The sequence below is a fragment of the Streptomyces morookaense genome (assembly GCF_013030945.1).
In the GTDB taxonomy this organism is placed as follows: Bacteria; Actinomycetota; Actinomycetes; order Streptomycetales; family Streptomycetaceae; genus Streptomyces; species Streptomyces morookaensis.
In genome coordinates this window covers 113,422-170,255 of record NZ_JABBXF010000002.1, presented here as the reverse complement: position 1 = coordinate 170,255, position 56,834 = coordinate 113,422, and the positions used below count along the sequence as shown (strand labels likewise).

Here is a 56,834-nt window from a genome sequence, read left to right as displayed (position 1 = left end):
TCCCGCGCCCGTCGACAGGCCGCTCTTCACGTCCGTCCAGGCGGTGAAGGACCCGTGCTCCGGGTCCAGGGTCAGGCCGCCCTCACGACGGACGTTGTCGAGGACGACGGACGCGTCCGCCCCCGGGAACGTGAAGCGCATCATCGCCGCGTGGTCGGCCGGGGCGATTTCCGCCCTCAGGCCGTTGTCGAACGTGACGCCGTAGTAGTGCGGGCGTGCAGTTTCGTGTTCGTGGCGGAAGGGCAGGGCGCGCGCCTTTCGCGCAGGATCCGGGACGCCGCTCGCCGTCGACGGCATCACCTGGAACGTCTGCCGGTCACCCATCCATGGGCTCGGCTCGTGGCTCGCGCTGAACGCCTGGATCGTCGGCAGGTTGTCGTCGTTGTTCGCGGCCGCGTACTGGTACAGCCAGTCCGTCGAACCGGCGTTGGTCACCGGGGTCCAGAAGGTGAAGCCGTGCGGGACCGCGGTCGCGGGGAAGGTGTTGCCGCGGGAGAAGTTGGAGCTGGAGTTGGTGCCGCGTGTGGTGACGGCGCGGTCCGCCGGGTGGGCCGGCGGGTGCTCCTGGGGAGCCGGTGCGATCGAGACGTCGTCGATCCAGCCGCGGAACTTCGCCGGGCCGACGGGGGAGTCGTACGCCACCAGGATGCGGGCGACGGTCTTGCCCGCGGCGACCTCGCCGATCCGGGACTCCTTGTTGTTCCACTGGTTCACGTACAGCGTCTTCGACTCCGCCTGCCCCTGCGGGGTCAGCGGCGCGCCGTGCTGGTCGACGGCGCCCAGGCGGCTGAGATACGTGCCGTCCGTGAAAGCCAGGTCGAGCGCGACGTGGGTGGCCGGATAACGCGGGTCGCGCTCGGGCATCGCGGGGAAGACCTTGTAGGCGAGCACGGTCTGCGGCGTGACCTCGGTGTGCACGGCGAAGACCTTGTTGTACGAGTACGCGTGGCCGGTCGCCAGATGGGTGCCGCCGTAGCGCAGGGCGTGGGTGCCGGTGAAGCCCGCGTGGGCCTTGGCGGTGGGCGAGCCGGTGGGGCCGCGGTCGATGTGGCTGCGCATCTCGGGGGGCGGGGGCGGGCCGGGGTCGGCGGTGGCGATCTGGACCTCGGCGAGCTGGATGATGCTGTCACCGTTGTTGCGGGTTATCTCCAGGCGGTACTGGCGGTACGGGTGGTCCGACTCGAAGCCGAACTCCTTTGTCTGCTGGCGGCGTTCGAAGGTCTCGTCCTCGCGGGTGTCCAGGGTGGTCCAGGACTTGCCGTCGTCCGAGCCGAGAAACGTCCAGTCCCGCGGGTCGCGCGCCGGGGCGTCGTTCGCCGAGGTCAGCGCATAGCGCACGGCGGGCACGGGTTCGGACAGCTGGAACTCCAGCCACGCCGTGCGGGCGAAGACCAGCCATTTGGTGGCGCTCTCGCCGTCGACCAGGTTCTCCTTGACCTCACCGGCCTCGGTGTTCTCGCCGCTCGCGCGGACGGCGGTGACCTTGCCGGTGACGTTGCCGGGAATGCCGCTGGTGTCGCTGCCGTCGACGCCGGCGGCGAGCTTGCGGCCGTCGGGCCCCGTCTCGACCGTATTGAGCCAGTCGGGCTGCGGCTCGCCCGGCTCGAAGGAGGAGGAGAAGCGATCCTGTGCGGTCTGTGCGGTCTGTCCGGTCCCTTCGGCCCCTCCGTCCCGTCCGGCCTGTCCCGCTCCGGCGGTGCGCCCGGCGGATACCGCCACGGCGTTGCTCCCGGCCAACTGAGGGGTAGTCATCAACAGGGCCGTCGCGAGGAGGACCGCGAGGGCGGCCCACTGCCTGCGCCCGGGACGGAGTCCGAGTCTGTGTCGCATCCCTCGCCTCTCCACGCATCCGACAACGTTGTCAACCCGTATCGCGCAGTGATAAGTAGGGCGTGAGACGTCAGTGGTGTCAAGAGTCCCGCGAGGGGGTGTCGTCGGGGCGGACCAGGTGCTGACGAGGTCTCAACTCGGGAAAGACTGACGGCCGAAGCGGTCTTCGATCTTGCCCAGTTGATCGGAGTGGACTATACCTGTCCGCGCACCATCGGCACGCACCGAACACGTGCCGAGCACGTACCCAGCACGCCACGCACCAATGCTTCAACTGACCCGCGGTGTCGGGCCCTTCGTACGGCGAGTCCTCGACGGCGAATCGGCAAGGGGAGACCGGTGCACCGCCTGAGTCCTGTGGGAGAGCGAGGACTTGCGCATGGGAACCACCCCGGAATTCAGCCGGCGTGATCTGATCAAACGGGCCGCCGCGGCCGGACTGTTCGCGGTTCCGGCGATGAGTGCGCTGAGCGCCTGCGCGAGCGGCGGCGGCAGCGACGACAATCACGTGGACAAGGGGAAGAAGAGCGCCAAGAACCCCCTGGCCGTCAATGAGACCGCGCCGCTCGACGTCGTCATCTTCAACGGCGGCTTCGGCGACCAGTACGCCAAGGACGCCGAGGCGGAGTACAAGGCCGCTTTTCCCAAGGCCCAGGTCAAGCATTCCGCCACGCAGGACATCCAGACCGAACTGCAGCCCCGGTTCAACGGCGGCGCCCCGCCGGACCTCATCGACAACTCCGGTGCCAAGCAGATGGACATGGGCACGCTCGTCGGAAAGCAGCAGCTGACCGACCTCAACTCCCTGCTGGACGCACCCTCCTTCGACGACCCCGCCAAGAAGGTGCGCGACACCCTGCGTCCGGGCGTCGTGGAGATGGGGAAGTTCGAGGGCGACGAGACCTGGATCCTCTACTACGCCTACACGGTGTACGGCGTCTGGTACTCCAGGACCAATCTGCAGAAGCTCGACGCCCAGTACCCCGAGACCTGGGACGACATGCTCAAGGTCTGCGAGGCGGCGAAGAAGAAGGGCATCGCCGGCTGGACGTACGCCGGAAAGTACCCGTACTACCTGCCCTTCAGCCTCTACCCGTTCATCGCCAAGATCGGCGGCGTCGAGGTGCTGAACCGTATCGACAACCTGGAGCCGAACGCCTGGAAGGACCCGGCCGTCAAGGCCGCCTTCGACGCGTACTACGAGCTCTACAGGAAGGGCTACATCCTCCAGGGCACGCCCGGCCTCACCCATATCGAGTCCCAGACCGCCTGGAACGAGGGCAAGGCGCTGTTCATCCCCAATGGTTCGTGGGTGGAGAACGAGTCGAAGAAGACCACGCCCAAGGACTTCCAGATGGCCGTCGGGGCCCCGTCCAGCCTCGACAAGAACGACAAGATGCCGTTCGGCACCCTGTGGGCCGCGGGCGGCGAACCGTTCATCGTGCCGAAGAACGCCAAGAACCCGCAGGGCGGCATGGAGTTGCTGCGGGTGATGCTCGGCAAGAAGTCCTCGCAGAACTTCGTCCAGAAGGTGTCCTCCCTCACCTCGTTCAACGGCGGCACCGAGGGGATCACGCTTCCGCCGGGGCTCGCCTCCTCCCAGGAGGCCCTCGCCAAGGCCGGGAAGAACGTCGTCAACCCCCGGATCCAGGACTGGTACGTGGCCCTGCAGAAGGAGAAGATCGGGGTGGGGGCGCTCGGCGAGATGATGGCGGGCCGGCTGACCCCGGACGAGGCGATCACGAAGATCCAGCGCTACGCGGACGAGACGGCCAAGGACGACTCCGTCAAGAAGTACAAGCACAAGTAGGCGCTTGAGCACACACGCGGATCGGGGTCGGAGGGCATGCAGCACGGCAAGTACCGCTTCATCGCGGGGTTTCTGGTCCTGCCCCTGGCGATCTACGGGATCTTTGTGATCTCGCCGTTCGTCCAGGCCATCTACTACTCCTTCACGGACTGGACGGGCCTGAGCCCCGACTTCGCGGTGACGGGCTTCAAGAACTACCAACGGCTGTGGCACGACGAGGTGTTCTGGAAGGCCGTGGGACACAACGTCCTCCTGCTGCTGATCCTGCCGGTGGTGACGCTCGGCCTCGGCCTGTTCTTCGCCTTCATGCTCAACGTCGGCGGCCGCCGCAGGAAGAACGCGGCGGTGGCCGGCGTGCGCGGCTCCGGTTTCTACAAGGTCGTGTACTTCTTTCCCCAGGTGCTCTCGATCGCGATCGTCGCCCTGCTCTTCCAGTTCGGCTACAACCCCAACAGCGGTGCCCTCAACTCCCTGCTCCGGGCGGTCGGTCTGGGATCCGTCCACCCGGAATGGCTGGGTGATCCGCGGCTCGCGCTGTGGTGCGTGATGGCGGTGATGGTCTGGAGCAACGTCGGCTTCTACGTCGTGCTGTTCTCGGCCGGCATGAGTTCCATCCCGAAGGACTTCTACGAGGCAGCCCTGCTCGACGGCGCCAACCGCCTCCAGACCTTCTTCCGCATCACGCTGCCGCTGCTGTGGGACACGGTGCAGACCGGCTGGGTCTACATGGGCATCATGGCGCTCGACGGCTTCGCGGTCGTACAGATCATGACCGTGGGGCCGGGCGGGCCCGACTATTCCACGGAAGTGCTGTCCTTCTACCTCTACACGAAGGCGTTCCGTGACGGACAGGCCGGATACGCCACCACGCTCGGGGTGGCGCTGCTCATCGTCACCCTTCTCTTCGCGGGCATCGTGATGAAGCTCGGCCGGCGCGAACGACTGGAGTACTGATGCCCGTACGCGATTCCCGACGGACCGAGCCGCAGCAGGCGGGCGGCAGCGAGGGGCGGGTGCTCAACGTCTTCTCGCACGGGGTCCTCGTGCTGTGGGGTCTGATGGTGACGCTGCCGCTGCTGTGGGCGGTGATGAGCGCCTTCAAGACCGACAACGAGATCTTCACCTCGCCGTGGGCGCTGCCGGGGCGACTGCACTTCGACGCGTGGGGGCGGGCGTGGTCCCAGGCGCACATGAGCCAGTACTTCCTCAATTCGCTGATCGTCGTGGCGGGTTCGCTGTTCGGGACGATGCTGCTGGGGGCGATGGCGGCCTATGTGCTGGCCCGTTTCGAGTTCCCCGGCAACCGGCTGATCTATTTCCTCTTCGTCGGCGGGATGAGCTTTCCCGTCATCCTGGCGCTGGTGCCGCTGTTCTTCGTGATGAAGAACATGCAGCTGCTGAACACCTATCCCGGGCTGATCCTGGTCTACATCGCCTACTCGCTGCCGTTCACGATCTTCTTCCTCAGCGGCTTCTTCCGGACGCTGCCGACGTCGGTGGCGGAGGCGGCGATGATCGACGGGGCGTCGCACACCCGGACCTTCTTCCAGGTGATGCTGCCGATGGCCCGGCCGGGGCTGATCAGCGTCGGCATCTTCAACTTCCTGGGCCAGTGGAACCAGTACCTGCTGCCCACGGTGCTCAACGTCGGCGACGAGAACCGCAAGCTGCTGCCGCAGGGACTGGTGGCCCTCGCCGTGAACCAGGGCTACCGGGGCGACTGGTCGGGGCTGTTCGCGGGGCTGGTGATGGCGATGCTGCCGGTGCTCGCCGCGTACATCGTCTTCCAGCGGCAGGTACAGGCGGGGCTGACGGCGGGTGCGCTGAAGTGAGCAGTGCGAAGCAGCCACCCCTGACTGCATAAATTCGCCATGCCTCTACCCCTGTGGGTGACTGTGCGCTCCGCGTTCCTGCAGGCAGACTCCTTGTCCTGCAGAGGGAGGGGCTCCACAGGGGGAGGGGGAACGCCATGGGAGGGAAACCGCCACCGACCATCCGCCAGAGGCGGCTGGGCGCCGAACTGCGCCGGCTGCGCGAGGCGGCCGGCATGTCGGGGGAGGACGCCGCAGCGGCACTGGAGTGCGGGCAGGCGAAGATCAGCCGGATCGAGACGGGGGCGAACGGCATCCGGCCGTTCGAGCTCCGCGGCCTGCTGAAGGTCTACGGGGTCACGGACCGGGAGCTGGTCGAGTCGCTCGTGGAGATGGCGAAGGAGGGGCGTCGGCAGGGCTGGTGGAACCAGTACGCGAAGACCTTCCCCGGCATCGTGGACCTGGCGCACCTGGAGTCCACCGCCGTGCGCATCCGCACCTGGCAGACCGTTCTCGTCCCCGGCCTGCTCCAGGTGCCGGGCTATATGCGCGCCCTGTTCCGGCGCGGCCGGCGCGCGTACACCGAGGCCCAGGTCGAGCAGTGCGTGGAGGCCCGGACGGCCCGGCAGCAGATCTTCGAGAAGGCCGATCCGCCGGAGTACCGGGCCGTGCTCTACGAGGCGGTGCTGCGCTCGTGCGTGGGCGGGGAGACGGTGATGCGGCGGCAGCTGGAGCACATCGCCGGACTGGCGGAGAGCGGGCGGGTCTCGGTGCGGGTCGTGCCGTTCGGCAGCGGGGCGCACGGGGGGCTGGACGGGTCGTTCGTGCTCTACGGCGCGGCGTGCCCGGGGATGGATGTCGTCCTCATGGACGGGCTGGCCGGGACCACCCACCTCGACCAGGACGAGGAGGTCCAGCGGTACCGGGGCGTCTTCGACGGCCTCACCACTCTTGCGCTGGATCCGGCGAGGTCGCTGGAGATGATCCGGCAGCACGCGGTGCGGCCGTAGGGCGGTTCTTCGGGTGCGGGGCCGCTGTGGCTGGTCGCGCCCACGCGGCGGAGCCGCATGGTGCAGCAGTCCCGCGCCCGTTACGGGGCGCGGCGCCCCCGTACGATAAGGGGTCGGCTGTTTCCGGACCTTGACGCAAGTCGGGCCGGAGGGCTGAGCTTAGAGTTCAGATGTTGGAGAAACGGCTTGGGAGTGGATAGGCGTGGAAACTCCGGGTTCGCAGTCGTCGCTGCACCGGGCCAACCTGGAGCGGGTCGTACGCGCGGTCCGTATGGCGGGGTCGCTCACCCAGGCCGAGATCGCCCGTACCACGGGCCTGTCCGCCGCCACGGTCTCCAACATCGTCCGGGAACTGAAGGACAGCGGCACGGTCGAGGTGACGCCCACCTCCTCCGGCGGGCGGCGGGCCCGCAGCGTCTCGCTCTCCGGTGACTCCGGGATCGTCGTCGGTGTCGATTTCGGCCACACCCACCTCCGCGTCGCCGTCGGCAACCTCGCCCATCGGGTCCTGGCCGAGGAGGCCGAGCCGCTGGACGTGGACGCCTCGGCGGAGCAGGGCCTGGACCGGGCCGAGCAGCTGGTCAGGCGGCTGATCGCGGCCGCGGGGATCAGCCCGCGCAAGATCGTCGGGGTGGGTCTCGGGGTCCCGGGGCCGATCGACGTGGAGTCCGGGGTGCTGGGCTCGACCGCGATCCTGCCGGGCTGGGTCGGCACCAACCCCCGGGAGAACCTCGCGGCCCGGCTCGGCGTCCCCGTCCACGTCGACAACGATGCCAACCTCGGCGCCCTCGGCGAACTCGTATGGGGCGCCGGCCGCGGGGCCACGGACCTGGCCTACATCAAGGTCGCCAGCGGCGTGGGCGCCGGACTGGTGATCAACGGGCGGATCTACCGGGGCCCGGGCGGCACCGCCGGGGAGATCGGGCACATCACGCTGGACGAGTCCGGGCCGGTGTGCCGCTGCGGCAACCGCGGCTGTCTGGAGACGTTCGCCGCCGCCCGGCATGTGCTGCCGCTGCTCCATTCGGCGCACGGCACCGACCTGACCGTGGTGCGCATGGTCGAGCTCGCCCGCGCGGGCGACCCCGGCTGCCGGCGCGTGATCGGGGACGTCGGGCGGCACATCGGCAGCGCCGTGGCGAGCCTGTGCAATCTGCTCAACCCCAGCCGGGTGGTGCTCGGCGGGGAGCTCGCGGAGGCCGGCGAGCTGGTGCTCGGGCCCATCCGCGAGTCGGTCTCGCGGTACGCGATCCCCAGCGCGGCACGGCAGTTGGAGGTCGTGCCGGGGGCGCTGGGCGGCCGTTCCGAGGTGCTCGGCGCGCTGGCGCTGGTGCTCAGCGAGATGGGCGACTCGAGCCTGCTGGAGGAGACCCGTCCGGCGGACGCCCCTGCGCTTGCCTGACGGGCGCCGCGGTGGTCCGATGGCTCTGACCGTCCTGCGGTTCCACCCCTGGCTTCGCCCCTGATTCCGAGTGCTTTGAGTTCACAGAGGTAACGAATGGCATCGTTGCCATGTCGTTAAGACGCTACTTCTTGACGCTCTTTGGGCTGCGCAGAAGACTTCCAGCCACCTCGGCCGCGACGACGCGGCCTCGTCAGGGAGGTATCTGCACGTGAACACGCATCTGCGCCGTGCCGTCGTGGCCATGGCGGCGCTCTCCATGGCGGCGGGGCTCGCGGCCTGCGGCAAGGCCAAGGAAGCAGGCGGCGGCCCCACGAAGGAGAAGAAGGGCGCGCTGACGATCGGGCTGTTGCTGCCGGAGAATCAGACCGCCCGTTACGAGCGTTTCGACAAGCCCCTGATCGAGAAGAAACTCAAGGAGCTCGCGGGTACCGACACCACGATTCTCTACGAGAACGCCAAGCAGGATGCGTCGGTTCAGCAGCAGCAGGTCGACACGATGATCACGAAGAAGGTCGATGCGCTGATCCTGGACGCGGTGGACGCGAAGTCGATAGCGAGCTCGGTCAAGAAGGCCAAGGACAAGGGCATCCCGGTCGTGGCCTACGACCGACTGGCCGAGGGCCCGGTGAAGGCCTACACCTCCGTCGACAACGAACGCGTGGGCAGGATCCAGGGCGAGTCCCTGCTCAAGGCGCTGGACGGCAATGCCGCCAAGGGCCAGATCGTCATGATGAACGGCTCCGTCACCGACCCCAACGCCAAGATGTACAAGACCGGTGCGCATTCCGTCCTGGACGGCAAGGTGAAGATCGGCAAGGAGTACGACACCAAGGAGTGGAAGCCGGAGAACGCCAACGAGAACATGAAGGGCGCCATCTCCTCGCTCGGCAAGGAGAATATCGTCGGGGTCTATTCGGCCAACGACGGCATGGCGGGCGGCATCATCACCGCGCTCAAGAGCGCCGGTTTCGACAAGCTCCCTCCGGTCACCGGCCAGGACGCCGAACTCTCCGCTGTCCAGCGAATTCTGACGGGCGAACAGTTCATGAGCGTCTACAAGCCCTACAAGCCCGAGGCCGATGCGGCCGCGGAAATGGCCGTTGCGCTCGCCCGCGGCACCACACTCGGCTCCGTCGCCACTTCCACCGTCAACAGCGGTTCGCAGAAGAAGATCCCCGCCATCATCGTCACGCCCTTCGCCCTGACCAAGGACGACATCAAGCAGTACGTCGGCAAGGAGGGCTTCTTCACCCTGAACGAGATCTGCACCGCCAAGTACCAGGCGGACTGCGACAAGGCCGGCCTGAAGTAGCCCGCGCGGCAAAGGGAGTTGATTCATATGCCTGCTGCGCCCGTGCTGGCGTTGCGCGGGATCTCCAAGCGGTTCGGTGCCGTCCAGGCGCTGAGCGAGGTCGATCTGGAGATCCGTGCCGGCGAGGTGGTCGCCCTGGTGGGCGACAACGGGGCCGGAAAGTCCACCCTGGTCAAGACGATCGCCGGGGTGGGCCCGGCCGACGAGGGGAAGATCGAGTGGGAGGGCCGGCCCGTCACCGTGGACCGGCCGCACGCGGCCCAGGAACTGGGCATCGCGACCGTCTACCAGGACCTCGCCCTGTGCGACAACCTCGACGTCGTCGGCAACCTCTTCCTCGGCCGGGAGATCCTGCGCGCCGGGGTGCTGGACGAGGTCGAGATGGAGCGCCGCGCCCGTGAGCTGCTGTCCACCCTCTCCATCCGCATCCCCAGCGTGCGCATCCCGGTCGCCTCGCTGTCGGGCGGGCAGCGGCAGACGGTGGCCATCGCCCGCTCCCTCCTCGGCGAGCCCAAGGTCGTCATCCTGGACGAGCCCACCGCCGCCCTCGGCGTCGAGCAGACCGCACAGGTCCTGGACCTGGTGGAGCGGCTGCGCGAACGCGGCCTGGCCGTGATCCTCATCAGCCACAACATGGCCGACGTCAAAGCCGTCGCCGACCGCGTCGCCGTCCTCCGCCTCGGCCGCAACAACGGCACCTTCGAGGTGTGCAGCACCACCCAGGAGGAGATCGTCGCCGCCATCACCGGTGCCACCGACAACGCCGTCACCCGCCGCCGGGCACGCGCTGCGGAAGGGGAGGGGGAGCAATGACCACGGACCTCACACCGGCCGAGGACAACGGCCGTCCGCAGGACGCCCCGCCCGCCGCCGTCACCACCGCCGTCGACCCGCGGCTGCTGGTCCGCCAGGAGGGATTCGCGGGCTACTGGAGCGAGTTCGGGCGCAAGCTGCGCAGCGGTGAACTGGGTTCGCTGCCCGTGGTGGTCGGGCTGATCGTGATCGGCCTGGTCTTCCAGCTGAAGGACTCCGCCTTCCTCGGTGCCGAGAACCTCTCCAACCTCTTCGTCACCGCCGCCGGCACCGGACTGATCGCGGTCGGCATCGTCTTCGTCCTCGTCCTCGGCGAGATCGACCTCTCCGTCGGCTCGGTCAGCGGACTCGCGGCAGCGGTCTTCGCGGTGCTCAACATCAACCACGGCATGCCGGAGTGGCTCGCGCTGGTCGTCGCTGTGCTCTCCGGGACGGTCATCGGTGCCCTGCACGGCTTCTTCTTCGCGCGGATCGGCGTTCCGGCCTTCGTCGTCACCCTGGCCGGACTGCTCGGCTGGAACGGGCTGATGCTCCAGGTGCTCGGCTCCGACGGCACCATCAACCTCGACGACTCGGGCCTGGTCGCCCAGCTGACCAACCACTACTTCACCGACATCTCCGCCGCCTACGGCCTGGCGACGTTGTGCGTGGCGGCGTTCTTCCTGTTCTCGTACCGCGACAGCAGGCGCCGGGAGGCGGCCGGGGTGCCCAGCAGGCCGCTGAGCGAGATCGTGCTGCGCACGGCCGTGCTCGCGGTGCCGGCCTTCGTGGTGGCGTGGCTGTTCAACCAGTACAAGGGCCTGCCGCTGGCCGTGGTGATCTTCCTCGGGGTGGTCGTCGCCTCCGACTTCGTGCTGCGGCGTACCCGTTACGGGCGCACCGTCTACGCCCTGGGCGGCAGTGTGGAGGCCGCCAGGCGTGCGGGCATCAACGTGGCGGCCGTGCGGATCTCGGTGTTCGCGCTGTCCGGCACGATGGCCGCCCTCGGCGGGATGTTCCTGGCCTCGCAGATCAACGCCGCCAACCAGTCCTCCGGCGCGGGCAGTCTGCTGATGAACGCCATCGCCGCGGCCGTCATCGGCGGCACCAGCCTCTTCGGCGGCCGCGGCCGGACCTGGTCGGCGCTGCTGGGCGTCCTCGTCATCCAGTCCATCGCCTCCGGCATGGCGCTGCTCGGCATCGCCTCCGCCGTCCAGTACATGATCACGGGCGCGGTGCTGCTGGCGGCCGTCGTCATCGACTCGCTGTCGCGGAAGACGCAGAAGACGGCGGGGCGCGTGTAGCGCCCCGGCGGGGCGCGGTGGTGGGCCCGGACCATGCGCGTCCGGGCCCACTGCAAGTGCTCGGTCAGCGGCGGGCGTTGCCGTCGTCCGCGGAGCCGGAGGCGAAGGCGGCGGTGCCGTTGGGGGTGCCGAGGCCCGTGGGGCCGTCGTAGCCGGGGCCCGCGTTGCACAGGTAGGACGGGCTGCAGCTGCCGTTGGAGCCGCTGGTCACGTCGTTGAGCGCCGAGGGGTGGGCGTACGGGTACGAGGCCGGGTACGTGCCCGCGGCCGGGGTGCCGGCCAGTGCGTACACGGAGGCGATGATCGGCGACGAGGCGCTGGTGCCGCCGTAGACGTTCCAGCCGCTCGCCTGGTAGCTGTCGTAGACCGCGACGCCCGTGGCGGGGTCGGCGACGGCCGAGACGTCGGCGACGCTGCGCTTGGTGCAGCCGGTGTCCTGCTGCCAGGACGGCTTCGGGTCGTACGCGGAGCAGCCGGAGCCCGCGCCCTGGCCGCCGAAGCTCGAGCCCCACACCGACTCGGACCAGCCGCGGCTGCTGCTGTCGCGGGTGAGCGAGGTGCCGCCCACGGCCGTCACGTACTGGGAGGCCGCCGGGTACTCGACGCCGTAGCCGCTGTCGCCGGAGCTCACGGTGATGGCGACGCCGGGGTGGTTGAAGTAGGAGGAGTCGGAGGCGGGGTCGGTCGCGTCCTCGTTGCCGCCGTAGCTGTTGGAGACGTACTTGGCGCCCATGGTGACGGCGCGGTTCACGGCCGCGCCGAGGTCGTCCATGGTGGCGCTGTTCGCCTCGACGAGCAGGATGTGGCACTGCGGGCAGGCGGCGCTGACCATGTCGACGTCGAGGGAGATCTCGCCGGCCCAGCCGGAGTCGGCGGTCGGGTAGCTGGTGCCGCCGTTCTGGTCCGCCTTCTGGAAGCACCCGTTGGCGGTGCTGCACTCGGGCAGGCCGTACTGGGCGCGGTAAGTGGCCAGGTCCTGCTCGGCGTTGGGGTCGTCGTACGCGTCGACGATGGCCACGGTGGCGCCGGAACCCGCGCCGGAGGGCAGGTTGTAGGCGCTCTGGAGGTCGGCCGGGCTCAGGCCGGAGGGAGCGGCGTCGTCGGTGATGCCGAGGTGCTGTTCGACGTCGGTACGGACCAGACCCAGGCAGTGCATCTGTCCCGGCCTCGTGCTCTCGGAGCAGAGCTGCCGGACGTGGGGGCCGTCCGCGGTGTGGGGGGAGACGGCGGCGGACGATGCGGGGGCGGCGGCTATGAGACCGCCGCTGACCAGGGCCGCGAGGGAGAACAGGGCGGCGACGGCGCGGCCGGCGGGCCGTCTGGAGCCGGGGGAGCCGGACTTCGTGGAGTGCATGGACGTGCCTCCATGGGGGGTGTCCGTCTGCGGTGCAGACGGGCCGATGATGTTGAGGGCATGACAATCAAGCCCTCCGAAAAGTGCCACCCCGGTGAGTGGTGGCACTGACCCGAAAGTAGCGACGCCCCCTCCGGTCGACAACAGCCTTACGGCAAAGGCTTGTTATGCATGCAGCTCCGGTGGGTTCGCGTTGATCGCCGGCGGATAGCGTGGTCGTCATGGAGCCGGAGCAGGAAACCGTCGCCGGCCTCGTGGCGCTCGGGCTGTCGCGGTACGAGGCACGCGTCTACCAGGCCCTGGTCAGACGCGAGACGTTCACGGCCGCCCAGGTGTCCCGCGAGGCCGGGGTGCCCCGCCAGCGGATCTACGACGTCCTGGACGCGCTCACCCGCAGCGGCCTGGCCACGGCCCACGGCGGGCGGGTCGCCACCTGGTCCGCCGTCGCCCCGGAACTCGCCCTCACGCGGCTGATGGCACGCCGCAGGGAGACGCTCGAAGAGCTGGAGCGCGTCTCGGCCGGACTCGCGGCGGCCCTGCTGCCGCTCTGGACCGACGGCCGCACGCACACCGACCCGCTCGACTACATCGAGGTGCTCCGCGACCCCGGCGCCATCGCCGACCGGTTCGCCGACATCCAGACCCAGGCCACCGGCGAACTCCTCACCTTCTGCCGGCCACCCTTCGTCGCCCCCACCCGCAACACCGCCGGCATCAAGGCGGCCCGCCGCATCAGCCGCGCGGGCGGCACCGTCCGTGCGGTCTACACCCGGGACGCGCTCGACGACCCGGAGCTGAAGGAAAGCGTCCTGCGCTTCGGCCAGGCGGGGGAGGAGGCCCGCTTCACCGCGGAGCTGCCGCTGAAGCTCGTCGTCGCCGACGCCTCGCTCGTCCTGTGCGACATGCCCGACCCGGTGGCCGGCACCGGCTCCACCACCGCCCTCTACATCGAGCACCCGGCCCTGGCATCCTGTCTCCGCCTCGCTTTTCAGACGGTTTGGGACCGTGCTGCGCCGAACGCGTGACATAGGTCGCATAACCCGTTCACCGTGATCGCGGACGGAAGATTAGACTCGACGGGATCATTAGTCAGCGTCGACCGACACTCAAGGAGGCACGGGTGGCCCTGCTGACCCGCATCGGGGGACCGCGCGACCTGGACCGGCTCGGCCCGGAGCAGCTCGACCGGCTGGCCGCGGAGATCCGTTCCTTCCTCGTCGACGCAGTCGCCAAGACCGGCGGCCACCTCGGACCCAACCTCGGCGTGGTGGAGCTCACCATCGCCCTGCACCGGGTGTTCGACTCCCCGAAGGACAAGATCCTCTTCGACACCGGCCACCAGGCCTACGTCCACAAGCTGCTCACCGGCCGCCAGGACTTCTCCCGGCTGCGCGCCAAGGACGGCCTCTCCGGCTATCCCTCCCGCGCCGAGTCCGAGCACGACGTGATCGAGAACAGCCACGCCTCGACGGTCCTGGGCTGGGCCGACGGCCTCGCCAAGGCCAACGAGGTGCGCGGCCGCAAGGACCACGTCGTCGCCGTCATCGGCGACGGAGCGCTCACCGGCGGCATGGCCTGGGAGGCGCTGAACAACATCGCCGCCGCCAAGGACCGCCCGCTCGTCATCGTCGTCAACGACAACGAGCGCTCCTACGCGCCCACCATCGGCGGCCTGGCCAACCACCTCGCCACCCTGCGCACCACCGACGGCTACGAGCGCTTCCTGGCCCGCGGCAAGGATCTGCTGGAGCGCACCCCCGTCCTCGGCAAGCCCCTCTACGAGACGCTGCACGGCGCCAAGAAGGGCCTCAAGGACTTCATCGCCCCGCAGGGCATGTTCGAGGACCTCGGCCTGAAGTACGTCGGCCCCATCGACGGCCACGACATCGAGGCCCTGGAGTCCGCCCTGCAGCGCGCCAAGCGCTTCAACGGTCCCGTCCTCGTCCACTGCCTCACCGAGAAGGGCCGCGGCTACAAGCCCGCCGAGCAGCACGAGGGCGACCGCTTCCACGGCATCGGCGTCATCCACCCCGACACCGGCCTCCCCGTCTCCTCCGGCGGCACCAGCTGGACCTCGGTCTTCGGCGAGGAGATGGTCAAGCTCGGCCGCGAGCGCGACGACATCGTGGCCATCACCGCCGCCATGATGCAGCCCGTCGGCCTGCAGCCCTTCGCCAAGGCCTTCCCCGACCGCGTCTACGACGTGGGCATCGCCGAGCAGCACGCGGCCGTCTCCGCCGCGGGCCTCGCCACCGGCGGCCTGCACCCGGTCTTCGCGGTCTACGCGACCTTCCTCAACCGCGCCTTCGACCAGGTCCTGATGGACGTCGCCCTGCACAAGTGCGGCGTGACGTTCGTCCTGGACCGCGCCGGCGTCACCGGTGACGACGGCGCCTCGCACAACGGCATGTGGGACATGTCGATCCTCCAGGTCGTCCCCGGCCTGCGGATCGCGGCCCCGCGCGACGCCGACCAGGTGCGCGCCCAGCTGCGCGAGGCCGTCGAGGTCAAGGACGCCCCCACGGTCGTGCGCTACTCCAAGGGCACCGTCGGCCCGGCCGTCGAGGCCGTCGGCCGCATCGGCGGCATGGACGTCCTGCGCCGCCCCGCCGAGGGCACCGTCCGCCCGGACGTGCTCCTCGTCTCCGTCGGCGCGCTCGCCCCGATGTGCCTGGAGATCGCCGACCTCCTCGACAAGCAGGGCATCTCCACCACCGTCGTCGACCCGCGCTGGGTCAAGCCGGTCGACGAGGCGCTGCCCGGGCTCGCCGCGGAGCACCGCGTCGTCGTCACCGTCGAGGACAACGGCCGTGTCGGCGGCGTCGGTTCGGCGATCGCCCAGGCCCTGCGCGACGCGGGCGTCGACCTCCCGCTGCGCGACTTCGGCATCCCCGCCCGCTTCCTCGACCACGCCTCCCGCAAGGAGATCATGGCGGAGATCGGCCTCACGGCGCCGGACATCGCCCGCCAGGTGACGGGTCTGGTGGCCAAGCTGGACGGACGCCTGGACGACGACGCCACGGCCTCCGACGCGGAGCCGGTGCGGGACTGAGACGCCCCCGGACGGGCCGGAATCAGGCCGTCCGGCGTTCGAGGCACCCCTCCATAGGGTGAATCCTGCACGGGGGTGGCCGTTGCCACCCCCGAGCGGGTTCCATCATCGCGGAGACTCGCGACGGTGGAGGTGAGCCGATGACCCGCGGTACGCGCGGCATGTTCCGGACGAAAACGGTCGAGCAGTCCATCCAGGACACCGAGGAACCGGAACACGCGCTCAAAAAGTCCCTCTCCGCACTCGACCTCACGGTGTTCGGCGTCGGTGTCGTCATCGGCACCGGCATTTTCGTGCTCACCGGAAAGGTCGCCAAACAGAACGCAGGGCCGGCCGTGGCGCTGGCCTTCGTCCTCGCCGGCATCGTGTGCGGCCTCGCGGCCCTCTGCTACGCGGAGTTCGCCGCCACCGTCCCGGTCGCCGGGTCCGCGTACACCTTCTCGTACGCCACGCTCGGCGAACTGCCCGCGTGGATCATCGGCTGGGACCTGATCCTGGAACTGGCGCTGGGCTGCGCCGTGGTAGCCGTCGGCTGGTCCGGCTACATCCGGTCGCTGCTGGACAATGCCGGCTGGCACCTGCCGGCCGTGCTCAGCGGCCCGCACGGCGGCACCTTCGGCTTCGACATCCTCGCCTGCGCCCTGGTCCTGGCACTGACCGTCATCCTCGTCGCAGGAATAAAGCTCTCCTCGCGGGTGACCGCGGTGGTGGTCGCGGTCAAGGTCACCGTCGTCCTCATCGTCATCGTCGTGGGCGCCTTCCTGATCAACGGCGACAACTACAGGCCGTTCATCCCGCCCGCGCAGGGCACCTCCGGCAACAACGGGCTCGCCGCACCGCTCTCGCAGCTGATCTTCGGTTTCACCCCGTCGAACTTCGGCGTCATGGGCATCTTCTCGGCCGCCGCCATCGTCTTCTTCGCCTTCATCGGCTTCGACATCGTCGCCACCGCCGCCGAGGAGACCCGCAACCCCCAGCACGACGTCCCCCGCGGCATCCTCGGCTCGCTCGCCATCTGCACCGCGCTGTACGTGGGCGTCTCCGTCGTCGTCACCGGCATGGAGAAGTACAGCCGGCTCTCCACGGAGGCACCGCTCGCCGACGCGTTCAAGAGCCGCGGGCAGCCCTTCTGGGCCGGGCTGATCAGCTTCGGCGCCGCGATCGGCCTGACCACCGTCTGCATGATCCTGCTGCTCGGCCAGAGCCGGGTGTTCTTCGCCATGAGCCGCGACGGGCTGCTGCCGCGGTTCTTCTCGACCGTCCACCCGCGCTTCGGCACCCCCTACCGCTCGACGATCCTGCTGGGCGTGGTGGTCGCGGTGGTGGCGGGCTTCACCTCGATCGACGTCCTGGCCGAACTGGTCAACATCGGGACGCTGTTCGCGTTCGTCGTCGTCGCGCTCGGCGTGGTCATCCTGCGCCGTACGCGGCCGGACCTGCCGCGGGCCTTCCGCACCCCGTTCGTCCCGGCCGTGCCGGTGCTGTCGGTGACGGCGTCGGTGTGGCTGATGCTCAACCTGCCCGCGGAGACATGGCTGCGGTTCGCGGCCTGGATGGTGCTGGGGGTGGCGGTGTACTTCGCGTACGGCCGCAGGCACAGCCGGGTGGGCGCCCGGAACGCCTCGTAAGAGGCGTGACTATCGGACGGCGCGAGGCCCCACGACGTCCGCACCCAGTGCCCGCACTCGGGAACGCAGCTCCCGGTCGGCGGTGACGACGATGCACCGCCGCCCGGGCGCCCGGGCGGCGACGAGCTCCACGATGCGGTCGTCCCCGCTGCCCGCAGCGGCGACGACCTGCACGCCGGGCACCGGGGCGACACCCCGGGCGGCCCCTTCCACGACGAGCACGATCTCCAGCGGTCCGGTCGGCGGCTGCACAGCTCCGGCCGGCAGCCCGTCCGCCGCGAGCCGGTCACGCAGACGCTCGGCGGCGCCGGCGCGATCGCGCCACCAGCCGTCGGGCACGGAGCCGACGACATTCGCCGCATCCACGACAAGAAGCGCAACATGATCGTTCACGGGGGACAGCCTCGCACGCCCGGGGGCCCGCGAGGCGTGCAATGTTAGGGTCGGGCGTCGGCAAAGCCGACGAACTCCCCGACGAGAGAGGCTGACAGCGAGTCATGGCAGTGCGGACGGCCGCCCCCACCACCGGCTGGTTGCTGAGGGGCAAGGACGGCCGGCTGACGGCCTACGCCCCGGCCCAGGACGGCCTCACGCGCTGGACCGAGACCCGCCCCGGCGGCCCCGGCTGGAGCGGCCCCCAGCACCTGGCGATGCCCGGCCTGGAGCCGTACCTGTCCATAGCGCAGACCCCCGAGGGGTATGTGTACCTGACCGGCCTGCGCCGCCGGGAGCACGAGGACGGCCGGGCCGAGACGGACGTCGTCTACACCACCCAGTTCCAGACCGGCCGCGCCGTCACCAACTGGCGCACGATCGGCACCCCCTACGGCCGCGACTGGGAGCGCGCCGACCAGATGGGCGCCCCGACCGCCGTCGTGGACGCCGAGGGACTCTTCATCGCCCTGCGCAACGCGGGCAACGGGCTCAGCGCGCGCAAGCAGGATGCCAAGGGCATCTGGGGCCCTTGGCTGGATCTGCACGGCAGCCGGCTGCTCGACACGGTGTCCGCTGCCGCTACCGGTGACGGGCGGGCGGAGCTGCTCGCCGTCTCGAGCGAGGTCGTCCTGCGCTGGCGCCAGGAGGAGCCGGGCGGTGAGTTCGTCCGGACCCTCAACACCCCTGCCAAGCCGGTGCCCGGCTCGCTGGCGTCCGTGTCCCTCGGGGACGGGCGCGTCGCGCACTTCTGGCGGGACGCCGCCGACTCCGCCTTGCTGGCGCAGTACCCGGAGGCCGGCCAGGAAGGCGCGGAGGCCCCGGCCCCGGTGCCGCTGGCCTCGCCCGACCCGGGTGGGTCGGGGCCGGTGGCTGCGCTGCGCGCGGCCGTTGACGGTCGGCTGTGCCTGGTGCTGGCTCAGCGTGCGGCTTCCGGGCGGGTGGCTGTGGCTGTCGTGCCGGATGGGCAGGATGATCCTGCCGCCGTGTCGTGGGCGGAGGTGGGTACCGAGCCCTGCGCCGGTGCGCCGGCGCTTGCGCTCGACGGGGACGAGCGTGTTGTTCTGGCGTTCGTCGCCGAGGGCGGGGGGTTGCGGGTGGCCCGCCAGCGGGCCGCTGGCGCGGAGCTCGAGTTCGGGGAGTGGGAGCGGGCCTAGCCGGGGCGTGTCCGGCGGATCTTGCTGCGCCCCGTAGGGGCGCGGGGAACTGCGCGACCGGCCACGACGTGCCCGCAGTCGAGGTCCCCGGGGCTGCGCCCCGGACCTCTGGGGTGGTGCGTCGGCTGCGGGCGGGTGGGGGCTGATCGCGCAGTTCCCCGCCCCCCTACGGGGCGCAGCCCAACTCGAAAAGGGCCGCGCGAACTGCGCGGCCCTTTTCGACGTTGCCCGTTACGCCGGGACGCTCGCCACGCCCTGCGGCAGGAACCGCTTGCCGTTCACCCGTTCCGAGATGCCCTCGCGGTCCAGGTACGGCGTGAGGCCGCCCAGGTGGAAGGGCCAGCCGGCGCCGGTGATCAGGCACAGGTCGATGTCCTGGGCCTCGGCGACGACGCCCTCGTCCAGCATCAGGCCGATCTCCTGCGCGACCGCGTCCAGGACGCGGGCGCGGACCTGCTCCTCCGTCAGGACCGTGTCGCCCTGCACCAGGAGGGCCGCGACCTCGGGGTCCAGCTCCGGCTTGCCGGAGTCGTAGACGTAGAAGCCGCGCTTGCCGGCCTTGACGACCGCCGCCAGGTTCGGGGAGACCTTGAAGCGGTCGGGGAAGGCGGCGGCCAGCGTCTCGGAGACGTGCAGGCCGATCGCCGGGCCGACCAGCTCCAGCAGGACCAGCGGGGACATCGGCAGGCCCAGCGGCTCGACGGCCTTCTCGGCCGTCTCGACCGGGGTGCCCTCGTCGATGACGTTCTGGATCTCGCCCATGAAGCGGGTCAGGATGCGGTTGACGACGAACGCGGGAGCGTCCTTCACCAACACGGCCGTCTTCTTCAGGGACTTGGCGACCGCGAACGCGGTGGCCAGCGCCGCGTCGTCGGTGCGCTCGCCGCGCACGATCTCCAGCAGCGGCAGGATCGCGACCGGGTTGAAGAAGTGGAAGCCGACGACCCGCTCGGGGTGCTTGAGCTTCGACGCCATCTCGGACACCGACAGCGAGGAGGTGTTGGTGGCGAGGATGGCGGTCTCCGGGACCACCGCCTCGACCTCGGCGAACACCTGCTGCTTGACGCCCATCTCCTCGAAGACGGCCTCGATGACGAAGTCCGCGTCGCCGAAGGCGGCGGCCTTGTCGAGGGAGCCGGACACCAGGCCCTTGAGGCGGTTGGCCTTGTCCTGGTTGATACGGCCCTTGCCGAGCAGCTTGTCGATCTCGCCGTGGACGTAGCCCACGCCCTTGTCGACGCGCTCCTGGTCGATGTCGGTCAGCACGACCGGCACCTCGAGGCGGCGCGCGAAGAGCAGCGCCAGCTGCGAGGCCATCAGGCCGGCGCCGACGACACCCACCTTGGTGACCGGGCGGGCCAGCGACTTGTCCGGGGCGCCGGCGGGGCGCTTGCCGCGCTTCTGCACCAGGTTGAACGCGTAGATGCCGCTGCGCAGTTCACCGGACATGATCAGGTCCGCGAGGGCCTGGTCCTCGGCGTCGAAGCCCTGGCGCAGGTCGCCGTTCTTGGCCTGGGCGATGATGTCCAGCGCGCGGTACGCGGCCGGGGCGGCGCCGTGCACCTTGCCGTCGGCGATGAAGCGGCCGCGCTCGACGGCCCGGTCCCAGGCCTCGCCGCGGTCGACCTCGGCCCGGACGACCTCGGTGGTGCCCTTCAGGACGGAGGCGGTCCAGATCAGCGACTGCTCCAGGAAGTCCGCACCGTCGAAGATCGCGTCGGCGATCCCGAGGTCGAAGACCTGCTGGCCCTTGAGCTGCTTGTTCTGGTTGAGCGAGTTCTCGATGATCACCGAGACCGCGCGGTCCGCGCCGATGATGTTCGGCAGCAGGGTGCAGCCGCCCCAGCCGGGGACGAGGCCCAGGAAGACCTCGGGCAGCGAGAAGGCCGGGAGCGCCCGCGACACCGTGCGGTAGGTGCAGTGCAGGCCGACCTCGACGCCGCCGCCCATGGCCGCGCCGTTGTAGTACGCGAACGTCGGGACCGCGAGGGCCGCCAGGCGCTTGAAGACGTCGTGGCCGCCCTTGCCGATGGCCACCGCGTCCTCGTGGCGCTTCAGCACCTCGAGGCCCTTGAGGTCGGCGCCGACGGCGAAGATGAACGGCTTGCCGGTGACACCGACGCCGACGATGCCGCCCTCGGCGGCCTCCTTCTCCACCTGGTCGATCGCCGCGTCGAGGTTGGCGAGCGACTGCGGGCCGAAGGTGGTCGGCTTGGTGTGGTCCAGGCCGTTGTCCAGCGTGATGAGGGCGAACTTGCCCGCGCCCTGCGGGAGGTCGAGGTGGCGCACGTGCGCCTGCGTGACGACCTCGTCGGGGAAGAGCTCGGCCGCGCCCTTCAACAGATCGGCGGTGGTGCTCACTTGCCCTCCCAGTGGGGGTTCTCCCAGATGACCGTGCCGCCCATACCGAAGCCGACGCACATGGTGGTGATGCCGTAGCGGACGTGCGGCTGCTCCTCGAACTGCCGGGCCAGCTGCGTCATCAGGCGGACGCCGGACGAGGCGAGCGGGTGGCCGAACGCGATGGCGCCGCCGTACTGGTTGACGCGCGGGTCGTCGTCGGCGATGCCGTAGTGGTCCAGGAGCGAGAGCACCTGCACCGCGAAGGCCTCGTTGATCTCGAACAGGCCGATGTCGTCGATCGACAGGCCCGCCTTGGCGAGCGCCTTCTCGGTCGCCGGGACCGGGCCGATGCCCATGACCTCCGGCTCGACACCCGCGAACGCATAGGCGACCAGGCGCATCTTGACCGGCAGGCCCAGCTCGCGCGCCACGTCCTCGGAGGCGATCAGCGAGGCGGTGGCACCGTCGTTGAGGCCGGCCGCGTTGCCCGCGGTGACCCGGCCGTGCGGACGGAACGGGGTCTTCAGAGAGGCCAGGCCGTCCAGCGTGGTGCCCGGGCGCATCGGCTCGTCGGCGGTGGCCAGGCCCCAGCCGGTCTCGCCGCCGTCGGGAGAGGTGCGGCGCACGGAGATCGGCACCAGGTCGGCCTGGATCTTGCCGTCCGCGTAGGCCTTGGCGGCCTTCTCCTGGCTGCGGACCGCGTACTCGTCGGTGCGCTGCTTGGTGATGTGCGGGAGGCGGTCGTGCAGGTTCTCCGCCGTCATGCCCATGAACAGGGCGGACTGGTCGACCAGCTTCTCGGAGACGAAGCGCGGGTTGGGGTCCACGCCCTCGCCCATCGGGTGGCGGCCCATGTGCTCGACGCCGCCCGCGACGGCGATGTCGTAGGCACCGAAGGCGATGCCGCCGGCGACGCTGGTGACGGCCGTCATCGCACCGGCACACATGCGGTCGATGGAGAAGCCGGGCACCGACTGCGGGAGGCCCGCGAGGATGCCGGCGGTGCGGCCCAGGGTCAGGCCCTGGTCACCGATCTGGGTCGTGGCGGCGAGGGCCACCTCGTCGATCCGGGCCGGGTCCAGGTCCGGGTTGCGGCGCAGCAGTTCCCGGATGCACTTGACGACCAGGTCGTCGGCGCGGGTCTCGTGGTAGATGCCCTTCGGGCCCGCCTTGCCGAACGGGGTGCGGACGCCGTCGACGAAGACGACGTCCCTAGCGGTACGAGGCACGTTGGCTCTCCTCCAGATGCGGGGTCGCTGCGCTCGGGCATGCCGGAACACGGGTACGCCACGGCGCGGAAGCTCACCGTCATGCTACTTGCGGGTAACCATGCTGCCCAGCCCTCTGGCGGGGAGCGTCGCAGATCACACGCCGGCTGCCTTTCCCGCTGGTCCGGGTACGCCGACGGGCCCGGACCGCCGCCTGGGGCGGGGCCGGGCCCGTCGGGTGAGGAGGATCAGGCCGCGGCCGTGCGCAGCGCCGTGACCAGCACCGGAGTCACCTGTTCCACCTGCCAGGGGCGGGCGCCGTGGGCCGCGAGGACCTCGGCGACCGCCTCCGGGGTGGGGTCCTTCGGCGGCTCCCAGCACAGCCGGCGCACGGTGTCCGGGGTGATCAGGTTCTCCTGGGGCATCGTCAGTCGCTCGGCCAGTGCGGAGACCGCGGACCGCGCCGCCAGCAGCCGGGCGGCCGCGACCGGGTCCTTGTCCGCCCAGGCGCGCGGCGGGGGCGGGCCCGTGAGCGGCTGGCCGGGCTGCGGGAGTTCCGCCTCCGGGATCGCCCGGGCCCGGTCGATGGCCGACTGCCACTGTTCCAGCTGCTTGCGGCTCATCCGGTGCCCGAAGCCGGGCAGGGCCGCCAGGGCGTGGGTATTCGGCGGCATGTTCAGCGCCGCCTCGACGATCGCGCCGTCGCCCAGGACCTTGCCCGGCGAGACGTCGCGCCGCTGGGCGACGTGGTCGCGCACGTTCCACAGCTCCCGCACCACGGCCATCTGCCGGCGCCGGCGCACCTTGTGCATGCCGGAGGTGCGGCGCCAGGGGTCCTTGCGGGGCGGGGCCGGCGGGGCGGCGGCGATGGCGGCGAACTCCTGCCGGGCCCACTCCAGCTTGCCCTGCCGCTCCAGCTCCGCCTCCAGGGCGTCGCGCAGGTCGACGAGGAGTTCCACGTCCAGCGCGGCGTAGCGCAGCCAGGGGTCGGGCAGCGGGCGGGTGGACCAGTCGACGGCGGAGTGGCCCTTCTCCAGGGCGTACCCGAGGACGTTCTCGACCATGGCGCCGAGCCCCACCCGCGCGAAGCCCGCGAGCCGGCCCGCGAGCTCGGTGTCGAACAGCCGCGTCGGCACCATCCCTATCTCGCGCAGGCACGGCAGGTCCTGGGTGGCGGCGTGCAGCACCCACTCGGCGTCCGCGACGGCGTCGCCCAGGGCGGACAGGTCGGGGCAGCCGACCGGGTCGATCAGGGCCGAGCCGGCGCCCTCGCGGCGCAGCTGGACGAGGTAGGCGCGCTGGCCGTAGCGGTAGCCGGAGGCCCGCTCGGCGTCGACGGCGACGGGGCCGGTGCCCGCGGCGAAGGCGGCGACGACATCGGCCAGGGCGTCGGGGTCGGCGACGACCGGGGGAATGCCCTCACGCGGCTCCAACAGGGGGATCGGCGCCGTTTCGACGTCGGCCGGAGGGGCGCCCCCGGGGGTTCGCAGTGTCGCTTCTGCTGCGGTGTCTTGGGCGTCGGTCACCGGTCAAGGGTATCCGTGCATGGCAAGCGCCCGTCGCCGGAACGTTCCGGCGACGGGCGCGGTGCGGTCGGGCGGGGTCAGTGGATGATGCCGGTGCGCAGTGCCACGGCGACCATTCCGGCCCGGTCCCCGGTGCCCAGTTTGCGGGCGATCCGGGCCAGGTGGCTCTTCACGGTGAGTGCGGACAGCCCCATCGAGACGCCGATGGCCTTGTTCGACTGGCCCTCCGCCACCAGCCGCAGGACCTCGACCTCACGGCCGGACAGTTCGCGGTAGCCGCCCGGGTGCCCGGGCGCCCCGGGCGGGCGGCGTTGCATCCGGGCGGCGGCGGAGCCGATGGGGGCGGCTCCGGGGCGGCCGGGGACGCCGAGGTTGGTACGGGTTCCGGTGACGACGTAGCCCTTGACGCCGCCCGCGAGGGCGTTGCGCACGGCGCCGATGTCGTCGGCGGCGGACAGGGCGAGGCCGTTGGGCCAGCCGGCGGCGCGGGTCTCGGAGAGGAGAGTCAGCCCGGAACCGTCCGGGAGGTGGACATCGGCGACACAGATGTCGCGCGGGTTGCCGATGCGCGGGCGGGCCTCCGCGATGGACGAGGCCTCGATGACGTCGCGCACTCCCAGGGCCCACAGGTGGCGGGTGACCGTGGAGCGGACCCGGGGGTCGGCGACGACGACCATGGCCGTCGGTTTGTTCGGGCGGTAGGCGAGGCTCGCGGGTTGCTCGAGGAGAACGGACACCAGGCCTCCATGGGGGAGTGGCGGGGACGGGTGCCGACTTTGGGGATAAGCCGGGCGATCCGTGCAGGAAGGGTCACAAGGTCCTTCGGCACTCAAACGGCCCGGCTTTAGGGAATGATCACGAATTGGTGAGTAACAATTCGGGCAATTGAGACGATTGCCCTATCAGGGATGCCCGATCAGCGGTACCGGAACACGATTCCTTGACGAACGTGAACGACGCGAGGGACCGCCGGAACAGTCCGGCGGTCCCTCGGCGAATCAACGGATCGGCGGCTCAGCGGCTCTGCGGGCCCCGGCGCTGAGGCAGCGTCACCACACCCGCCTCCGGGGCGCCGCCCGGCGGCAGCCCCGCGATCTGGCAGAGCAGGTCGCACCACGCCGACAGATGCGCCGCCGTGTCCGGCACGCCCTGCCCCGACGCCGGAACCGCCGGCCCCGGCCGTACCGGCGACCACGACGCCCGGATCTCGATCCGCGTCGACGGCTCGCGCTCCTGCAGCCCCCCGAAGTAGTGCGAGCTCGCCCGCGTCACCGTCCCGCTGATCGCCGCGTACGGCACCCGGCGCGCCTCCAGCGCGCCCGTCAGCCAGGACCAGCACACCTCGGGCAGCAGCGGGTCCTCCGCCATCTCCTCCTCGAGGTCGGCGTGGATCAGCGTCACCAGCCGGAACGTCCCGCCCCACGCCTCGTGGCCCGCCGGGTCGTGCAGCAGGATCAGCCGGCCGTCCGCCAGCTCCTCGTCGTCCACGACGACCGCCGCCTCCAGCGCGTACGAGAAGGGGGCGAGCCGCTGCGGGGGAGGAGTGGCGTCCAGCTCGATCTCCGGCCGCAGCCGGACCCCTTGGAGCCCCGCGACCGCCTGCCGGAAGACGGACGGGATGCCCTCCCCATCCGCGTCGTCCGGACCGTCCGAGAGGTGTCCCTGCGCCGCAGCCATGCCCGGAAGACTAGGCGGAAGGACGCGCGGTTCCGGGTAGGGACACCCACATGGGCGGGTCACTCGTTCGGCCCGTGCGAAGATTTGGGACATGAGTGAGCGCAGCCAGCAGCAGACGGGCCGCACCGCGGCACACGATTCGGCCTTCCTGAAGGCGTGCCGGCGCGAAGCCGTCCCGCACACGCCGGTCTGGTTCATGCGGCAGGCGGGGCGTTCGCTGCCCGAGTACCGCAAGGTCCGCGAGGGCATCCCGATGCTCGATTCCTGCATGCGCCCCGAGCTCGTCACCGAGATCACCCTGCAGCCCGTCCGCCGCCACGGCGTCGACGCGGCCATCTTCTACAGCGACATCGTCGTGCCGCTCAAGGCCATCGGTGTCGACCTCGACATCAAGCCCGGGGTCGGCCCGGTCGTCGCCGAGCCGGTGCGCACCCGCGCCGACCTCGACCGGCTGCGCACGCTCGACCCGTCGGACGTCCCGTACGTGACCGAGGCCATCGGCATGCTCACCGCCGAGCTGGGCAGCACCCCGCTCATCGGCTTCGCCGGCGCCCCCTTCACGCTCGCCAGCTACCTCATCGAGGGCGGGCCCTCGCGCAGCTACGAGCGCACCAAGGCCATGATCTACGGCGACCCGGAGCTGTGGCGCGACCTCGTCGACCGGCTCGCGGACATCACCGCCGCGTTCCTGCGCGTCCAGATCGAGGCGGGCGCGAGCGCAGTCCAGCTCTTCGACTCCTGGGCCGGCGCCCTCGCCCCCGCGGACTACCGCCGGTACGTGCTCCCTGCCTCCGCCAAGGTCTTCGACGCCGTCGCCGGTTACGGCGTGCCGCGCATCCACTTCGGCGTCGGCACCGGCGAGCTGCTCGGTCTCATGGGCGAGGCCGGCGCGGACGTCGTCGGCGTCGACTGGCGCGTCCCGCTGGACGAGGCCGTCCGCCGCGTCGGCCCCGGCAAGGCACTGCAGGGCAACCTCGACCCGGCCGTCCTCTTCGCCCCGACCGAGGCCGTCGAGGCCAAGACCCGCGAGGTGCTGGACGCTGCGCGGGGTCTGGAGGGGCACGTGTTCAACCTCGGGCATGGTGTGATGCCCAACACCGACCCTGACGCGCTGACCCGGCTCGTTGCCTACGTGCACGAGCAGACCTCGCGCTGATCTTCAGCTGCGGGCCGGTGGGGGTTGCTCGCGCAGTTCCTCCCCCAGCTACCGCTGGGGGTACCCCCGGCGCCCCTTCGGGGCACGGGGTTCCAGGAACACTGTTTCTGCCTCGCCCCGTAGGTGTACGTCGAAGCGGTACCCCGCCCCATCCGGCTTCGCCAGCAGTGTGCCGCGTCGCTCCCTCGGGACCGTTCGCAGCAGCGGGTCGTTCTCCGGCAGCGTGAAGTAGACGCGCGTGAACAGGTGGTGGGTCAGGCCCCGGGCGAAGACGCACAGCGCCACGTACGGCGCGCCGCCCGGTGGCAGGGTCCGCAGGGTGTAGTGGCCGTCGTCGTCGGTGGGGACGCGGGCGAAGCCGGTGAAGCCGGCGCCGCCCTGCCAGAACTCCAGCAGGGCGTCCGGCACGGGCTGCCCCGCACCGTCCCGCACGTATCCGTGCACGGTGACGGTGTCCGGGTGCCCGGCGGGTGCGGGGTCGCTGCCGCCGGGGAACGGCGGCAGGCCGATGTGGAAGTACGGGCCGATCGTCTGCGAGGGCGTCGCGGGCATCAGCGGCTCCCCAGCACGATGTCCCAGCGGTAACCGAGCGCGTACATCGGCTCGTCGAGCGCCGGGTCGTGCGCGGCGACCAGGGACCGGCGGGCGGCCGGGTCGGGGACCGCGTGCAGCACCGGGTCGTACGCCAGCAGCGGATCGCCCGGGAAGTACATCTGCGTCACCAGGCGCTCGGTGAACGCCGTGCCGAACACCGAGAAGTGCAGATGCGCCGGCCGCCAGGTGTTCGCGCACTCCTCCAGGGGATAGGCCCCCGGGCGGATCGTGGTGAAGCGGTACCAGCCCTCGTCGTCGGTCAGACAGCGGCCCGTGCCGGTGAAGTTGGGGTCGAGGGGCGCGGCGTGCCGGTCGCCCCGGTGGACGTAGCGGCCCGCGGCGTTGGCCTGCCACAGCTCCAGCAACTGGCCGCGGACCGGGCGGCCCTGTCCGTCCAGGACCCGCCCGGCCACGACGATGCGCTCGCCGATCGGCTCGCCCGGATGCTGCCGGGTCAGGTCGGCGTCGAACGGGCCCACGTCCGCCGTGCCGAAGACCGGCCCGGCCGCCTCGACGGCGTCCGGGTCGGGGACGAACGGTATCGGCGGCCGCTGCGGGCGCCGGTTCTCCAGCCCGCGGTAGCGCGGGGTTGCCTGTTCCGTCAGAGGTTGAGGTGCCGTCATGACTGAGCCCTACCCCTGACGGACCGCTCATCCGCCGCCGGTTTCCGGTCAGTTCGGGTCAGCGTTCGAGGACCACGGCCTGGCCCTGCCCCACCCCGATGCACAGCGCCGCCAGGCCCGTGCCCGAGCCCGCGGCCGCCAGCTGGTGGGCGACGGCACCGGTCAGCCGGGCGCCCGAGCAGCCCAGCGGGTGGCCGACGGCGATGGCGCCGCCGCGCGGGTTCACGATGCCCGGGTCGAGGTCGGGCCACTCCGCGAAGCAGCCCAGCGCCTGGGCGGCGAAGGCCTCGTTGAGCTCGAAGTGCGTCACCTCGGCGAAGCACCGCCGCGCCTTGGCGAGCGCCCGCCGCACCGCGTCCACCGGCCCGAGCCCGTACAGGTCCGGCTCGATGCCGGTGACCGCAGTGGACCGCACCCGGGCGAGCGGCTCGCGGCCCGTCTCGCGCAACCCGTCCTCGTCGCACAGCAGCAGCGCCGCCGCACCGTCGCTCAGCGGCGAGGAGTTGCCCGCCGTGACCGTGCCGCCCTCCCTGCGGAAGGCGGTCTTCAGCGCGGCGAGGGCCTCCGGCGAGGTGGCGTCGCGGATGGACTCGTCCCGCGCGAGCGACACCCCCGGCACGGGCACCACCTCGGCCGCGTACGCGCCCTCCCGCCACGCCCGCGCCGCCTTCTGGTGACTGGCGAGCGCGAATGCGTCCTGCTCGGCCCGGCCGATGCCGTGCTTCTCGGCGATCAGCTCGGCGCCCTCGCCCAGCGACACCGTCCACTGCGGCGGCATGGCCGGATTGGTCATCCGCCAGCCGAGCGTGGTCGAGTACATCTCCTGGTGCCCCGCAGGGAAGGCCCGTTCGGGCTTGGGCAGCACCCAGGGGGCGCGGCTCATCGACTCCACACCGCCCGCGATCACCACCGACGCGTCGCCGAGCGCGATCGCGCGGTACGCCTGCACGACGGCCTCCATCCCGGACGCGCACAGCCGGTTGACGGTCGCGCCGGGCACCGACACGGGCAGCCCGGCGAGCAGCACGGCCATGCGGGCCACGTTCCGGTTCTCCTCGCCCGCGCCGTTGGCGTTGCCCAGGACGACGTCGTCGATGCGGGCCGGGTCCAGCGCCGGCGACCGGCCGACCAGGGAGCGGACGACGTGCGCGGCGAGGTCGTCGGGGCGGACGCCCGCGAGCGCGCCGCCGTACTTGCCGACGGGCGTGCGGACGGCGTCGACGATGTACACATCCCGGATGCGGTCGGTCATGGGGTCTCCGTAAACGGTCGTTGATCGCTGCGCGCGAGTCTCGGCCGGGGACCGGTGGCTGTCAATGGGGTTGCCGACCGCGGCCGTACGGCGATTTGAGACAGTGGACCCATGAGCGCAGCGCACACCTCCTCGCGGCATGTGGTCGTCGTCGGCGGCGGAATCTCGGGGCTGGCAGCGGCCCTCCGGCTGCTGGAGGGCGGGGTGCGGGTGACGCTCCTCGAAGCCTCCGGCCGGGTCGGCGGCAAGCTGCACGCGGGCGAGATCGCGGGCATGCCCGTCGACCTGGGCGCCGAATCGGTGCTGGCGCGGCGGCCGGAGGCCGTCGGCCTCGCGCGCGCCGTCGGCCTCGGCGACCGGCTGCAGCCGCCCGCCGCCACCGCGATGCTGTGGACCCGCGGCGGCCTGCGGCCGCTGCCGCAGGGCCACATGATGGGCGTCCCCGGCGACCCGGCCGCGCTCGCCGCCTCCGGCGTCTTCTCCGCCGAGGGCCTCGCCAGGATCGCCCGGGACGCGGAACTGCCGCCCACCGAGGTCGGCGAGGACGTCGCCATCGGCACCCATGTCGCCGAGCGCATGGGCCGCGAGGTCGTCGACCGGCTCGTCGAGCCCCTGCTGGGCGGCGTCTACGCGGGCGACGCCTACCGGATCTCGATGCGCGCCGCCGTGCCCCAGCTCTTCGAGGCCGTCCGCACGCACCGCACGCTGACCGAGGCCGTACAGGCCCTGCAGGCGCGCGCCGCGAGCGCACCGCAACAGGCCGGTCCCGTCTTCCAGGGCATCGAGGGCGGCATCGGGCAACTGCCGCTCGCCGCCGCCGACGCCGTGCGCGCCGCCGGGGGCGGGATCCGCACCGGCACGCCCGTCCGCTCGCTCGCCCGCGGCGCGGACGGCTGGAGCGTGACGACCGACGCGGGCGTGCTCGCCGCCGACGCCGTGGTGCTCGCCGCACCCGCGCCCACCGCCGCGGCCCTGCTGGCGGACGCGTCCCCGGCCGCCTCCGCCGAGCTCGCCGCCGTCGAGTACGCCTCCATGGCGCTCGTCACCATGGCCTTCCGCCGCTCCGACGTCGAGGGGCTGCTGCAGGGCAGCGGTTTCCTCGTCCCGCCCGTCGACGGGCGGACGATCAAGGCGTCCACCTTCTCCAGCAACAAGTGGCGCTGGAACGCGGAGGCCGACCCCGGCCTCTTCGTGCTGCGTACCTCGATCGGGCGGTTCGGCGATGAAGACGACCTGAGCCGCGAGGACGCCGATCTGGTATCGCTGTCGCTCAAGGATCTCGGCGAGGCCGTGGGCCTCGCGGCGGCCCCGGTCGACAGCCGGGTCACCCGCTGGGACCGCGGACTCCCGCAGTACCCCGTCGGCCACCTCGGCCGTGTCACCCGCATCCGCGCCCACGTCTCCCGGCTGCCCGGCCTGCGGGTGTGCGGCGCGGCCTACGACGGGGTGGGCATCCCCGCCTGCATTTCCAGCGGACAGCAGGCCGCCGGCGAGGTACTCGCCACCCTGACGGCGCGCGACGAGGGCGGCGAGTGAGAATAGGGACATGACTGACGCCCCTGTGAAGACCCCGAACGCCGGCAAGAAGGCCAAGGACCTCAACGAGGTCATCCGCTACACCTTGTGGTCGGTGTTCAAGCTGCGCGACGTACTCCCGCAGGACCGGGCGGGCTGGGCCGACGAGGTCGAGGAGCTCTTCGCCCAGCTCGCCGAGAAGGACGTCACGGTGCGCGGCACCTACGACCTGTCCGGGCTGCGGGCCGACGCCGACGTCATGATCTGGTGGCACTCCGAGACCGCGGACGCCCTCCAGGACGCCTACAACCGCTTCCGCCGGACGAACCTGGGCCGCGCCCTGGAGCCCGTCTGGTCGAACATGGCCCTGCACCGGCCCGCCGAGTTCAACAAGTCGCACATCCCGGCGTTCCTCGCCGACGAGACCCCGCGCGACTACGTCAGCGTGTACCCCTTCGTCCGCTCCTACGACTGGTACCTGCTGCCCGACGAGGACCGCCGCCGCATGCTCGCCGACCACGGCAAGATGGCCCGCGGCTACCCGGACGTGCGGGCCAACACGGTCGCGTCGTTCTCGCTGGGCGACTACGAGTGGATCCTGGCCTTCGAGGCGAACGACCTCCACCGGATCGTCGACCTGATGCGCCACCTGCGTGCATCCGAGGCGCGCATGCACGTGCGCGAGGAGGTCCCGTTCTACACCGGCCGCCGCAAGGCCGTCGCGGACCTGATCGCGGGCCTGGCGTAAGGCCGAACGCCGAGGGGCCCGGGAGCGCGCCGCTCCCGGGCCCCTCGGCCGTTCTCAGGACGGGCGGGGCTCCGCGCGCGGTGCGCAGTACACGCGGCGGGCGGGGAGGCGTCCCGTCAGCAGGTAGGTGTCCAGGTACCGGTTGACGCACGCGTTGGGGCCGCCGCCGATGCCGTGCGTGCCCGCACCGCGCTCGGTGACCAGGGCCGACCCCGGCAGCCTCTTCTGCAGCTCCAGCGCCCCCCGGTACGGCGTGGCCGCGTCCCGTTCGGCGGCCAGCAGCAGCGTGGGCGGCAGGGCGGAGCGGCGCCCGACGCCGACGTCGACCACCCGCTGCCGGGGGCCCTGCCAGAAGGCGCACGGCAGGTTCATCCAGGCGTTGCTCCACGTCTCGAACGGCGCGTGCTTGGCGAGCCGGGTGTTGTCCTTGTCCCACACCTCCCACGACCTGGGCCAGGCCGCGTCGTTGCACTCGACGGCCGTGTAGACCGCGTTCTCGTTCTCCGACGACGCCGCGGTGTTCGCGTCGGGTGGCGAGGCGATGGCCAGCAGCGGCCCCTCGTCGCCGTGCACGTAGGCGGAGAGCGCCCGGGCGTCGCGCGCCCAATGGCTGTCGCTGTAACCGGACTTGAGGAGTGCGCCCTGCAGCTGGCCGGGGCCGACCACGCCGCCGGCCGGGTGGTGCTCCAGCTGCCTGCTCGCCTTCTCGTACGCGGCCAGCACCTGCTCCGGGCGGCGGCCCAGGTGGTAGACGGTGTCGTGGCGGGCCACCCAGCGGCGCCAGTCGCCGAAGCGCCGGTCGAAGGCGGCGGACTGGTCGAGGTTGTTGCCGTACCAGATCTTGTGCGGATCGGGGTTGACCACGCTGTCGAAGACCATGCGGCGCACGTGCCCCGGGAAGAGCGTCGCGTACAGGGCGCCGAAGTAGGTGCCGTAGGAGGCGCCCACGTAGTTGAGCTTCTTCTCGCCGAGGGCGGCCCGCAGGACGTCGAGGTCGCGGGCGTTGTTGATGCTCGTGAAGTACCGCAGGGACGACCCGTTCCGGCGCGCGCAGCCCGCCGCGTACGAACGGGCCTGGGCGATCTGCTTCTTCTTGAACGCGGCCGACGGGTGCTCCGGGGCGGCGCTGGGCCCGCCGTCGAAGCCTGCCGCGTCGGCGCAGGAGACGGGGGCGGAGCGGCCGACGCCGCGCGGTGCGTAGCCGACGATGTCGTACGCCTCGGCCACGTCCCGCCAGGCGGGCAGGCCGGCGATGAGCGGGTAGAACATGCCGTTGCCGCCGGGCCCGCCCGGGTTGAACACCAGGGCGCCCTGCCGGTCCTCGCCCGTGGCGCGGTGGCGGCTGACGGTGAGTCTGATCTGCCGGCCGTCGGGGCGGGCGTAGTCCAGGGGGACCAGGACGGTGCCGCACTCGACGGTGCCCGGCAGTCCTTCGACGGCCGGGCAGCTGTCGAAGTCGATGCCCCGGACCGCTGCGCGCTGGGCCGCGACGGTCTCGCCGCGGGCCTCGGCGGCGGTGCTGCCCGGGGGCGCGGTGCCGGTGGCGGTGGCCGGGACGGCGGGGAGGCCGGTGAACCCCGTGAGGATCAGTGAGCCGATCGTGCCGTACAGGGCTGCTGCTTTCACGGGGCCATCCCTCCGATGATTGTGCGATAAAGGGGATAATTGGGATGGCGGTTGGCGAAGTAAAGCACCGTCCCGCGATGTCGGGCCAATGCGCCCGAAGAGACCTGAGGGACGGGGAAGGGCCTTCCGTCAGCCGCAGCGGCGGCCCTCGTCGATGCAGCGCACGACCGTCGCCATCAGCTGCCGCGGCATGACGTCCGCGAAGTCCGCGTGGTCGGTGACGGGTTTGCGCAGCTGCTCGGGAAAGCTGTCGACGGCGAACGCCGGGCCGCGCGGCACGGTGTAGGCGAGCTCCATCCGCAGCTGCGGCACGGCAACGGTGCCTGCTGCGCAGCGGCCTGACGCGGCATCGGGGAAGCGGAGGTGGGAGCGGTGGTCCGCGCTGTCCGGGTGCTGCCCGTCCCAGCAGCTGGGGAAGTCCAGCAGCCGGACGACCCGGCTGCCGCGCGGGCACAGCGGGTACCGGTCGGTGAAGTGCCGCCCGGCGACGCCGGTGCAGCCCCAGCGGGCCCGGGCGTTCGCGGTCCCCGCGGTGAACGCCTTGGCGTCGCCGGTGATCGCGCGGAGCCCCTCGGGCATGGCGGTGACCGGGGCGGCGGGGTTGCCGCGGAAGGTCAGGGCGACGCTGTCCGGGGTGAGGATGCGGCCGGAGTTCTGTCCGCCGGAGCCGCGGACGTCGCGGAGTACAGGCCAGAAATATGCGGACTTGTCGCCCCGGGCGCAGGTGGTGCCGGAGGCCTGCAGGGAGATGTCCGTCGAGAAGGCGTCGGTGGAGAGGTTGCCGACGTAGTCGTGGACGTGGTGGGCGCCGTTCGCGACGCCGGGCGTGACGATGAAGTTGTCCGGGTTGCGGTGGCCGTTCCCGTTGCGGCCGCAGCGGGCGGTGAAGGTACCCGTGGACGCCTCGGGGCCGGGTGCCGGGGCGGGGGCGTCGCGGGGGGCCCGGCGGATGTCGGCGAAGTCGGCGGGGGAGGGGCCCGCGTGGGCGTGGCCGGGGCCGTTGTCGGTGGCGGACGGCACACTGGACGGTGCCTGGTGGGCGGAGGCGCTGCCGGTGACGGCGGCGAAGGCGGCCGCCGAGCCGAGCAGGGCCAGTAAGGCGACGAGGACCAGGTGCGTGCCGCCGGGACGGCGGCGGTGGTGGGTCGGCATGGGCTCATTTCTCCGAGGGGGAGGACGAGGGGGAGGGGGAATCCGGTGCAGGAACCGGCGGCCGGGGCAGCCGGGAGGCGAGGGCGTCGAAGTCGACGAGACCCGTGTCCTCCAGCACCTTCATGTGGTCGAGGACGGTCGCGTTGGCGTCGTCGGCCAGCTCGCGCACGGCCGAGTTGCGGGTGGCCGCCCGCACCTGCCCGACGAGGGCGAAGACCTTGCCGTGCGCGAGCCGCAGGGTGTTGGCGAACTCCCGGTCGTACGCGTCGCCCTGCGCGGCGTCGAGCCGGGTGAGCCAGTCGCGCTGCTCGGCGGTCGGCTGGCTGGGCAGGGAGAGCCCCAGCCGGCCGGCCACGTCGCGCACGTGCTTGTCGAGCGCGGAGTGGCCCTCCACGAGGTGCTCGCCCGCGTGCCGCACGGCCGCCGTCGTGCCGCGCGCCATGGCCTGCTGCCCGGCCGGCATCTCCCACAGGCCGGCCTGCCGGACGCGGGTGACGAAGTCGCGGTCCGCGGCGGACAGCGGCCCGTAGCGGGTGGGGACGGACCCCGCCGCGAGGCCGACGGTGACCGTTCCGGTGCGGGGGTGGTAGGTCCAGAGCGGGAAGAGCAGCGCGGCCAGGGTCGCCGCCAGGGCGGCGACGAGCAGACCGGTTCCGGTGCGGGAACGCATGGCGCCTCCTGAGCATGATCGCGCCTCGAAGGGGCGCGAGGAACTGCGCGACGAGCCACGACGGGCCCGCAGTTGACGCACTGCATTCGCCGGGCCCGCTTGATGCGGCGGCACCGCACGCTAGACGTCCGGGGTTGATCCCCGAGGGCATTCGCCGGGCCCCGGCAGCCCGGCCGGGCCGGCAAGGCGGGGCTGACCTGGGGTGCGACCCGGTTGCAGATGTTCGACGCGCGGATGTGTGCTGCGTCACTGCGCGGGCAAGAGGACCCGCGCGGGGAAGGCCCGTTGGTACGGTGCTCGGTTCGCCGTCCCGGCCGGGCACTGGTGAGGCCCCGCGAACGGGGGGAGTCGCGGGGCCTCGTCCTGTCCAACGGCCGGCCGAATGGGTTGGTTCCCGCGCTTCTGCGGCAATATGGCGGGTGGGGGTGATGGGCGTGTACGAGCCGACGAAGAGCAGCGCGAACGGAAGGCGCTACGACCCCGAGAGGCTCTTCCTGCCACCCGACGACGATCTCGCCCCCAACCGCCCGGGCGAAACGCTTCGCTCGCGCCTCGACGGCTCCCGCACCGGGCGCGCCGGCCTGCTGCTCGCCCGGCTCCTCGGCCGCCGCCCCGTCGAGGACGACTGGCGCCGCTCGCTCGCGGCCGAACAGCTCGTCGGGGCCCGGCTGGACGGGCTGACCGCGGGCGGCTGGGAGGTGGTGCACTCCATCGCCCTGCCGGGCGACGCGGTCATATCCCACCTGCTCATCGGCCCCGGCGGCGTCTTCTGCATCACCGACGAGCAGACCCGCAGGGCCCGGGTCCGGGTGGACGACGCCATGGTCCGCGTCCCGCGGGAGCGCCCGCGGCCCTGCGTCCGCCGGGCCCGGCAGTGCGCCGTGCGGTCCGCGCACGTGCTCTCGTACGGCTGCCGCTTCACGGTGCAGGTGGAGCCGGTCCTGGTGCTGGCCGGGGCCACGGGGGTGGACGGGGCGGAGGCGTCGGAGGACGTCCGGGTGCTGCGCGAGCCGGAGGTCGAGGGGCTCGGCGCGCTGGGCGGTGTGCTGCACCCGGAGCGGGTCGACCGGATCCACACGGTGGCTCGTAACCGGCGTGTCTGGACGGCCGCATGACGTGACGTCGGACGGGTGAAGTACGGGGGCGTTCCCGCCCCGCACGGCGCAGGCAGGCCCGGTGCCGCGGGGGCGGTGCCTAGCATGGGCCGCCGTCAGCCTGATGTTGACGTCTGCCGCAGACCGTGTGGGGAGCCCCCGGAGTGCCCGTTGCCTCTTCCCTGGTGCCGGCCGTGTGCGCACTGGCCGTGGCCGCGGCGTGGCTGCCGGGGGCGGACGCCGTCGAGGTCTCGCCGGGCGGCTGCGGAACGGGCTGGACCCGCCCGTATGCCGGGATGCAGGACTTCGCCCTGCACAACATCTCCGCCACGGCGGCGGACGTGCGCCTGCAGGACGCCCGCACGGGAGCGGTGTTCGGCGAGGTGGAGGGGCTCGGACCGGGGACGGTCCGGGAGCTGCGGGCCCGGCTGGGTCCCGGCGCGTACGCGTTCGTCTGCCTGCACGAGGACGCGGACGCCGTCACCGGCCCCACCGTGCGGATCGGCGGCGCCGGGGCCGGCGGTCCCGCCGCCGTGCCCGTCACCCGGCACGACCTGGTCCCGCCGACCTTGGACTATCAGCGTCGGACGGCCCGGCAGCTGGACGACCTGGCGGCACGGACCGACGCCCTCGGCGCGGCCGTCGCCGCCGGGGACCGCGATGCGGCCCGCGCGGCCTGGCTCTCCGCCCACCTCGCCTACGCGCGGCTCGGCGCCGCCTACGGTGCGTTCGGTGCGGCGGGCGAGACCGTCGACCGCACGACGGCCGGCCTGCCCGGCGGTGTGCACGACCCGCGCTTCACCGGCTTCCACCGCGTCGAGTACGGCCTGTGGCACGGCGAAAGCGGCCCCGGCCTGCGCCGGGCCGCACGGCGGCTGGCCGCGGACGTCCGCACCCTGCGCACACGGGAGGACCGGACCCGCATGGATCCGGCCGACCTGCCGCGCCGCGCACACGAGATCCTGGAGGACGCCTTCCGGCAGGAACTGACCGGCCGCACCGACTACGGCAGCGGCACAGGCCTCGCCACCGTCCGGGCCGACGTGGACGGCACCCGTGCCGTACTCGCCCGGCTGCGACCGCTGTTGAGAAGCCGGTACGCGGGGCTGCCGCTGCTGGACCGCCGGCTGGACCGCGTGCAGCGCACGCTGGACGCGCAGCGCCGGGGCGGCAGGTGGACACCCCCGCTGCGGCTCGCGCGTGCCGACCGCGAGCGTGTGGATGCCGAACTCGGCGACGTGCTGGAGCGCTTGGCGGAGGTGGCGGCACTGTGCGAGCCGCGGAGAACGGCATGAGGGGGGAGCCGGGGGCGGCTGCGGGCGGGGACGGTGCTTGGGCGCGGCCCCGGCAGCTCGCGCGCGCCGGCCGCCAAATCGGCAGCCCGGCAGCGGACTTGGCGGGCCTGGCGGCGCTGTGTGAACAGCGGAGGCCGGCATGAGCCGCGAACCGGGCGCCGTCGCCCGCGGAGTGCGCCGGCGCGGTGTTCTGCGCGGGGTCATGGCCGGGCTCGGCGGAGCGGTGGCGGGCAGCCCGGCCCTCGCGGACGGTGGTTGGGCGAACGCCGGAGCCGCACCCGGCGTGGGCGGGGCCGGGATCGGCGCCGGGGCCCCCGCCCTGCCGGCTCGTACCACCCCCGCCCCCCGCAGAGGCACCCCCTTTCACGGCCCGCATCAGCCGGCCGTGCTCACCCCTCCCGCCCGGGCCACCGTCTTCACCGCCTTCGACGTCACCGCCCCCGAACGGGACGGGCTCGTCGAGGTGTTGCGCACCCTCACCGCCCGCGCCCGGTTCCTGAGCCACGGTGGGCCGCCGCCCCCGGCCGGGATCACCGCACCGCCCACCGACTCCGGGGTCCTCGGACCGTGCATCCCCGCCGACGGTGCCGTGCGGGTCACGCTCGGGGTGGGGGCCTCGCTCTTCGACGGGCGGTACGGGCTCGCGGACCGGGTGCCCCGGCGGCTGCGGGCCATGCCGGTCTTCCCGGACGACGACCTCGACCCGGCCTGGTGCCACGGGGACCTCAGCCTTCAGCTGTGCGCCGACAGCACGGACACCGTCCTGCACGCCCTGCGGGACATCACCCGCCACACGCGCGGCGGCCTGCAGATCCGCTGGCGGCTGGACGGTTTCACCGCCCCGCCCCGGCCCTCGGGCGCCCCGCGCAACCTCTTCGGTTTCAAGGACGGCACCGCCAACCCGGACGTCCGCGACGCCCGCCTCATGGACCGGCTCGTATGGGTGCCGCCCGGCCGCGGCGAACCCGCCTGGACGGCCGGCGGCAGCTATCAAGTGGTGCGGCTGATCCGCATGTTCACCGAGTTCTGGGACCGCGTCACCCTCCGCGAACAGGAACGGATGCTCGGCCGCAGCCGGGACACCGGCGCCCCGCTGGACGGCGACCGCGAGACCGACACCCCCGCCTACGACCGCGACCCCACCGGCGAGGTGATCCCCCTGGACAGCCACATCCGGCTGGCCGGACCGCGCACCCCGGAGACCGACGGGCAGCGGCTGCTGCGCCGCTCCTACAGCTACGACCGGGGCGTGGACACCAACGGCGGCCTCGACATGGGGCTGCTCTTCTGCTGCTACCAGCAGGACCCCGTACGGCAGTTCACGGCCGTACAGCAACGGCTGGCGGGCGAACCGCTGACCGACTACGTGAAGCCCTTCGGCGGCGGCTGGTTCTTCGCACTCCCCGGCGTACGGGACGGTGCGGACTGGTACGGGCGCGCGCTGCTGGGCGCGAGCGGAAAGTGAGACGGAACATGGCCGGCAGACCCGTCGCCGGACGCGCAGCAGCACTCGCCGGGGTCGCCGCGGCCCTGGGCCTGACCGCAGGGGCCGCGGCACCGGCGCCCCCGGTGCCCGTGACCACGGCAACTCCGGTCGAACACCTGGTGGTCGTCTACGACGAGAACATCTCCTTCGACCACTACTTCGCCACCTACCCCCACGCCGCCAACACCGACGGCACGCCCTTCACCGCCGTCCGCGGAACCCCCGCCCGCGTCGACAACCTGCGCACCGCCGGACTGCTGCGCCGCAACCCCAACCAGTACCCGCCCCGCCGGCTGGGACCCGACCGGGCCATGACCTGCGACCAGAACCACAGTTACAGCCCCGAGCAGTACGCCGCGAACGGCGGCCGGGAGGACCGGTACGTCCAGTACACCGAGACGAGCACCTGCTCCGGCCCGCTCTACGGCGAACCCGGACTCGTGATGGACTACTACGACGGCAACACCGTCACCGCCCTGTGGAACTACGCCCAGCACTTCAGCATGAGCGACCGGTTCTTCGGCACCACCTACGGCCCGTCGACGCCCGGTGCCGTCAACCTCGTCTCCGGCCAGACGCACGGCGCGATCTCCACCGACCCGGCGTCCGGCACCGAGCACCCGCGGCAGACGGCCACCCCGGACCGGTCCGCCGTGACCGTGCCCGACGCCAAGGGCGTGGGCACGCTGACCGAGGATCCCGACCCCGCCTACGACGACTGCTCGGACCACGACCACACCGCCCGCAGCGCCCTGGCCGCGCTCACCGGGCGCAACATCGGCGATCTGCTCAACGCCAAGGGCGTTACCTGGGGCTGGTTCCAGGGCGGCTTCCGGCCCAGCACACCGTGGGACGGCAAGTCCGGGCACTACGCGCGCTGTTCGGGCACGGCGCACGCCAACGTGGGCGGTGCCCGGGTGATCGACTACTCGCCGCACCACGCGCCGTTCCAGTACTACCGTTCCACCGCCAACCCGCACCACCTGCCCCCGGCGTCCGTCGCCGAGATCGGCCACGCCGGGCGGGCCAACCACGCCTACGACCTGGCCGACTTCGACGCCGCCCTGCGGGCGGGCCGGCTGCCCGCGGTGAGCTTCCTCAAGGCCCCCGCCTACCAGGACGGGCACGCCGGCTACTCCGACCCCCTCGACGAACAGCACTTCCTGGTGGAGTGGATCAACAAGATCCAGAGCGCGCCGCAGTGGCGGAACACCGCGGTGATCGTCGCCTACGACGACTCCGACGGCTGGTACGACCACGTGTACGCGAAGCCGCTGAACGGCTCGCGGATCCGCAGCCGGGCGGCCGGCGGCAGGCCGACGGACGCGTCCGCGTGCCAGAACGCGCCGGGTCCGGCAGGGAGGTTCGCGGGCCGCTGCGGGCCGGGGCCGCGGCTGCCGCTGCTGGTGATCTCCCCGTACAGCAAGGCCGGCGCCGTGGACCACACGCCGGTCGAGCAGGCCTCGGTCCTGCGCTTCATCGAGGACAACTGGCACACGGGCCGGATCGGGGGCGGGGCGTTCGACGAACGGGCCGGTTCGCTGCTGCACCTCTTCGACTTCGCGCACCCGAACGGGGCGCGGCTGCTGCTGGAACGGGACGGCTCGGTGAGGCGCGCCCCGTAGGGGCGCCCCTGACGGGGGCGCTACCCCAGCAGCTCGCGCAGCAGCACCGCGTCCGCCGCGGTGAGCCCGCCCGCAAAGCGGGCGAGCACGGCCTCGCGGTCCGGCCGCGCATCCAGAATCCGGTGCATGCCCCGCGCAGCGAGCCCCGCCTCGTCCGTCACCGGCACGTACGCGTAGGCCCGCCCGCGCGGCGTCCGCGTGAGGACCTCCTTGGCGTGCAGCCGGGACAGGATCGTGACCACGGTGCTGTACGTCAGCTCGCCCGGCAGCGTGTCCTGCACCTCGCGCGGGGTCAGCGGGACGCCCGCCCGCTGCAGTGCGGCGAGGACCTCGCCCTCCAGCGCTCCGTTGGCGCGGCGGCGGCCGCGGTGTACCGCGGCGGCGGGGGTGGCCGCTTGCATCGTCGGGGGGTTCCTTCTGCCGGACTTCCACCTCTACAGGGCTGTAGAGGGACCTCAGCAGTGTAAAGGACGGATATGAAAGACTCTGCCCGTCATCGAGCAGTAGATGTACAGACAGGTGTTCGGACGAAGTCGGGGTCAACCGGTGGTCGAGCGGCGAGAGAGGGCACACAGCCGGCGTGCCCGCAAGGACTTCAGCCCTGCCCGCAGCCGCACCGGCAGCCGCCGCAGGCCGAGGACCGGCAGCCGCTTCGCGTGGCTCGCCCGGTTCGCCCCCCTCGGCCGCCGCCTGCGCCGGATGCGCCCCGCCTACCCCCGGCCCGGCCGGACCGGGTTCCGCCGCTGGGTGCCGTCCTGGCGCCAGGTGCTCGGGCTCCTCGGCGCCGGCTTCGGCACGATCGTCGCCGCCGTCGGCATCCTCTACGTGCTGACCGACATCCCCACCGACCTCAACGCCTCCGCCACGCAGCAGGACAACGTCTACTACTGGGCCGACGGCACCGAGATGGCCCGCACCGGCGAGGTCAACCGGCAGGACACCTCGCTGGACAAGGTCCCCGAGAAGGTGCGCTGGGCGGCCGTAGCCGCCGAGAACGAGACGTTCTACACCGACAGCGGCATCTCGCCCCGCGGCATCACCCGCGCCATCACGAAGATGATCGGCGGCGGCGACACCCAGGGCGGCTCCACGATCACCCAGCAGTATGTGAAGAACGCCTACCTCAACCAGCAGCAGACCCTCACCCGCAAGCTCACCGAGATGTTCATCGCGATCAAGCTGGACAACAAGATGAGCAAGTCGGACATCCTGGAGGGCTACCTCAACACCAGCTGGTACGGGCGCGGTTCCTACGGCATCCAGCGCGCCGCCCATGCCTACTACGGCAAGGACGTCTCCCAGCTCGACCCGAGCGAGGGCGCGTTCCTGGCCTCGCTGCTCAAGGGCGCGGGCATGTACGACCCGGCGCTCGGCCCGAAGAACCACGAGCGGGCCGTCGAGCGCTGGAAGTGGATCCTCGACCGGATGGTCGTCATCGGGAAGCTCACGCCCCAGGAGCGGGCGAAGTACACGACCTTCCCCGAGCCCAAGGCCCCGCCCAAGCCGGCCGGGCTGACCGGGCAGGTCGGCTATCTCGTCGACACGGCGCGGGCGTACGTGAGCGCCCACACCGACGTCTCCGACGCCGACTTCGACCTCGGCGGCTTCCAGATCCACACCACTTTCGAGAAACCGAAGGTCGACGCGCTCGACAAGGCCATCGTCGACGTCCGCGAGCAACGGCTGGACCCGGAGAAGCGGGACGCCGACAAGAACGTGCGGATCGGTGCCGCCTCCGTCACCACCGACGGGCGCATCGTCGCCCTCTACGGCGGCCCCGACTACCTCAAGCAGGGCTTCAACGACGCCAATTCGGGCGTCGTCCCGGCAGGCGGCACCTTCGCGCCCTTCGTCTACGCCGCCGGCCTGCGCGACGGCATCCAGCGCGAACGCAACGGGGCCCGTACCCCCGTGACTCCCGCCACGCTCTACAACGGGGACAACAAGGCGGCCGTCCGCACGCCCGAGGGCCCGTACTGGGACCGGGCCGGGAAGATCGTGAAGACCGTCAACGACGGCGGCAAATCGTGGGGGAACATATCCCTCAAGGAAGCCGTCGTGCAGAACGTCAACTCCCCGGTCGTGCAACTGGGCATGGACGTGGGCCTGGACCGGGTGAGCAGGACGGCCGTGCAGGCCGGCCTGCTGGAGGAGAGTCTCGGCCCGCAGGTGCCCGCCTTCTCCCTCGGCACCACCCGGCCCAGCGCCATCCGCCTGGCGGGCGCGTACGCCACCTTCGCCGCCCAGGGCCTGCACAGCGAGCCGTACTCCGTCGACCGGCTCAGCCGCAACGGCGACGCCGTCGCCGTGGAGAAGCCCACCGCCGAGCGCGTCCTGCCGGCGAGCGTCGCCGGGGCCGTCGACGACGCGCTGCACGACGTGGTCAAGCGCGGCACCGGGAGCACCGCCAAGACCGCCGGGTCCGACGCCGCGGGCAAGACCGGCACCGGACCGGACAACAAGTCCGCCTGGTTCGCGGGCTACCGGGGCAAGCTGGTGACCGCCATCTCGCTCTCGCGCATCGACCCCAAGAGCCAGGAACTGCTCCCGCTCACCGGCACCGGCGGCACCGCGCCGTCCGTGACCGGCAGCACCTTCCCCATCGACATCTGGACGAAGTACGTGACGGCCGCCAAGTGACCGTCAGTGTACGACCGTTACCGTATGACCGTCACTTGAGGAACGTCTTCCAGTCCGGCGACTGCGCCGGGTCCAGCGTGCGCAGCTTCGCCAGCACCTTGGGGTCCTGGGCGTCGAGCCAGTCGGCCACCTGCCGGAAGGACACGCAGCGCACCCCGTCCCGGCGGCACACGCTCTGCATGACGTCCTCCATGGCCTTCATGTAGATGCCGCCGTTCCACGTCTCGAAGTGGTTGCCCATGAACAGCGGTGCACGGCTGCCGTTGTAGACGCGCTCGAAACCGTTGAGATAACCGTCGCGGGTCGTCTTCTCCCACTCGGCGTACTTCGCGGGATCGCCCTTGGTGCTGTCGCCGGACTGGTTGTAGAGGAAATTGAAGTCCATGGAGAGGACCTGGCGGTCGCTCTTCGGATACGGCAGCAGCTGCAGCGGGAAGTTCCAGACACCGTCGGTCTTCGACGGCCATACCTGGAAGTCGCCCGGGGAACTGGCGTCGTAGCGCCAGCCGAGCGACTTCTCCACGGGTATCAGCGCCTTCTGCCCCTCCAGGCAGGGGGCGCGGCCGCCGACCAGCTCCTTCTTGTAGTCGAAGGGGAGAGGGGCGACGTCCTTGAAGCCGGTGTTCGTCTTCCAGTTCTCGACGAAGGAATACGCCTGATCGATCTCCTTGCGCCATTCGTCGGACGTCCAGTCGAGGCCGCCGCCCTTGCCGCAGAAATGGCCGTTGAAGTGCGTGCCGATCTCGTTGCCGTCGAGCCAGGCGCCGCGCAGCTGCTCCAGGGTGTCCTTGATGTGCGCGTCGGAGGTGAAATCGATGTCCGCAGCGCCCTGTTTGTGCCGGGGAGCCTGGTAGAGGCTCCGCTTGGAATCGGGCAGCAGGTAGATGCCGCTCAGGAAGTACGTCATCTGCGCGTTGTACTTCTTGCCGGCCTCGCGGAAGTGGGAGAAGAGCTTGTCGTCGTTCTCCAGGGCGCCGTCCCAGGAGAAGACGACGAACTGCGGGGGCTTTTCACCCGGTTTGAGCTTTTCGGGCTTGGGCACATGGGGCTGCGGGCCCGTGAACGACGTCGAACCGTCCCCGAGCACCTTGACCTTGCCGTCCCACGGCTCGTCCTGGCCGGCCCCCGGGCGGGCCTTGGCCTGCGCGGTGGAGGCGGCGTCGCCCTTGTGGTCCGATCCGCCGGAGCCGCCCGTCAGCAGGCCGACCGCGAGAGCGGTGACCAGCGCGGCGGCGCCCACGGCCGTTGCCGCGTACAGGGTCTTCTTCGAGTATGTGGGCGGTTTCGCCCTTTTCGCCCGCTTCCCCCTTGGCAACGTCGAACTCCCTGACGCCGGTACGGATGTTCCGCCGCCAGTATCACAGGCCTATGTGACAGTTCGGTCGCGAAGGTCCGGGTGGTCCGCGATGGAGCGGACGCACCCGTTCCCTCGGCGTGCGGGGTCAGGCGGTGGTGGGGGCGCCGGCCACGCGGCGTTCGCCGCCGTTGCGCTCCTGCCAGAGGCGGTAGACCTCGACCGCGGCGTCCCGCGGCTCGTGGCGCATCGGCAGCCGGCGGTCCTGCCACGGCTTGGCGAACTCGTCGTAGAAGGTGTCGAGCTCGAAGTACTTGCGGTCGTCGACGTAGTGGGGCTCGTAGGCGTCGCGGGTGGTGAGGAAGACGACCTCGTCCGGCGAGCAGTAGTAGAGCGAGCCCAGGCACATCGGGCACGGGTGGGCCAGGACGTAGATGGTGGTGCCGGTCAGGTGCTCGGTGCCCAATTTCACGCAGGCCTCGCGGATGGCGAGGATCTCCGCGTGCGCGGTGGGGTCGTCGGTCTGGGCCACCTTGTTGGGGCTCTCGGCGAGGATCTCGCCGTCCTTGACGATGACGGTCGCGAACGGGCGGCCGCCCTCGGCGACGTTCTGGCGGGCGAGGTCGATGGTGCGCTGGACGAAGTCCATGGACGGGTCCTTTCCGGTGAAGGGGCCCTGCGCCCCGATCGGGGCGCAGGGCTGTTCGTGATGTGCGGCTCCGTCGCGTGGGCGCGATCGGTCGAGGGCGCCCCGCAGCCGAAGTCCGCCCTCGCGGGCGGGGTCAGAACGGCTTGGTCGGCAGGTACTTGCCGTCCAGGGTGATCACCGCGCGCTCGCCGCCCTCGGGGTCGGCGACCTTCTTCACGTCCAGCTTGAAGTTGATCGCGGAGATGATGCCGTCGCCGAACTGCTCGTGGACCAGGGCCTTGAGAGTGGTGCCGTAGACCTGGAGCATCTCGTAGAAGCGGTAGATCGTCGGGTCGGTGGGGATGCCGCCGGGGATCGAGCCACGGGTCGGGATGGTCTGCAGCAGCAGCGCCGCGTCCTCGTCCAGGCCCAGCAGCTCGGCGACCGCCTTGGCGGACGCCTCCGGCAGCGGGTGCTGGCCGAGCACGGCTGCGGTGGTGAAGGCGACCGACAGGCCGGAGGCGTCGGCGATCTGCTGCCAGGAGAGGTTCTTGCGGGTCTTGGCGTCCACGGCCTGGACGGCGAGGGTCTCGCGGGCGGTGGAGTCGAACTGGGCGTGCATCATGAGGGGTTTCCTTTCGGGGCGGGCCGCCCCGCGGCGGCGGGGACGGCTGGTCCGGGTCAGGCCGCGAGCGCGGGGCTGCCGGTGATGTCGAGCTCCTCGACGCGGCCGGTGGGGATGTCGAAGACCCAGCCGTGCAGGGTGATCTTCTTCTCGGCCAGGGCGCGGGCGACCGACGGATGGGTGGTCAGGTTCGTCAGCTGCGCCAGCACGTTCTGGCGCACCAGTGCGGCCACTCCGCCGCCGGCGGCGCGGGCCACGGCGGCGTCCGCGTGCCGCAGCCAGTCGGCGACCACCGGCGCGCCGGACAGGTCGTGGCCTTCGGCCAGGGCGGTCATCGCGCCGCAGGCGGAGTGCCCGCACACGACGATGTCGGTCACGCCCAGCACGGCGACGGCGTACTCGATGCTGGCCGTCACCCCGTTGGCGCCGGGGGTGTAGGCGGGGACGAGGTTTCCGGCGGTGCGGATGACGAACAGCTCGCCCGGCTCGCCCTGGGTGATCAGCTCGGGCACGACACGGGCGTCCGAGCAGCCGATGAACAGCGTGTGCGGCGTGTGATGCCCGGCGAGGTGGGCGAAGAGGTCCGCCTTGGCCGGGAAGACGTCGCGCTGGAACTGTGCGACACCCTCGGTGAGGTTCTGCATGGGTCACTCCCTTCGGTAGCCGTCAGGCCCCGGGGGGCTGACGAGATCCACCATGCACGACCTGCATCTATAGCGTCCAAGAGTTGTTCACCATGTCTGCTATTGGCCACATCTATAATCGGTCGCATGGCCGTCCTGGAACTGCGTCACCTGCGCTACCTGCTCGCTGTCGCCGAAGAAGGAAACTTCACCCGCGCCGCCGAGGACCTGCACATCTCCCAGCCCACGCTCTCCCAGCAGATCAAGCAGCTGGAACGGATCCTGGGGGTGCAGCTGCTGGACCGCACCGGCCGCACGGTCCGGCTCACCGACGCCGGCGAGGCCTATGTGCACCACGCCCGGCGCGCGCTACGGGATCTGGCGGCCGCCGAACGCGCCGTCCACGACGTGCAGGACCTCTCCCGCGGCCATCTGCGGCTGGCCGTCACCCCGACCTTCACCGCCTACCTCGTCGGCCCGCTCACCGCCGAACTCCGCACCCGGCACCCGGGCATCACCCTGACCGTCAAGGAGATGACCCAGGACCGCCTCGAAGCAGCCCTGCTCGCCGACGAGCTCGACCTCGGCATCGCCTTCGCCGGTACTCACCTGCCCGGCATCACCGCCACGCCGCTGTTCACCGAAACCCTCGGCCTCGTCACGGGTGTCGCGGGGGGCGCCGACAGGGAGCGCCCGCTGCCCGTGGACGATCTGGCCGGGCGACAACTCGCCCTGCTCTCAGGCGACTTCGCCACCCGAGGCCACATCGACGCCTACTTCGACCGGCACGGCGTCGGCCCCCGCATCACGGTCGAGGCCAACTCCATCCAGGCGCTGACCGAAATCGTCCGCCGCACCGATCTGGCCACCGTCCTGCCCGACGCCATCACCCACGACCACCCCCACCTCACCCCCGTCCCCCTCGACCCGCCCCTCCCGACCCGTACGGTCACCCTCCTGAAGCGCGAAGGCGCCTACCACAGCGCCGTCACCCACGCCTTCGCCCGGCTCACCCACGACCTCGTCCGTGCGCGCGGATACGCCCCGCCCCGGTGACGCCCGCCCGCTGCCCGCTTCCGCGCCTACGGTCGCCGCAGGCGTGGGAGCGGGCAGTAACGCTCGCCGCCTTCGACTGCGACAGTCAGTCCGGGCGCGATCTCCGTGAAGCCCGCGTCCCGCACCAACGGCAGCCCGCTCGCGGTGAGTTCGGCCCAGCGGGCGGCATCCGCCGTCCGCACGGACAGGGCGAAACCGTCCTCCTGCCAGGCCTTGCGGGCCGCCTCGTCCAGTGCCCACCACGCCAGTTGGGCACCGTGCCCGGCCTGGGCCATGGCCTTGCCCGCGGTCATCTTCAGCTCCGGGTTCAGCCACAACACCGGCCGCGCGGGATCCGGCGCGGCCGGCGGCTCCGGATCGTCCAGCTCCGTGCCCGACACCTGGAGCTTGACCAGCTCCTTCGGCCAGCCGTCCAGAGGGACGGGCGGGAAGACCCGCACCTCGGCCGCGGCCCCGTGCACCGTGATGCCCGGCAGGCCCGACGCCTTGCGCCACTCCGCGCCGCGCGCCCGGCGCACCACCTTGCGGATGCGGGCGTCCTCCCAGTTCCGCACGGCCTGCGTCCACTCGCCGTCCTCGTCCGTCGCGCGCGCGTCCGACAGCAGCGTCAGCACCGCCCGCGCCGCCGTCTCCAGCGCGTCCGTGCGGGCCGGGGGAGCGGTCTTCTCGATCCGGACCACCAGCGGCAGCACGAACTGCGGTGCGCTGTCGCGGGGATCGGACGTGGCGGGGATCTCGTCGGGGAGGTCAGGGCTGGTCACGGCCTCCACGCTACCGTGAGGCCATGAGGCTGATGGGGGTCGGCCGCCGCTACGGAGCGGGCGGACCGTGGGTGCTGCGCGACATCGACTTCGAGGTGCCGGCGGGCACGCTGCTGCGGATCGAAGGGGCCAACGGCAGCGGCAAGTCCACGCTGCTGCGGCTGCTCGCGGGCATCGACGCCCCGAGCGCCGGCCGCATCGTGGACCGCCCCCGCACCGCCTACGTCCCCGAACGCTTCCCCGCCGCGCTGCCGTTCACCGCGCTCGGCTGGCTCACGCACATGGGCCGCATACACGGCCTGGGCCGCGCGGCCGCGGCCGCTGCGGGCCGCGACTGGCTGGAACGGTTCGGCGCGGGCGGCCACGCCCGCACCCCTCTCGCCGAACTCTCCAAGGGCACCAGCCAGAAGGTGGCCGTCGCCCAGGGACTGCTGGGCGCCCCCGGCCTGCTCGTCCTCGACGAGGCATGGACGGGCCTCGACCGGGCCTCCCGCGCCCTCCTCGACGACGCGGTACGGGACCGGGTGGCGGCCGGAGCCTCGGTGGTGTTCGTCGACCACGACCCGCGCCGCCTGGCCGGCGCCGCCGGCGCCGGGTACCGGGTGGAGGCGGGCCGGTTGACCAGGGTTCCCGTCCCCGCGGACGCCCCCGCCGGCCCCCGCGTCCGGATCGAGGCCCAAGCCCCGCCCGGCGGCGCGCACTTGCCGCCCGACCTGCCCGGCGACCCGCATCGGGAAAGCCTGCCCGGCGCGGTCCGGCTGACCGTCGCCGCCGCGCACTCCGACGCGCTGCTCCGGTCCCTCCTGACCGCCCGACCCCCCTGGCACATCAGGGCCGTCACGGCCCTGGACCCGCGCACCCCCGGAGAGGACCCGCGCCCGTGATCCCGCTGCTCGGCTATCAGGCCGCCCTGCTGCTCCGCTCGCACCGCTGGCTGCCACCGCTGCTCTTCTACGGCGCCGTCATGGGCATCGGGGTGCAGGGCGGACAGCCCGTCCTCGACTCCCTCGGCTGGGCCGCCGCCGCGCTCGTGCCCGTCGCCGCCTGGCTCGTGCGGGTGTGCGTGACCAACGAGCCGGACGCCGCCCGGAATTGTTCCGTCGCGGCGGCCGGGCCCCGGCGGGTGCACCTCGCCGCGGTACTCACCGGACTGACCGCCTCGACCGCCCTCGCGGTCGCCGGCACGGCCCTCGTCGCCGCGATCGGCGACCCCCGCAGCGCCGACCACCGCGTCGCCGTCCCCGTGCTGCCCGCCTCGCTGGCCGGCCTGCTGGGCGCACTGGCGTGCGTACTGCTCGGCACGGGCGTGGGCGCGCTGTGCAACCGGCCGCTGCTGCGCAGCCCGGCGTGGGCGGTGCCGTCGACGATCCTCGCCGCGTTCCTCGTGATGTTCGTGTCGGGCTCGCCCGCCAACGCCGCCGTGACCGGCCTGGTCACGGGCTCACGGCACGGGACCGTCACCATGCCGCTGCTCCCGCTGGCCCTGGCCGCGGCCCTCGCGGCGGGGGCCACGGCGGTGGCGTGCGCGGTGAGCGCGCGGCGTTAGGGGGCGTGCCCCGTAAGGGGCGCGAGGAACTGCGCGACCAGCCCGAAACCGACCCGCAGCCGAAGTACCGCCCTACCCGTCGCACCGCTCGACGAGCGGCCCCGCATCGCGCGCCAGCGCAGTAAGCCGGGAAATGGCCCGGAAGTACTTCTTCCGGTACCCGCCCTGCAACATCTCCTCGCTGAACAGCTCGTCGAACGGCCTCCCCGAGGCCAGCACCGGCACCTCACGGTCGTACAGCCGGTCCGCCAGCACCACCAGCCGCAGCGCCGTCGACTGGTCCGGCACCGGCTCGACGCCGGTCAGGCACACCGCGCGGATGGAGTCGCACATCGCGCCGTACCGGCTCGGGTGGACCTTGGAGAGGTGGGCGAGCAGGGAGGGGAAGTCGTCGAGCGAGGCCCCCTCGGCCGCGTACGCGACGCGCTTGACGGTCTCGTCGTCGTACGGGTCCGGGGCCTGCGGCAGGCCGCGGTGCCGGTAGTCCTCACCGTCGATCCGCAGCGGGCGGAAATGGGCGGACAGGCCCTGGATCTCGCGCAGGAAGTCGGCCGCGGCGAACCGGCCCTCGCCGAGCTTGCCGGGCAGCGTGTTGGAGGTCGCGGCCAGGGCCACACCCGCCTCGACCAGCTTGCGCAGCAGGCTCGAGACGAGCACGGTGTCACCCGGGTCGTCGAGCTCGAACTCGTCGATGCACAGCAGCTTGTGGCCGCTGAGCGTCTGGACGGTCTGCTGGAAGCCCAGCGCGCCGACGAGGTTGGTCAGCTCCACGAAGGTGCCGAAGGCCTTCTGCGCCGGCTCGGCCGGGGCGGCGTGCCAGAGCGAGGCCAGCAGATGGGTCTTGCCGACGCCGTAGCCGCCGTCGAGGTAGACGCCGCGCGGCCCGGAGGGCGCGGCGGGCTTCGCCTCGCGCCGGAACCAGCGCTTGCGACCGCCGCCCTGGTCCGTACCGCCGCCGAGCCCGGCCGCGAAGCCGGCGAGGACGGTGACGGCCTCGGCCTGGCTGGGCTGGTTCGGGTCGGGGATGTAGGTGTCGAACCGCACGGAGTCGAAACGCGGCGGCGGCACCATCTCGGCGACCAGGCGGTCGGCCGGTACGTGCGGGGCGCGCGAGGTCAGCGCCACCGGGGCGGCGGCGGACTCGCCTATCGGACCGTTGACGGACCCGGAGGCATCGGCAGGTGATGCGGTGGAGGATGACACAGCTGTCCAGCGTAGCTGCTGTGGGAGCCGTGCCGGCCACGTGATCAGCGAGCCATGTCACACTGCGGCCTATGCGACGCCTGTTCCCCTCCCCGCTCAGCCCCGCCGACCTCGACGACCGCGAGTGGGGGCTGGACGAGCTCGCCGACTTCTACGCCTACCCCGATGCCCCGCCCGCGCAGGGCGGGGCGTGGCTGCGGGCCAACATGGTCTCGTCCCTGGACGGTGCCGCCCACCACGAGGGACGCTCGCAGCCGCTGTCGTCGGACGCCGACATGCGGATCTTCGGCACCCTGCGCGGGCTCGCGGACGCCGTCGTGGTCGGTGCCGAGACCGTGCGGCAGGAGGGCTACCGGCCGGCGCGGGCCCGGGAGGCGTTCGCGGCGCGGCGGGCGGCGCTCGGGCAGGGCCCGGCGCCGGTGATCGCAGTGGTGAGCGCGGGGCTCGGCCTGGACTTCTCGCTCCCCCTGTTCACCTCCCCGCTGGTGCCGACGATCGTGCTGACCGGCGCGGAGGCCCCGGCCGACCGGGTGGCGGAGGCCCGGGCGGCGGGTGCCGAGGTGGTCGTGGCGGGCGAGGGGCGGGGCGTGGACCCCGTGCTGGTGCCGCGGGCGCTGGCGGAGCGGGGGCTGAGCCGGCTGCTCACCGAGGGCGGTCCGCGGCTGCTGGGGCAGTTCGCCGCGGCGGGGGTGCTGGACGAGATGTGCCTGTCCCTGGCCCCGGTGATGGCCGCGGGCAGCGCGCCGCGGATCGCGGCCGGACCGCCGCTGGAGGTGCCGGAACGGTTCGCTCTCGGTTCGGTTCTGGAGGAGAACGGCTTCCTCTTCACCCGCTACATCCGGCACCAAAGGCTCTGAAGGATCTGACAATCGGCGGAATTTACCGTTCCGCTTCGCATCCGCTGGGCAGAATGGGGATCAGACGCGAGTCAGACGCTCCCCCGAGGGCACGGGATCAAAACAGGCGGGCTCGAGGGGAGCACGCGCAGGATGGTTTCTGTTGGGCCCGGTGGCCCACGGAGAAGAAGGGCGCCCACCGTGTTCACGAGCGTATTGATGATCGAACAGCCGCTGTCCGCCACCGACGTCGACTTCGTCACCACGCTGCACGACGACCAGATGTCCTTCGTGGTCCTCATGCGACCCAGAGGCAACGAGGACCGGCTGCTGCGTGCCATCGACGACGTCGCCCTCGGCGAGTTGGAGCACGCCGTCCACGAGGCCGACGAGCCCGAGGGCGAGGAGGCACTGCGGCCGGCCGCGGTGGCGCTGGAGCATTCGCTGCGCAGCCTTCGGGCGGCGGGCTGCGAGGCGGTGGGGCAGATCATCGACAATCATCCGCTGGATCTGCTGCGCTCGGTCGTCGAGCAGACGCATGCCGACGAGGTCATCGTGCTGACTGCTCCGCACCTGGTCGAGGAGTTCTTCCACCGCGACTGGGCATCGCGGGCGCGGCACAAGGTGGGGGTGCCGGTGCTGAAGCTGTACGCCCATGCGGGCGAGGCCGAGGGGGAGGCCGAGCTGGCCTGAGGCCTGTGCGCCCCGTAACGGGGCGCGCCCCGTCAGGGGCGCGGGGCTGTGTCGATATGCGGCTCCGCCGCGTGGGCGCGATCGGAGGCGCCCCGAAGGGGCGCGGGGAACTGCGCGACCAGCCCCCACCGGCCCGCAGTCGACGCACCACGCCTGGGGGTCCGGGGCGCAGCCCCGGGGACCTCGGCTGCGGGCCCGTCGTGGTTGCTCGCGCAGTTCCCCGCGCCCCTTCGGGGCGCGCCCCCTCACGGAGTGCTCAGGTGGCCGTCCGTCATCGTCAGGACGCGGTCCGCCCGGCCCAGGAGGGCGCGGTCGTGGGTGACGAGGACCGTCGCCGTGCCGTGCCGTCGTGTCACCTCGGACAGGAGCGCCGTCACCTGTTCGCCCCGCTCGTGATCCAGCGCCGACGTCGGCTCGTCCACCAGCAGCACCGACGGCCCGGTGCACAGCGCGCGGGCGATGTTCACGCGCTGCCGTTCGCCCCCGGACAACTGGTGCGGGCGGCGGCGCCGCTTCGCCGCGTCCAGGCCGACGGACTCCAGCAGTTCCTCGGCCCGCGCGCGGGCGGCCCGGACGTTGCCGCCGCGCAGGTGCTCGACCGCCAGCAGCTGTTCGACGGCCGTCAGCGACGGCAGCAGGTTCGCCTGCTGGAAGACGATGCCGATCTGCTCGCGCCGCAGCCGCGTCCGCTCCCGCTCGGGCAGGCCCGCCGTGTCGCGGCCGGCCACGACGACCCGGCCCGAGTCGGGGCGCAGCAGTGTGGCGGCCACCGCCAGCAGGCTGGACTTCCCCGAGCCGGACGGACCCGCGACGGCCACGAGCTCGCCGGGCGCCACGGCCAGCGAGACCGCGTCCAGCGCGGTGAGCGTGCGGTCGCCGTCCGGGTAGGTGAGGGTGACGGATTCGAGGGCGAGGGCGGCGGTCATCGGGTGGCTCCCAGGGCGGTCAGCGGGTCGACGGAGGTGATGCGGCGCACGGCGAGCACGGACCCGGCCAGGCCCAGCAGCACCATCGCCGCCACCGGGACGGCCACCGTGGCCGCGCCCAGCTCGAAGGGCACGGCGGCGGAGGCGAACCATCCGCCCACCACCCCGGCCGTGCCGCCCAGCGCCGCCCCCGCGAGCAGCACGGCCAGCGCCTGCGCGAGGGCGTCGCGCACGAGGTAGCCGCTGCTCGCCCCGACCGCCTTCAGCACGGCGATGTCCGGGCGGCGCTGCACGGTCCACACCGTGAAGAAGGCCCCCACCACTAGCGCGCTCACCACGAACAGGAAGCCCTGCACCAGCTGCAGCGTGCCGTGCTCGGCGGCGTACCCGTCGATCCCGTCCAGCGCGTCGGCGAGCGGCACGGCCTCGGTGGTCCGGGCCGCCGCCCCCGCCGGGCTGCCGCCGCCGGTGACCGCGAGCGCGGTCGGCTGCTGCTGGTGGGAGACCCGCTGCCAGGCGGGGAGCGTGGTCCAGACACTGGGCGCATGGCCGTGGCTGCGGTCGGCGGTCAGCCCCGAGACGGTCAGCCGCTCGGTGCCGAGGGTGACGGTGTCGCCGATGCGCAGGCCGTTGTCGTCGGCCAGACGCTCGCTCACGGCCACCGCGCCGTCGCCGGGTGCCGAGCCGCGGACGAGGGCCGGGCGCAGCCGCTCGGAGGTGCCGAACGCACTCACCGACGTGGCCTTGCCGTGCGCCGTCAGCCGCGTCATCGCCACCCCCAGCGGTTCGGCCGACGTCACGCCGGGCGCGGTGCGCCAGGCCGCGGCCTGCGAGGCGTCCACCGTGCTGTTCGTGAACGACACCTCCGGCGCGGCCCCGGCGGGGGCGCCGAAGACGATCCGGTCCGCCGGGAGCCCCGCGACAGCGGACGTGGCCTCGCGGGCCAGGCCGCCGGTCAGTCCGTAGAGGAAGACCACGAGCGTGGTGATGAGTGCGACAACCGTCCCCATCAGGGCGAACCGCCCCCGGGCGAAACGGATGTCGCGGAGTGCGACGAACACGAGCAGGACCTTTCCGGGCTTCGGTTGCTGACCTCTCCACCGTCGCGTGCGCACGCTCCCCGCGGTATCGGGAAAGGGACTGGCCCGGAAATCAACCGAAGGGTTGACGGCCCCGGGGGGAAAGGCCCGCGTGGCAGACCCGTACGCTCGATGGGGTGAGCAGAACCAGCCCCCCGCCCGCCACCGCGGCCCCCGACGTGCCCTCCCTGCGGGTGGTCCGGCTCGCCGTGCACATCGCGTTCTACGCGCTGCTCGCCGTGGCCCTGGGGCCCGCCCTGCTCGGGGAGGAACCCGCGCTCGTCCTGCTGCCGGGCGCGGCGCTGGCCGCGGTGTACGGGGCCGGGGTCGTCCGGCACCGGGACCGCCCCGTGCCGTGGCTGCTCGCCGTCACCGCCCTGTGGCTGGTGCTGCTGGCGCTGGACGCGCGCTTCAGCTACGTCGCCTTCCCGATCTTCTTCCTCTGCCTGCACGTCCTGCCGGTGCGCCGCTCGCACCCCGCCATCGCCGCGGCGACCGCCGCCGTCGTGGCCGCACAGGCCGCGGCACCCGGCGGCCTCACCGCGGCCAAGGTGATCGGCCCGGTGGCCGGCGCCGCGGTCGCGATCATGACCGGATACGGGTACGCCGCCCTGTACCGCGAGAGCCAGAAGCGGCAGCGGCTGATCGACGACCTGGTGCGCACGCGCGACGAACTCGCCGCCGCCCAGCGCGAGGCGGGCCGCCTCGCCGAACGGCAGCGGCTCGCCCGCGAGATCCACGACACCCTCGCCCAGGGCCTGTCCAGCATCGTCCTGCTCGCCCGCGCCGCCGAGACGGCACCCGGCGAGGCGGCCCGCGCCCGGGTCCGCGAGATCGGCCGCACCGCCGCGGACAACCTGGCCGAGGCCCGCCGCTTCGTCCAGGCCCTCACCCCGCCCGCCCTGGAGGACGCCCCGCTGCCGGAGGCACTGCGCCGCACCACCGTGCGCACCGTCCCGGGCGCCGTCTTCCGCGTGGACGGCGACCCCTGCCCGCTGCCCGTCGAGACCGAGGTCGCCCTGCTGCGCCTCACCCAGGAGGCCCTCGCCAACGTCGCCCGGCACGCCCGCGCCGAGCACGCCGCGGTGACCCTGGCCTACCTGGACGGCCAGGTGGCCCTGGACGTGTACGACGACGGCGTGGGCTTCGTCCCCGGCGAACTCCCGCCCGACGGCCGCCGCACGTTCGGCCTGCACGGCATGCACGAACGCATCGCGGAGCTCGGGGGCACCCTGACGGTGGAGTCGTCCCCGGGCGAGGGCACAGTGGTCGCGGTGGTGGTGCCGACGGTGACCCGCCCCGTAAGGGGCGCTGGGGGTACCCCCAGCGGTAGCTGGGGGAGGAACTGCGCGACCAGCCACAGCCGGCCCGCAGCGGCGATACGGCCCAGGACGGTCGCCCCATGAGCCCCGCACCGCACGCAGGTAGAGCCGTCCACGTCCTGCTCGTCGACGACCACCCCGTCGTCCGCCGCGGCCTGCGCGCCATGGTGGACGACCTGCCCGACGTCGAGGCCGTCGGCGAGGCCGCCGACGGTGCCGAGGCACTGCGGCTGCTGGCGGACGGGGTGTGCCCCGATGTCGTCCTCATGGACCTCCAGATGGGCACCGGCATGCACGGCGTCGAGGCCACCCGGCGCATCACCGCCCTGCCCTCCCCGCCGGCCGTGCTGATCCTCACCACCTACAGCACCGACGCCGACATCCTCGCCGCCGTCGAGGCGGGCGCCACCGGGTACCTGCTCAAGGACGCGCCGCCCGAGGACGTCGCCGCCGCCGTGCACGCCGCGGCCCGCGGCGAGACCGTGCTCGCCCCGCCGGTCGCGGCCCGCCTGCTCGGCCGGGTCCGGGCCGGCGGCCGGCCCGCCCTCTCGCCGCGGGAGACCGAGATCCTGGGACTCCTGGCCGAGGGCCTGGCCAACCGGCAGATCTCGCGCCGCCTGTTCATCAGCGAGGCCACGGTCAAGACCCACCTCGTGCACATTTACGGAAAGCTCGGCGTGGACAGCCGCACGGCCGCGGTGACGGCGGGCCTGGCGGCCGGGTTGATCCGGCCCGCCTGACGGGTGCGAGAATCATGGCCGAACGACCACGAGCACAGGGAGCACCCCACATGGCACCGGCCGTCCCCACGACGATGGAACGACCGCACTTCATCGGCATCGGCGGCGCCGGCATGTCGGGCATCGCCAAGATCCTCGCCCAGCGCGGCGCGGCCGTCGCGGGCAGCGACGCCAAGGAGTCGGCGACGGCCGGGGCGCTGCGCGCCCTCGGCGCGACGGTGCACATCGGGCACGCCGCCGAGCACCTCGCCGAGGACGCCACCTGCGTGGTCGTCTCCAGCGCCATCCGCGCGGACAACCCCGAGCTGGCCGCGGCCGCCGCGCGCGGCATCCCCGTCGTGCACCGCTCGGACGCGCTGGCCCGCCTGATGGACG

The 56,834-nt window shown here is 72.2% G+C and carries 51 protein-coding genes (2 of these 51 only partly in view); 28 read left to right on the top strand and 23 right to left on the bottom strand.

Annotated elements, in window-relative coordinates; all coding sequences use genetic code 11:
* Positions 1-1,830 carry the beginning of a GH92 family glycosyl hydrolase gene (locus HG542_RS01635; RefSeq protein WP_171078145.1) on the bottom strand. The gene continues 2,097 nt to the left of window position 1, outside the view, so 1,830 of the gene's 3,927 nt are visible here — the first part of the coding sequence; the start codon lies at positions 1,828-1,830; its stop codon lies off the left edge, out of view.
* Between the two features lie 379 nt (positions 1,831-2,209).
* Between HG542_RS01635 and ngcE the strand changes: the two genes are divergently transcribed.
* The 8 genes from ngcE (at position 2,210) to HG542_RS01595 (ending at position 11,274) form a co-directional block, all read left to right on the top strand.
* Positions 2,210-3,640: an N-acetylglucosamine/diacetylchitobiose ABC transporter substrate-binding protein gene (gene ngcE / locus HG542_RS01630; protein WP_171078144.1), complete on the top strand. Its 1,431-nt coding sequence runs from the start codon at positions 2,210-2,212 to the stop codon at positions 3,638-3,640.
* Positions 3,641-3,676: 36 nt separating this feature from the next.
* Positions 3,677-4,594, top strand: a complete 918-nt coding sequence (locus tag HG542_RS01625) for a carbohydrate ABC transporter permease (RefSeq protein ID WP_171078143.1) — start codon at positions 3,677-3,679, stop codon at positions 4,592-4,594.
* Positions 4,594-5,472, top strand: coding sequence for a carbohydrate ABC transporter permease (locus HG542_RS01620; protein WP_171078142.1), 879 nt, complete (start codon positions 4,594-4,596; stop codon positions 5,470-5,472). Before HG542_RS01625 ends, HG542_RS01620 begins: the two co-directional genes overlap by 1 nt.
* Before the next feature lie 137 nt (positions 5,473-5,609).
* A complete protein-coding gene (locus HG542_RS01615) occupies positions 5,610-6,461 on the top strand; it encodes a helix-turn-helix domain-containing protein (protein WP_171078141.1) in 852 nt (283 codons plus the stop codon).
* A 202-nt stretch (positions 6,462-6,663) separates the two neighbouring features.
* A complete protein-coding gene (locus HG542_RS01610; protein WP_308110645.1) occupies positions 6,664-7,863 on the top strand; it encodes an ROK family transcriptional regulator in 1,200 nt (399 codons plus the stop codon).
* A 211-nt stretch (positions 7,864-8,074) separates the two neighbouring features.
* On the top strand, positions 8,075-9,178 hold the full coding sequence (locus HG542_RS01605) for a substrate-binding domain-containing protein (protein ID WP_171078140.1): 1,104 nt from the start codon (positions 8,075-8,077) through the stop codon (positions 9,176-9,178).
* A 27-nt stretch (positions 9,179-9,205) separates the two neighbouring features.
* Complete coding sequence (locus HG542_RS01600; protein WP_171078139.1) at positions 9,206-9,991, top strand: ATP-binding cassette domain-containing protein; 786 nt, start codon at positions 9,206-9,208, stop codon at positions 9,989-9,991.
* The gene (locus HG542_RS01595; RefSeq protein WP_171078138.1) at positions 9,988-11,274 is read left to right on the top strand and encodes a sugar ABC transporter permease; all 1,287 of its coding nucleotides are present in this window, start codon (positions 9,988-9,990) and stop codon (positions 11,272-11,274) included. The genes HG542_RS01600 and HG542_RS01595 overlap by 4 nt, the downstream gene beginning before the upstream one ends.
* A 64-nt stretch (positions 11,275-11,338) precedes the next feature.
* Here HG542_RS01595 and HG542_RS01590 read toward each other — a convergent pair whose 3' ends face one another.
* Entirely contained in the window at positions 11,339-12,628 is a 1,290-nt protein-coding gene (locus HG542_RS01590) for a S53 family peptidase (RefSeq protein WP_171078137.1), read from the bottom strand.
* Positions 12,629-12,849: 221 nt separating this feature from the next.
* On the opposite strand from HG542_RS01590, the gene HG542_RS01585 reads away from it, so the two are divergent.
* From HG542_RS01585 to HG542_RS01575, 3 genes are all read left to right on the top strand, one after another.
* A complete protein-coding gene (locus HG542_RS01585) occupies positions 12,850-13,653 on the top strand; it encodes a TrmB family transcriptional regulator (protein ID WP_171078136.1) in 804 nt (267 codons plus the stop codon).
* A 95-nt stretch (positions 13,654-13,748) separates the two neighbouring features.
* On the top strand, positions 13,749-15,680 hold the full coding sequence (gene dxs, locus HG542_RS01580; protein WP_171078135.1) for a 1-deoxy-D-xylulose-5-phosphate synthase: 1,932 nt from the start codon (positions 13,749-13,751) through the stop codon (positions 15,678-15,680).
* A gap of 140 nt (positions 15,681-15,820) precedes the next feature.
* Positions 15,821-17,308: an amino acid permease gene (locus HG542_RS01575; protein ID WP_171078134.1), complete on the top strand. Its 1,488-nt coding sequence runs from the start codon at positions 15,821-15,823 to the stop codon at positions 17,306-17,308.
* 9 nt (positions 17,309-17,317) lie between these two features.
* Here HG542_RS01575 and HG542_RS01570 read toward each other — a convergent pair whose 3' ends face one another.
* The gene (locus HG542_RS01570; protein WP_171078133.1) at positions 17,318-17,701 is read right to left on the bottom strand and encodes a PIN domain-containing protein; all 384 of its coding nucleotides are present in this window, start codon (positions 17,699-17,701) and stop codon (positions 17,318-17,320) included.
* Between the two features lie 104 nt (positions 17,702-17,805).
* Here HG542_RS01570 and HG542_RS01565 point away from each other — a divergent pair, with 104 nt between their 5' ends.
* Positions 17,806-18,897: a PLL family lectin gene (locus HG542_RS01565; RefSeq protein ID WP_171078132.1), complete on the top strand. Its 1,092-nt coding sequence runs from the start codon at positions 17,806-17,808 to the stop codon at positions 18,895-18,897.
* 231 nt (positions 18,898-19,128) lie between these two features.
* On the opposite strand, the gene HG542_RS01560 is transcribed toward HG542_RS01565, so the two are convergent.
* The 5 genes from HG542_RS01560 to HG542_RS01540 all read right to left on the bottom strand — a co-directional run bounded on the left by HG542_RS01560 (position 19,129) and on the right by HG542_RS01540 (position 25,651).
* Complete coding sequence (locus HG542_RS01560) at positions 19,129-21,258, bottom strand: 3-hydroxyacyl-CoA dehydrogenase NAD-binding domain-containing protein (protein ID WP_171078131.1); 2,130 nt, start codon at positions 21,256-21,258, stop codon at positions 19,129-19,131.
* Positions 21,255-22,469 (bottom strand): thiolase family protein, encoded by a 1,215-nt coding sequence (locus HG542_RS01555; protein WP_171078130.1) that lies wholly within the window; start codon positions 22,467-22,469, stop codon positions 21,255-21,257. Before HG542_RS01555 ends, HG542_RS01560 begins: the two co-directional genes overlap by 4 nt.
* A 227-nt stretch (positions 22,470-22,696) precedes the next feature.
* On the bottom strand, positions 22,697-23,974 hold the full coding sequence (locus HG542_RS01550; protein ID WP_171078129.1) for an HRDC domain-containing protein: 1,278 nt from the start codon (positions 23,972-23,974) through the stop codon (positions 22,697-22,699).
* A gap of 77 nt (positions 23,975-24,051) precedes the next feature.
* Positions 24,052-24,711 carry a response regulator transcription factor gene (locus HG542_RS01545; RefSeq protein ID WP_086571339.1) on the bottom strand — a complete coding sequence of 220 codons (660 nt, stop codon included), beginning with the start codon at positions 24,709-24,711 and terminating at the stop codon, positions 24,052-24,054.
* A 277-nt stretch (positions 24,712-24,988) separates the two neighbouring features.
* On the bottom strand, positions 24,989-25,651 hold the full coding sequence (locus HG542_RS01540) for a DUF3000 domain-containing protein (RefSeq protein ID WP_171078128.1): 663 nt from the start codon (positions 25,649-25,651) through the stop codon (positions 24,989-24,991).
* 91 nt (positions 25,652-25,742) lie between these two features.
* On the opposite strand from HG542_RS01540, the gene hemE reads away from it, so the two are divergent.
* The gene (hemE, locus tag HG542_RS01535; protein WP_171078127.1) at positions 25,743-26,807 is read left to right on the top strand and encodes a uroporphyrinogen decarboxylase; all 1,065 of its coding nucleotides are present in this window, start codon (positions 25,743-25,745) and stop codon (positions 26,805-26,807) included.
* A gap of 48 nt (positions 26,808-26,855) precedes the next feature.
* On the opposite strand, the gene HG542_RS01530 is transcribed toward hemE, so the two are convergent.
* Genes HG542_RS01530 through HG542_RS01520 form a run of 3 tightly spaced genes read right to left on the bottom strand, consistent with a single transcriptional unit; the run spans position 26,856 to position 29,276 of the window.
* A complete protein-coding gene (locus HG542_RS01530; protein WP_229922774.1) occupies positions 26,856-27,359 on the bottom strand; it encodes a peptidase associated/transthyretin-like domain-containing protein in 504 nt (167 codons plus the stop codon).
* Complete coding sequence (pcaH, locus tag HG542_RS01525; RefSeq protein ID WP_171078126.1) at positions 27,359-28,024, bottom strand: protocatechuate 3,4-dioxygenase subunit beta; 666 nt, start codon at positions 28,022-28,024, stop codon at positions 27,359-27,361. The genes HG542_RS01530 and pcaH overlap by 1 nt, the downstream gene beginning before the upstream one ends.
* Positions 28,025-28,082: 58 nt before the next feature.
* The gene (locus HG542_RS01520) at positions 28,083-29,276 is read right to left on the bottom strand and encodes a thiolase family protein (RefSeq protein ID WP_171078125.1); all 1,194 of its coding nucleotides are present in this window, start codon (positions 29,274-29,276) and stop codon (positions 28,083-28,085) included.
* A 111-nt stretch (positions 29,277-29,387) separates the two neighbouring features.
* Here HG542_RS01520 and hemG point away from each other — a divergent pair, with 111 nt between their 5' ends.
* Positions 29,388-30,812 carry a protoporphyrinogen oxidase gene (hemG, locus tag HG542_RS01515; protein ID WP_171078124.1) on the top strand — a complete coding sequence of 475 codons (1,425 nt, stop codon included), beginning with the start codon at positions 29,388-29,390 and terminating at the stop codon, positions 30,810-30,812.
* A 10-nt stretch (positions 30,813-30,822) separates the two neighbouring features.
* Positions 30,823-31,539 carry a hydrogen peroxide-dependent heme synthase gene (gene hemQ / locus HG542_RS01510; protein ID WP_171078123.1) on the top strand — a complete coding sequence of 239 codons (717 nt, stop codon included), beginning with the start codon at positions 30,823-30,825 and terminating at the stop codon, positions 31,537-31,539.
* A gap of 54 nt (positions 31,540-31,593) precedes the next feature.
* On the opposite strand, the gene HG542_RS01505 is transcribed toward hemQ, so the two are convergent.
* From HG542_RS01505 to HG542_RS01495, 3 genes are all read right to left on the bottom strand, one after another.
* A complete protein-coding gene (locus HG542_RS01505) occupies positions 31,594-33,165 on the bottom strand; it encodes an alpha/beta hydrolase (protein ID WP_171078122.1) in 1,572 nt (523 codons plus the stop codon).
* Between the two features lie 129 nt (positions 33,166-33,294).
* Positions 33,295-34,317 (bottom strand): DUF1996 domain-containing protein, encoded by a 1,023-nt coding sequence (locus HG542_RS01500; protein ID WP_190076280.1) that lies wholly within the window; start codon positions 34,315-34,317, stop codon positions 33,295-33,297.
* A 4-nt stretch (positions 34,318-34,321) separates the two neighbouring features.
* Positions 34,322-34,987, bottom strand: coding sequence for a DUF4142 domain-containing protein (locus tag HG542_RS01495; RefSeq protein WP_171078121.1), 666 nt, complete (start codon positions 34,985-34,987; stop codon positions 34,322-34,324).
* Between the two features lie 434 nt (positions 34,988-35,421).
* Between HG542_RS01495 and HG542_RS35900 the strand changes: the two genes are divergently transcribed.
* The 4 genes from HG542_RS35900 to HG542_RS01475 all read left to right on the top strand — a co-directional run bounded on the left by HG542_RS35900 (position 35,422) and on the right by HG542_RS01475 (position 40,487).
* Positions 35,422-36,102 (top strand): nuclease-related domain-containing protein, encoded by a 681-nt coding sequence (locus HG542_RS35900; RefSeq protein ID WP_171078120.1) that lies wholly within the window; start codon positions 35,422-35,424, stop codon positions 36,100-36,102.
* Between the two features lie 143 nt (positions 36,103-36,245).
* Complete coding sequence (locus HG542_RS01485) at positions 36,246-37,376, top strand: EfeM/EfeO family lipoprotein (RefSeq protein ID WP_229922773.1); 1,131 nt, start codon at positions 36,246-36,248, stop codon at positions 37,374-37,376.
* Positions 37,377-37,515: 139 nt separating this feature from the next.
* Positions 37,516-38,841 (top strand): iron uptake transporter deferrochelatase/peroxidase subunit, encoded by a 1,326-nt coding sequence (gene efeB, locus HG542_RS01480; protein WP_229922772.1) that lies wholly within the window; start codon positions 37,516-37,518, stop codon positions 38,839-38,841.
* A gap of 8 nt (positions 38,842-38,849) precedes the next feature.
* Positions 38,850-40,487, top strand: coding sequence for a phospholipase C (locus tag HG542_RS01475; protein ID WP_171078119.1), 1,638 nt, complete (start codon positions 38,850-38,852; stop codon positions 40,485-40,487).
* A 20-nt stretch (positions 40,488-40,507) separates the two neighbouring features.
* Here the strand turns inward: HG542_RS01475 and HG542_RS01470 are convergent, their stop codons facing one another.
* Positions 40,508-40,888: a BlaI/MecI/CopY family transcriptional regulator gene (locus HG542_RS01470; protein ID WP_171078118.1), complete on the bottom strand. Its 381-nt coding sequence runs from the start codon at positions 40,886-40,888 to the stop codon at positions 40,508-40,510.
* Positions 40,889-41,186: 298 nt separating this feature from the next.
* Between HG542_RS01470 and HG542_RS01465 the strand changes: the two genes are divergently transcribed.
* The gene (locus tag HG542_RS01465) at positions 41,187-43,127 is read left to right on the top strand and encodes a transglycosylase domain-containing protein (protein WP_171078165.1); all 1,941 of its coding nucleotides are present in this window, start codon (positions 41,187-41,189) and stop codon (positions 43,125-43,127) included.
* Between the two features lie 31 nt (positions 43,128-43,158).
* On the opposite strand, the gene HG542_RS01460 is transcribed toward HG542_RS01465, so the two are convergent.
* The 4 genes from HG542_RS01460 to HG542_RS01445 form a co-directional block, all read right to left on the bottom strand.
* Positions 43,159-44,442 carry a polysaccharide deacetylase family protein gene (locus tag HG542_RS01460; protein ID WP_373313183.1) on the bottom strand — a complete coding sequence of 428 codons (1,284 nt, stop codon included), beginning with the start codon at positions 44,440-44,442 and terminating at the stop codon, positions 43,159-43,161.
* Positions 44,443-44,569: 127 nt separating this feature from the next.
* Positions 44,570-45,070: a nucleoside deaminase gene (locus HG542_RS01455; RefSeq protein ID WP_171078117.1), complete on the bottom strand. Its 501-nt coding sequence runs from the start codon at positions 45,068-45,070 to the stop codon at positions 44,570-44,572.
* 133 nt (positions 45,071-45,203) lie between these two features.
* Complete coding sequence (gene cynS, locus HG542_RS01450) at positions 45,204-45,674, bottom strand: cyanase (protein ID WP_171078116.1); 471 nt, start codon at positions 45,672-45,674, stop codon at positions 45,204-45,206.
* 56 nt (positions 45,675-45,730) lie between these two features.
* Complete coding sequence (locus tag HG542_RS01445; protein WP_171078115.1) at positions 45,731-46,318, bottom strand: carbonic anhydrase; 588 nt, start codon at positions 46,316-46,318, stop codon at positions 45,731-45,733.
* Between the two features lie 126 nt (positions 46,319-46,444).
* Between HG542_RS01445 and cynR the strand changes: the two genes are divergently transcribed.
* Entirely contained in the window at positions 46,445-47,353 is a 909-nt protein-coding gene (gene cynR / locus HG542_RS01440; protein WP_171078114.1) for a transcriptional regulator CynR, read from the top strand.
* A gap of 26 nt (positions 47,354-47,379) precedes the next feature.
* On the opposite strand, the gene HG542_RS01435 is transcribed toward cynR, so the two are convergent.
* The gene (locus HG542_RS01435) at positions 47,380-48,123 is read right to left on the bottom strand and encodes a peptidyl-tRNA hydrolase (RefSeq protein WP_171078113.1); all 744 of its coding nucleotides are present in this window, start codon (positions 48,121-48,123) and stop codon (positions 47,380-47,382) included.
* Between the two features lie 14 nt (positions 48,124-48,137).
* Between HG542_RS01435 and HG542_RS01430 the strand changes: the two genes are divergently transcribed.
* Together HG542_RS01430 and HG542_RS01425 are read left to right on the top strand one after the other, a co-directional pair.
* Positions 48,138-48,998 carry an ABC transporter ATP-binding protein gene (locus HG542_RS01430; protein WP_171078112.1) on the top strand — a complete coding sequence of 287 codons (861 nt, stop codon included), beginning with the start codon at positions 48,138-48,140 and terminating at the stop codon, positions 48,996-48,998.
* A complete protein-coding gene (locus HG542_RS01425; RefSeq protein WP_171078111.1) occupies positions 48,995-49,660 on the top strand; it encodes an ABC transporter in 666 nt (221 codons plus the stop codon). The genes HG542_RS01430 and HG542_RS01425 overlap by 4 nt, the downstream gene beginning before the upstream one ends.
* Positions 49,661-49,732: 72 nt before the next feature.
* Here HG542_RS01425 and zapE read toward each other — a convergent pair whose 3' ends face one another.
* Positions 49,733-50,863 (bottom strand): cell division protein ZapE, encoded by a 1,131-nt coding sequence (gene zapE / locus HG542_RS01420; protein ID WP_171078110.1) that lies wholly within the window; start codon positions 50,861-50,863, stop codon positions 49,733-49,735.
* A 71-nt stretch (positions 50,864-50,934) separates the two neighbouring features.
* Here zapE and HG542_RS01415 point away from each other — a divergent pair, with 71 nt between their 5' ends.
* Both HG542_RS01415 and HG542_RS01410 read left to right on the top strand, forming a co-directional pair.
* Positions 50,935-51,720, top strand: a complete 786-nt coding sequence (locus HG542_RS01415; protein WP_171078109.1) for a pyrimidine reductase family protein — start codon at positions 50,935-50,937, stop codon at positions 51,718-51,720.
* A gap of 180 nt (positions 51,721-51,900) precedes the next feature.
* The gene (locus HG542_RS01410) at positions 51,901-52,392 is read left to right on the top strand and encodes an indole-3-glycerol phosphate synthase (protein ID WP_171078108.1); all 492 of its coding nucleotides are present in this window, start codon (positions 51,901-51,903) and stop codon (positions 52,390-52,392) included.
* Positions 52,393-52,637: 245 nt separating this feature from the next.
* Here the strand turns inward: HG542_RS01410 and HG542_RS01405 are convergent, their stop codons facing one another.
* Both HG542_RS01405 and HG542_RS01400 read right to left on the bottom strand, forming a co-directional pair.
* Entirely contained in the window at positions 52,638-53,318 is a 681-nt protein-coding gene (locus HG542_RS01405; protein WP_171078107.1) for an ABC transporter ATP-binding protein, read from the bottom strand.
* Positions 53,315-54,379, bottom strand: coding sequence for an FtsX-like permease family protein (locus tag HG542_RS01400; RefSeq protein WP_171078106.1), 1,065 nt, complete (start codon positions 54,377-54,379; stop codon positions 53,315-53,317). Before HG542_RS01400 ends, HG542_RS01405 begins: the two co-directional genes overlap by 4 nt.
* Before the next feature lie 155 nt (positions 54,380-54,534).
* On the opposite strand from HG542_RS01400, the gene HG542_RS01395 reads away from it, so the two are divergent.
* The 3 genes in view from HG542_RS01395 to murC are tightly spaced (at most 50 nt apart) and all read left to right on the top strand, a layout consistent with a single transcriptional unit that may run on beyond the window.
* Entirely contained in the window at positions 54,535-55,803 is a 1,269-nt protein-coding gene (locus HG542_RS01395) for a sensor histidine kinase (RefSeq protein ID WP_171078105.1), read from the top strand.
* Positions 55,800-56,459: a response regulator gene (locus tag HG542_RS01390; RefSeq protein WP_171078104.1), complete on the top strand. Its 660-nt coding sequence runs from the start codon at positions 55,800-55,802 to the stop codon at positions 56,457-56,459. The genes HG542_RS01395 and HG542_RS01390 overlap by 4 nt, the downstream gene beginning before the upstream one ends.
* Positions 56,460-56,509: 50 nt before the next feature.
* Positions 56,510-56,834: the beginning of a UDP-N-acetylmuramate--L-alanine ligase gene (murC, locus tag HG542_RS01385; RefSeq protein WP_171078103.1), read on the top strand. The gene runs 1,067 nt beyond the window's last position; the window shows 325 of its 1,392 coding nt (coding positions 1-325); the start codon lies at positions 56,510-56,512; its stop codon lies off the right edge, out of view.

Coding starts and splice junctions, on each gene's coding strand:
- ngcE (WP_171078144.1), top strand. CDS start 2,210: ATGGGAACCACCCCGGAATTCAGCCGGCGTGATCTGATCAAACGGGCC.
- HG542_RS01625 (WP_171078143.1), top strand. CDS start 3,677: ATGCAGCACGGCAAGTACCGCTTCATCGCGGGGTTTCTGGTCCTGCCC.
- HG542_RS01620 (WP_171078142.1), top strand. CDS start 4,594: ATGCCCGTACGCGATTCCCGACGGACCGAGCCGCAGCAGGCGGGCGGC.
- HG542_RS01615 (WP_171078141.1), top strand. CDS start 5,610: ATGGGAGGGAAACCGCCACCGACCATCCGCCAGAGGCGGCTGGGCGCC.
- HG542_RS01600 (WP_171078139.1), top strand. CDS start 9,206: ATGCCTGCTGCGCCCGTGCTGGCGTTGCGCGGGATCTCCAAGCGGTTC.
- HG542_RS01595 (WP_171078138.1), top strand. CDS start 9,988: ATGACCACGGACCTCACACCGGCCGAGGACAACGGCCGTCCGCAGGAC.
- HG542_RS01590 (WP_171078137.1), bottom strand. CDS start 12,628: ATGCACTCCACGAAGTCCGGCTCCCCCGGCTCCAGACGGCCCGCCGGC.
- HG542_RS01585 (WP_171078136.1), top strand. CDS start 12,850: ATGGAGCCGGAGCAGGAAACCGTCGCCGGCCTCGTGGCGCTCGGGCTG.
- HG542_RS01575 (WP_171078134.1), top strand. CDS start 15,821: ATGACCCGCGGTACGCGCGGCATGTTCCGGACGAAAACGGTCGAGCAG.
- HG542_RS01565 (WP_171078132.1), top strand. CDS start 17,806: ATGGCAGTGCGGACGGCCGCCCCCACCACCGGCTGGTTGCTGAGGGGC.
- HG542_RS01540 (WP_171078128.1), bottom strand. CDS start 25,651: ATGGCTGCGGCGCAGGGACACCTCTCGGACGGTCCGGACGACGCGGAT.
- hemE (WP_171078127.1), top strand. CDS start 25,743: ATGAGTGAGCGCAGCCAGCAGCAGACGGGCCGCACCGCGGCACACGAT.
- HG542_RS01530 (WP_229922774.1), bottom strand. CDS start 27,359: ATGCCCGCGACGCCCTCGCAGACGATCGGCCCGTACTTCCACATCGGC.
- pcaH (WP_171078126.1), bottom strand. CDS start 28,024: ATGACGGCACCTCAACCTCTGACGGAACAGGCAACCCCGCGCTACCGC.
- HG542_RS01520 (WP_171078125.1), bottom strand. CDS start 29,276: ATGACCGACCGCATCCGGGATGTGTACATCGTCGACGCCGTCCGCACG.
- hemG (WP_171078124.1), top strand. CDS start 29,388: ATGAGCGCAGCGCACACCTCCTCGCGGCATGTGGTCGTCGTCGGCGGC.
- hemQ (WP_171078123.1), top strand. CDS start 30,823: ATGACTGACGCCCCTGTGAAGACCCCGAACGCCGGCAAGAAGGCCAAG.
- HG542_RS01500 (WP_190076280.1), bottom strand. CDS start 34,317: ATGCCGACCCACCACCGCCGCCGTCCCGGCGGCACGCACCTGGTCCTC.
- HG542_RS01495 (WP_171078121.1), bottom strand. CDS start 34,987: ATGCGTTCCCGCACCGGAACCGGTCTGCTCGTCGCCGCCCTGGCGGCG.
- efeB (WP_229922772.1), top strand. CDS start 37,516: ATGAGCCGCGAACCGGGCGCCGTCGCCCGCGGAGTGCGCCGGCGCGGT.
- HG542_RS01475 (WP_171078119.1), top strand. CDS start 38,850: ATGGCCGGCAGACCCGTCGCCGGACGCGCAGCAGCACTCGCCGGGGTC.
- HG542_RS01470 (WP_171078118.1), bottom strand. CDS start 40,888: ATGCAAGCGGCCACCCCCGCCGCCGCGGTACACCGCGGCCGCCGCCGC.
- HG542_RS01465 (WP_171078165.1), top strand. CDS start 41,187: ATGCGCCCCGCCTACCCCCGGCCCGGCCGGACCGGGTTCCGCCGCTGG.
- HG542_RS01455 (WP_171078117.1), bottom strand. CDS start 45,070: ATGGACTTCGTCCAGCGCACCATCGACCTCGCCCGCCAGAACGTCGCC.
- cynS (WP_171078116.1), bottom strand. CDS start 45,674: ATGATGCACGCCCAGTTCGACTCCACCGCCCGCGAGACCCTCGCCGTC.
- HG542_RS01445 (WP_171078115.1), bottom strand. CDS start 46,318: ATGCAGAACCTCACCGAGGGTGTCGCACAGTTCCAGCGCGACGTCTTC.
- cynR (WP_171078114.1), top strand. CDS start 46,445: ATGGCCGTCCTGGAACTGCGTCACCTGCGCTACCTGCTCGCTGTCGCC.
- HG542_RS01430 (WP_171078112.1), top strand. CDS start 48,138: ATGAGGCTGATGGGGGTCGGCCGCCGCTACGGAGCGGGCGGACCGTGG.
- HG542_RS01415 (WP_171078109.1), top strand. CDS start 50,935: ATGCGACGCCTGTTCCCCTCCCCGCTCAGCCCCGCCGACCTCGACGAC.
- HG542_RS01405 (WP_171078107.1), bottom strand. CDS start 53,318: ATGACCGCCGCCCTCGCCCTCGAATCCGTCACCCTCACCTACCCGGAC.
- HG542_RS01390 (WP_171078104.1), top strand. CDS start 55,800: ATGAGCCCCGCACCGCACGCAGGTAGAGCCGTCCACGTCCTGCTCGTC.